This window comes from Lysinibacillus sp. CNPSo 3705, from assembly GCF_028674935.1.
Classification (GTDB): domain Bacteria; phylum Bacillota; class Bacilli; order Bacillales_A; family Planococcaceae; genus Lysinibacillus.
The window spans coordinates 1-57,671 of sequence record NZ_JAQZSD010000001.1; the positions used below are offsets into that span (position 1 = coordinate 1).

General features: G+C 38.7%; 52 protein-coding genes and 1 pseudogene (1 of these 53 running past the window's edge). 46 read left to right on the forward strand and 7 right to left on the reverse strand.

Annotated features, from left to right (window positions below):
* Positions 1 to 1,013: 1,013 nt before the first annotated feature.
* The 5 genes from PVA17_RS00005 (at position 1,014) to opp4C (ending at position 6,752) form a co-directional block, all read left to right on the forward strand.
* Positions 1,014 to 2,033: an ABC transporter ATP-binding protein gene (locus PVA17_RS00005; protein WP_132357496.1), complete on the forward strand. Its 1,020-nt coding sequence runs from the start codon at positions 1,014 to 1,016 to the stop codon at positions 2,031 to 2,033.
* Positions 2,014 to 2,997 carry an ABC transporter ATP-binding protein gene (locus PVA17_RS00010; RefSeq protein WP_132357495.1) on the forward strand — a complete coding sequence of 328 codons (984 nt, stop codon included), beginning with the start codon at positions 2,014 to 2,016 and terminating at the stop codon, positions 2,995 to 2,997. Before PVA17_RS00005 ends, PVA17_RS00010 begins: the two co-directional genes overlap by 20 nt.
* Positions 2,998 to 3,058: 61 nt before the next feature.
* Positions 3,059 to 4,783: an oligopeptide ABC transporter substrate-binding protein gene (opp4A, locus tag PVA17_RS00015; protein ID WP_274066576.1), complete on the forward strand. Its 1,725-nt coding sequence runs from the start codon at positions 3,059 to 3,061 to the stop codon at positions 4,781 to 4,783.
* A gap of 82 nt (positions 4,784 to 4,865) precedes the next feature.
* The gene (opp4B, locus tag PVA17_RS00020) at positions 4,866 to 5,831 is read left to right on the forward strand and encodes an oligopeptide ABC transporter permease (protein ID WP_274066577.1); all 966 of its coding nucleotides are present in this window, start codon (positions 4,866 to 4,868) and stop codon (positions 5,829 to 5,831) included.
* 12 nt (positions 5,832 to 5,843) lie between these two features.
* Complete coding sequence (opp4C, locus tag PVA17_RS00025; RefSeq protein ID WP_132357492.1) at positions 5,844 to 6,752, forward strand: oligopeptide ABC transporter permease; 909 nt, start codon at positions 5,844 to 5,846, stop codon at positions 6,750 to 6,752.
* Between the two features lie 147 nt (positions 6,753 to 6,899).
* On the opposite strand, the gene PVA17_RS00030 is transcribed toward opp4C, so the two are convergent.
* From PVA17_RS00030 to PVA17_RS00055, 6 genes are all read right to left on the reverse strand, one after another.
* A complete protein-coding gene (locus tag PVA17_RS00030; protein ID WP_274066578.1) occupies positions 6,900 to 7,826 on the reverse strand; it encodes an ABC transporter ATP-binding protein in 927 nt (308 codons plus the stop codon).
* A complete protein-coding gene (locus tag PVA17_RS00035; RefSeq protein ID WP_248718130.1) occupies positions 7,819 to 8,874 on the reverse strand; it encodes an ABC transporter ATP-binding protein in 1,056 nt (351 codons plus the stop codon). Before PVA17_RS00035 ends, PVA17_RS00030 begins: the two co-directional genes overlap by 8 nt.
* Positions 8,875 to 8,888: 14 nt before the next feature.
* Positions 8,889 to 9,809 carry an ABC transporter permease gene (locus PVA17_RS00040; RefSeq protein WP_132357489.1) on the reverse strand — a complete coding sequence of 307 codons (921 nt, stop codon included), beginning with the start codon at positions 9,807 to 9,809 and terminating at the stop codon, positions 8,889 to 8,891.
* Positions 9,809 to 10,738 carry an ABC transporter permease gene (locus tag PVA17_RS00045; protein ID WP_132357488.1) on the reverse strand — a complete coding sequence of 310 codons (930 nt, stop codon included), beginning with the start codon at positions 10,736 to 10,738 and terminating at the stop codon, positions 9,809 to 9,811. Before PVA17_RS00045 ends, PVA17_RS00040 begins: the two co-directional genes overlap by 1 nt.
* 122 nt (positions 10,739 to 10,860) lie before the next feature.
* Positions 10,861 to 12,510, reverse strand: coding sequence for a peptide ABC transporter substrate-binding protein (locus tag PVA17_RS00050; RefSeq protein ID WP_132357487.1), 1,650 nt, complete (start codon positions 12,508 to 12,510; stop codon positions 10,861 to 10,863).
* Positions 12,511 to 13,733: 1,223 nt separating this feature from the next.
* Entirely contained in the window at positions 13,734 to 15,431 is a 1,698-nt protein-coding gene (locus PVA17_RS00055) for an Rqc2 family fibronectin-binding protein (RefSeq protein ID WP_274066579.1), read from the reverse strand.
* Between the two features lie 975 nt (positions 15,432 to 16,406).
* Between PVA17_RS00055 and PVA17_RS00060 the strand changes: the two genes are divergently transcribed.
* The 17 genes from PVA17_RS00060 (at position 16,407) to PVA17_RS00140 (ending at position 31,884) form a co-directional block, all read left to right on the forward strand.
* A complete protein-coding gene (locus PVA17_RS00060) occupies positions 16,407 to 17,282 on the forward strand; it encodes a YicC/YloC family endoribonuclease (protein WP_274066580.1) in 876 nt (291 codons plus the stop codon).
* A gap of 43 nt (positions 17,283 to 17,325) precedes the next feature.
* Positions 17,326 to 17,943, forward strand: coding sequence for a guanylate kinase (gene gmk, locus PVA17_RS00065; protein ID WP_132357484.1), 618 nt, complete (start codon positions 17,326 to 17,328; stop codon positions 17,941 to 17,943).
* Between the two features lie 4 nt (positions 17,944 to 17,947).
* Positions 17,948 to 18,175 (forward strand): DNA-directed RNA polymerase subunit omega, encoded by a 228-nt coding sequence (gene rpoZ, locus PVA17_RS00070; RefSeq protein ID WP_053483349.1) that lies wholly within the window; start codon positions 17,948 to 17,950, stop codon positions 18,173 to 18,175.
* 466 nt (positions 18,176 to 18,641) lie between these two features.
* On the forward strand, positions 18,642 to 19,652 hold the full coding sequence (gene coaBC, locus PVA17_RS00075; RefSeq protein WP_274066581.1) for a bifunctional phosphopantothenoylcysteine decarboxylase/phosphopantothenate--cysteine ligase CoaBC: 1,011 nt from the start codon (positions 18,642 to 18,644) through the stop codon (positions 19,650 to 19,652).
* Positions 19,649 to 22,063, forward strand: coding sequence for a primosomal protein N' (gene priA, locus PVA17_RS00080; RefSeq protein ID WP_274066582.1), 2,415 nt, complete (start codon positions 19,649 to 19,651; stop codon positions 22,061 to 22,063). Before coaBC ends, priA begins: the two co-directional genes overlap by 4 nt.
* An 87-nt stretch (positions 22,064 to 22,150) precedes the next feature.
* Positions 22,151 to 22,417, forward strand: coding sequence for a hypothetical protein (locus PVA17_RS00085; protein WP_274066583.1), 267 nt, complete (start codon positions 22,151 to 22,153; stop codon positions 22,415 to 22,417).
* A gap of 83 nt (positions 22,418 to 22,500) precedes the next feature.
* A complete protein-coding gene (def, locus tag PVA17_RS00090) occupies positions 22,501 to 22,995 on the forward strand; it encodes a peptide deformylase (RefSeq protein ID WP_049668389.1) in 495 nt (164 codons plus the stop codon).
* A gap of 1 nt (position 22,996) precedes the next feature.
* Positions 22,997 to 23,938 carry a methionyl-tRNA formyltransferase gene (gene fmt / locus PVA17_RS00095; protein WP_274066584.1) on the forward strand — a complete coding sequence of 314 codons (942 nt, stop codon included), beginning with the start codon at positions 22,997 to 22,999 and terminating at the stop codon, positions 23,936 to 23,938.
* Positions 23,935 to 25,296 carry a 16S rRNA (cytosine(967)-C(5))-methyltransferase RsmB gene (gene rsmB / locus PVA17_RS00100; RefSeq protein ID WP_132357480.1) on the forward strand — a complete coding sequence of 454 codons (1,362 nt, stop codon included), beginning with the start codon at positions 23,935 to 23,937 and terminating at the stop codon, positions 25,294 to 25,296. The genes fmt and rsmB overlap by 4 nt, the downstream gene beginning before the upstream one ends.
* Positions 25,296 to 26,438: a dual-specificity RNA methyltransferase RlmN gene (rlmN, locus tag PVA17_RS00105; protein ID WP_274066585.1), complete on the forward strand. Its 1,143-nt coding sequence runs from the start codon at positions 25,296 to 25,298 to the stop codon at positions 26,436 to 26,438. The genes rsmB and rlmN overlap by 1 nt, the downstream gene beginning before the upstream one ends.
* A 6-nt stretch (positions 26,439 to 26,444) precedes the next feature.
* Complete coding sequence (locus PVA17_RS00110) at positions 26,445 to 27,194, forward strand: Stp1/IreP family PP2C-type Ser/Thr phosphatase (protein ID WP_132357888.1); 750 nt, start codon at positions 26,445 to 26,447, stop codon at positions 27,192 to 27,194.
* 2 nt (positions 27,195 to 27,196) lie between these two features.
* Positions 27,197 to 29,185, forward strand: coding sequence for a Stk1 family PASTA domain-containing Ser/Thr kinase (gene pknB, locus PVA17_RS00115; RefSeq protein WP_132357478.1), 1,989 nt, complete (start codon positions 27,197 to 27,199; stop codon positions 29,183 to 29,185).
* An 11-nt stretch (positions 29,186 to 29,196) separates the two neighbouring features.
* Positions 29,197 to 30,081, forward strand: coding sequence for a ribosome small subunit-dependent GTPase A (gene rsgA / locus PVA17_RS00120; protein WP_132357477.1), 885 nt, complete (start codon positions 29,197 to 29,199; stop codon positions 30,079 to 30,081).
* 2 nt (positions 30,082 to 30,083) lie between these two features.
* The gene (rpe, locus tag PVA17_RS00125) at positions 30,084 to 30,752 is read left to right on the forward strand and encodes a ribulose-phosphate 3-epimerase (protein ID WP_142507629.1); all 669 of its coding nucleotides are present in this window, start codon (positions 30,084 to 30,086) and stop codon (positions 30,750 to 30,752) included.
* Positions 30,749 to 31,402, forward strand: coding sequence for a thiamine diphosphokinase (locus PVA17_RS00130; RefSeq protein ID WP_132357476.1), 654 nt, complete (start codon positions 30,749 to 30,751; stop codon positions 31,400 to 31,402). Before rpe ends, PVA17_RS00130 begins: the two co-directional genes overlap by 4 nt.
* An 18-nt stretch (positions 31,403 to 31,420) precedes the next feature.
* Positions 31,421 to 31,522 (forward strand): stage V sporulation protein SpoVM, encoded by a 102-nt coding sequence (gene spoVM, locus PVA17_RS00135; RefSeq protein ID WP_100544041.1) that lies wholly within the window; start codon positions 31,421 to 31,423, stop codon positions 31,520 to 31,522.
* Positions 31,523 to 31,683: 161 nt separating this feature from the next.
* Positions 31,684 to 31,884, forward strand: a complete 201-nt coding sequence (locus PVA17_RS00140; RefSeq protein WP_274066586.1) for a hypothetical protein — start codon at positions 31,684 to 31,686, stop codon at positions 31,882 to 31,884.
* A 224-nt stretch (positions 31,885 to 32,108) separates the two neighbouring features.
* Here PVA17_RS00140 and rpmB read toward each other — a convergent pair whose 3' ends face one another.
* Positions 32,109 to 32,297, reverse strand: a complete 189-nt coding sequence (gene rpmB, locus PVA17_RS00145; RefSeq protein WP_004227417.1) for a 50S ribosomal protein L28 — start codon at positions 32,295 to 32,297, stop codon at positions 32,109 to 32,111.
* 1,323 nt (positions 32,298 to 33,620) lie between these two features.
* Between rpmB and PVA17_RS00150 the strand changes: the two are divergent.
* From PVA17_RS00150 to ylqF, 24 genes and pseudogenes are all read left to right on the forward strand, one after another.
* Positions 33,621 to 34,182, forward strand: a pseudogene (locus PVA17_RS00150) (GGDEF domain-containing protein).
* A gap of 111 nt (positions 34,183 to 34,293) precedes the next feature.
* Complete coding sequence (locus PVA17_RS00155; protein WP_132357473.1) at positions 34,294 to 34,656, forward strand: Asp23/Gls24 family envelope stress response protein; 363 nt, start codon at positions 34,294 to 34,296, stop codon at positions 34,654 to 34,656.
* Positions 34,657 to 34,674: 18 nt separating this feature from the next.
* A complete protein-coding gene (locus tag PVA17_RS00160; RefSeq protein ID WP_132357472.1) occupies positions 34,675 to 36,324 on the forward strand; it encodes a DAK2 domain-containing protein in 1,650 nt (549 codons plus the stop codon).
* Between the two features lie 351 nt (positions 36,325 to 36,675).
* Positions 36,676 to 37,338 (forward strand): L-serine ammonia-lyase, iron-sulfur-dependent subunit beta, encoded by a 663-nt coding sequence (gene sdaAB / locus PVA17_RS00165; RefSeq protein WP_049668406.1) that lies wholly within the window; start codon positions 36,676 to 36,678, stop codon positions 37,336 to 37,338.
* A 14-nt stretch (positions 37,339 to 37,352) separates the two neighbouring features.
* Positions 37,353 to 38,264 (forward strand): L-serine ammonia-lyase, iron-sulfur-dependent, subunit alpha, encoded by a 912-nt coding sequence (sdaAA, locus tag PVA17_RS00170; protein ID WP_132357471.1) that lies wholly within the window; start codon positions 37,353 to 37,355, stop codon positions 38,262 to 38,264.
* Positions 38,265 to 38,689: 425 nt separating this feature from the next.
* Positions 38,690 to 40,735 carry an ATP-dependent DNA helicase RecG gene (gene recG, locus PVA17_RS00175; RefSeq protein WP_274066587.1) on the forward strand — a complete coding sequence of 682 codons (2,046 nt, stop codon included), beginning with the start codon at positions 38,690 to 38,692 and terminating at the stop codon, positions 40,733 to 40,735.
* A 130-nt stretch (positions 40,736 to 40,865) separates the two neighbouring features.
* Positions 40,866 to 41,444 (forward strand): transcription factor FapR, encoded by a 579-nt coding sequence (gene fapR / locus PVA17_RS00180; protein ID WP_132357884.1) that lies wholly within the window; start codon positions 40,866 to 40,868, stop codon positions 41,442 to 41,444.
* Entirely contained in the window at positions 41,441 to 42,433 is a 993-nt protein-coding gene (gene plsX / locus PVA17_RS00185; RefSeq protein WP_142507495.1) for a phosphate acyltransferase PlsX, read from the forward strand. Before fapR ends, plsX begins: the two co-directional genes overlap by 4 nt.
* Positions 42,426 to 42,656: a hypothetical protein gene (locus PVA17_RS00190; protein ID WP_274066588.1), complete on the forward strand. Its 231-nt coding sequence runs from the start codon at positions 42,426 to 42,428 to the stop codon at positions 42,654 to 42,656. The genes plsX and PVA17_RS00190 overlap by 8 nt, the downstream gene beginning before the upstream one ends.
* Positions 42,657 to 42,829: 173 nt before the next feature.
* Positions 42,830 to 43,783 carry an ACP S-malonyltransferase gene (fabD, locus tag PVA17_RS00195; protein WP_274066589.1) on the forward strand — a complete coding sequence of 318 codons (954 nt, stop codon included), beginning with the start codon at positions 42,830 to 42,832 and terminating at the stop codon, positions 43,781 to 43,783.
* On the forward strand, positions 43,776 to 44,522 hold the full coding sequence (gene fabG, locus PVA17_RS00200; RefSeq protein ID WP_274066590.1) for a 3-oxoacyl-[acyl-carrier-protein] reductase: 747 nt from the start codon (positions 43,776 to 43,778) through the stop codon (positions 44,520 to 44,522). Before fabD ends, fabG begins: the two co-directional genes overlap by 8 nt.
* A gap of 57 nt (positions 44,523 to 44,579) precedes the next feature.
* Positions 44,580 to 44,816, forward strand: a complete 237-nt coding sequence (gene acpP / locus PVA17_RS00205; RefSeq protein ID WP_036124798.1) for an acyl carrier protein — start codon at positions 44,580 to 44,582, stop codon at positions 44,814 to 44,816.
* 475 nt (positions 44,817 to 45,291) lie between these two features.
* Complete coding sequence (gene rnc / locus PVA17_RS00210) at positions 45,292 to 46,056, forward strand: ribonuclease III (protein WP_132357466.1); 765 nt, start codon at positions 45,292 to 45,294, stop codon at positions 46,054 to 46,056.
* Positions 46,057 to 46,059: 3 nt separating this feature from the next.
* Positions 46,060 to 49,641 (forward strand): chromosome segregation protein SMC, encoded by a 3,582-nt coding sequence (gene smc, locus PVA17_RS00215; RefSeq protein ID WP_274066591.1) that lies wholly within the window; start codon positions 46,060 to 46,062, stop codon positions 49,639 to 49,641.
* Entirely contained in the window at positions 49,638 to 50,924 is a 1,287-nt protein-coding gene (gene ftsY / locus PVA17_RS00220; RefSeq protein ID WP_274066592.1) for a signal recognition particle-docking protein FtsY, read from the forward strand. Before smc ends, ftsY begins: the two co-directional genes overlap by 4 nt.
* A 438-nt stretch (positions 50,925 to 51,362) precedes the next feature.
* Positions 51,363 to 51,698: a putative DNA-binding protein gene (locus PVA17_RS00225; protein WP_132357463.1), complete on the forward strand. Its 336-nt coding sequence runs from the start codon at positions 51,363 to 51,365 to the stop codon at positions 51,696 to 51,698.
* Positions 51,699 to 51,710: 12 nt separating this feature from the next.
* Positions 51,711 to 53,069: a signal recognition particle protein gene (ffh, locus tag PVA17_RS00230; RefSeq protein ID WP_132357462.1), complete on the forward strand. Its 1,359-nt coding sequence runs from the start codon at positions 51,711 to 51,713 to the stop codon at positions 53,067 to 53,069.
* A gap of 94 nt (positions 53,070 to 53,163) precedes the next feature.
* Positions 53,164 to 53,436, forward strand: a complete 273-nt coding sequence (gene rpsP, locus PVA17_RS00235) for a 30S ribosomal protein S16 (RefSeq protein ID WP_132357461.1) — start codon at positions 53,164 to 53,166, stop codon at positions 53,434 to 53,436.
* Between the two features lie 15 nt (positions 53,437 to 53,451).
* Positions 53,452 to 53,685 carry a KH domain-containing protein gene (locus PVA17_RS00240; protein WP_004269410.1) on the forward strand — a complete coding sequence of 78 codons (234 nt, stop codon included), beginning with the start codon at positions 53,452 to 53,454 and terminating at the stop codon, positions 53,683 to 53,685.
* A gap of 568 nt (positions 53,686 to 54,253) precedes the next feature.
* Complete coding sequence (rimM, locus tag PVA17_RS00245; RefSeq protein WP_132357460.1) at positions 54,254 to 54,769, forward strand: ribosome maturation factor RimM; 516 nt, start codon at positions 54,254 to 54,256, stop codon at positions 54,767 to 54,769.
* Complete coding sequence (gene trmD / locus PVA17_RS00250; protein WP_274066630.1) at positions 54,769 to 55,506, forward strand: tRNA (guanosine(37)-N1)-methyltransferase TrmD; 738 nt, start codon at positions 54,769 to 54,771, stop codon at positions 55,504 to 55,506. Before rimM ends, trmD begins: the two co-directional genes overlap by 1 nt.
* A 116-nt stretch (positions 55,507 to 55,622) precedes the next feature.
* Positions 55,623 to 55,967: a 50S ribosomal protein L19 gene (rplS, locus tag PVA17_RS00255; RefSeq protein ID WP_049668419.1), complete on the forward strand. Its 345-nt coding sequence runs from the start codon at positions 55,623 to 55,625 to the stop codon at positions 55,965 to 55,967.
* Between the two features lie 106 nt (positions 55,968 to 56,073).
* Positions 56,074 to 56,643, forward strand: coding sequence for a signal peptidase I (gene lepB / locus PVA17_RS00260; protein WP_132357459.1), 570 nt, complete (start codon positions 56,074 to 56,076; stop codon positions 56,641 to 56,643).
* A 251-nt stretch (positions 56,644 to 56,894) separates the two neighbouring features.
* Positions 56,895 to 57,671, forward strand: partial view of a ribosome biogenesis GTPase YlqF gene (gene ylqF / locus PVA17_RS00265; protein WP_132357458.1) — the 5' portion only. Its footprint extends 96 nt past the window's final position; the window shows 777 of its 873 coding nt (coding positions 1-777); the start codon lies at positions 56,895 to 56,897; its stop codon lies off the right edge, out of view.

The following is a 57,671-nucleotide window of genomic DNA, read 5'->3' on the forward strand; positions in this document are numbered from 1 at the left end:
AAAGCGTAGTGTTAACGTAGCGGCAGCAAATGTTTTGACTGTGCGAAAGCGTAGCGACAGCAACAACAAAAGCGGCTCATCGGACGCCCCCAGGAAGCTCTGCTCTGCGCGAAAGCGAAGCGTCAGCGGCAAATGTTTTCTGTAGCGAAAGCGAAGCGGCAGCTACAATGTTTTTTCTGTGCGAAAGCGAAGCGACAGCAACAAAGCGCCCAGTCGGAACGGAAATCAACCACACGTTTTGGTGATAATCCGAAAAGATATAAAAATGGTAAAACATAGGAAGAGTTCTGCGTCGAAGTGGAGACTCTGTAGCGCAATCGGACATCCTCAAAGAAAGTGCCCACTCAGAATGGAAATCAACCTCACGTTATGGTGACAGCTAAAATTCATCTAAAAAAAAACGAATCCGAATAAATGTAGAATTTATGAGGGAAAGTATAGGAGATAAATGATATTTTCTATATTGTAATAATAAAAAAGTAATGCTTTAAACCAATAAAGTGGGAAGTCAACAAAATACTTATTGAAGAAAAATACAAATTTATTGAGCAAAATTGGAATAGTTGTATGGATTAATTTGTATATAAGAATATAAGAAATGTAAAAAATTACTTGATTAACCATGTTATTTCTAGCTAAAATGATAATACACTTAATTATCAGAATATTATTTCATTTGAGACTTACCTTAAAATTCTTTATAAGGAAGAGATTAATATTCTTTTATTGTGATGATTTTTAAATTGAAATGATTTTGAAATAAGTTTATCTAATTTTTTCGGGCTATTAATTCAACTTCTTTTAGCAAACGTTTTCTGTAGCGTCAGCTTTAGAATTCGCTGTGGTATTACCGAAAGGATCTGCATCGTGTCGCACTCATACAGGTCTAAGTACAAAGTCGAAGAATTTTTAAAAGGAATTTATGTAAAAAAGATAGTGCTTAACACGCGGTATCTAACTTACTACATTGCAACAGTAGTTAAGTAAAAACTCTTAAAAGGTGTGATGTAAAAATGAGCTTAATGTTAGAAGTAAAAAACCTTAAAGCTGGTTTTGATATAGACGGAGAGCTATATCATGCTGTTGATGATGTTTCATTTTCAGTTAAATCTGGTCAGATCGTTGGAGTAGTTGGTGAATCAGGCTGTGGAAAAAGTGTAATGTCTCTTTCTATTATGCAATTACTTCCAAAAGGAGTTGGTAAAATCACTGGAGGTGAAATAAGATTCCATGGGAAAAACATAGAGAATTATTCGAACGACGAGATGAATAAAATTAGAGGAAATGATATTAGTATGATTTTCCAGGAGCCTATGACATCTTTAAATCCTGTTTTTACGATAGGCTCACAAATTGAAGAGATTATGCTTAATCATAGTAAAATGTCTAAGGCTGAGGCTAGAAGTAAGGCGATTGATTTATTAAAACAGGTTGGCATTCCAAGAGCTGAAAAAATTGTGAATGAATACCCTCATCAATTGTCAGGGGGTATGAGGCAAAGAGTAATGATTGCTATCGCTATTGCTTGTCAGCCTAGGCTTTTAATAGCGGATGAACCAACTACTGCACTGGATGTAACAGTGCAGGCCCAAATACTAGATTTATTGAAAAGTATTCAGGGTAAAAATAACATGTCTATCGTACTGATCACTCACGATTTAGGTGTAGTTGCGGAAATATGTGATGAAGTAATTATTATGTATGCTGGAAAGATCGTAGAACGAACAACTGTTGATAACTTGTTTTACAAACCCAAACACCCATATACGAAACTCTTAATGGCATCGATCCCGAGAATAGATACAGAAGTAAATGAGTTAGCTACTATTAAAGGTATTGTACCGTCTTTAAAAAACATGCCTCAAGTAGGTTGTCGTTTTGTTGATAGATGTCCATCGGCGATGCCTGAATGTAGTAATGTTACGCCACAACTTACTTTCGTAGATGATAATCATGAAGTCTCTTGTTTACTTTTTGAAGGCTGTAATTCTAGAAAGGGTGTGAGCACACAATATGAATCAAGCTACAAATAATAAAGAAAATTTATTGGAACTAATTAATTTAAAAACCTATTACCCGATTAAAGGTGGATTATTCAAGCATACGATTGGACATGTTAAAGCGGTAGATAATATTTCTTTTTCCATAAAAAATGGTGAAACATTAGGGTTAGTAGGCGAATCTGGCTGTGGAAAGTCAACAACAGGTCGTACTATTTTAAGATTGTTAGACGCAACCGAAGGAAAAGTTATTTTTAATGGTCATGATATTACAAAATTGCAAGGGAAATCATTAAGAGAAATAAGGAAAGATATCCAAATGGTGTTTCAAGATCCTTATGCATCATTAAATCCTATGCAAATGGTAGGTAGTATCATAGCTGAACCAATTATGAATTATCATAAAAAACCACTTAAATCATTAAAAAATGAAGTGATGGAGCTTTTACAAAAAGTTGGCTTACCCGAAGATGCATATTACAAATATGCACATGAATTTTCGGGAGGACAGCGTCAACGGATTGGTATTGCTAGAGCACTTGCACTTAAACCAAAACTAATTATAGCGGATGAACCAGTTTCAGCATTAGATGTCTCTGTACAATCTCAGGTGCTTAATTTGCTAAAAGAGTTACAGGATGAGTTTGACTTAACATTTTTATTTATTGCCCATGATTTAAGTGTTGTAAAACATATGAGTGATCGAATCGGTGTTATGTATTTAGGAAATATTGTGGAAATTGCAGATAAAGAACATATTTATGATGAACCACTGCATCCGTATACACAAGCGTTAATATCTGCCATCCCGGTACCTGATCCAAGGAAAAAGAGTAGCCGTATCGTATTAGAGGGGGATATCCCTAGTCCGGCTAATCCTCCTAAGGGGTGCCCTTTCCATCCACGTTGTCCAAAAGCAATGGCAGAGTGTTCATTATCTAAACCAACCTTAAAGGAGGTGAAGCGGGGGCATAGAGTTGCATGCCATTTATATTAAAAAATTATAAGAAAATCGTGTGTTAATTATTTTCAAAATAAAATTCACGGGGGGATAAACAATGAAAAAATCAGCATTATGGGCTTTCATGCTAATGCTAGTAACAGCTTTGTTTTTAGCAGCGTGTAACAACGACAACTCGACAACTGGCAAAGATAAGGAAAAAGATAAAGGTGATTCCACAAAGACTAGTGAAACAGCAAAAAATAATGTAGTAACTTTCGGTACTGACCAAGCGCCTGAAGGTGTATTTGATCCAGCATTTAATGGAAGTATTGTAGATAGTTATATTCAAAATTTCACAATGGATGGTATTTATGATGTAAATGATGACTTAGAATATGTTCCTAATTTAGCAACTTGGGAAATTAGTGAGGATAAATTAACCTATACGTTTTCCTTTAAGAAAGGTGTAAAATGGCACAATGGTGAAGAGTTAACAGGTGATGACTGGGTATTTGCATTAGAGACAATAGCTAATAAGGATTACGATGGCCCACGATTCAATTATGTTGAAAATATTAAAGGGGCAAAAGCAAAAAAAGCAGGGAAAGCTGACAAAATCGAAGGGATCGAAGTCGTTGATCCATATACTGTGAAAATTACTTTTGACAAAGTGAAAGTAAATAATTTAGAAAATCTTTGGTCTTATCCAATGCCAAAGAAACATTATGAAGGTATTGCTGTTAAAGATTTAAGCGAGTCGAAACAAGTTCGTGAAAATCCTGTTGGCGTAGGACCGTTTAAAGTGAAAAAGGTTGTAGACGGTGAATATTCTGAATTAGAGCGTTTTGATGATTACTGGAAGGGCAAGCCGCAGCTTGATGGGGTGATTGTAAAAGTAATTGACCCATCATTGGCAGCTGGTGCGTTCCAAAACGGAGAAATTGACATTATGGATATTAGACCACAAGCTGTGAAAGAATTGTCAGCATTGAAAAATGTGCGTATTGAAGAAACGAATGGTGTAACTTACTCGTATATCGGTCTTCGTTTTGGTCATCGTGATAAAGCTACTCTTAAAAATGTAGCAGATTTTGATAAGTTTAAATCAAAAGAATTGCGCCAAGCACTATTATACGCAATTAACCGTCCAGCAATGATCGATGCTTTCTTAGAAGGAAAAGCTAAAGTTGCGAATACTGTGGTTCCACGTGCCTTCTGGACTGCTGCAGAGGAATCTGACTTAAATCAATATGCACACAATCCAGAAAAGGCTAAAGAGCTTCTTAAGTCTGCGGGTTATGTAGATATTAATGGAGATGGCTTTGTAGAAGATCCTAAAGGGAAGCCATTTAAAATTTTATTTGGTCACTATGCTGGTCCTGCTGCCTTTGAAGGTCGCTCTCAAGCGATTATTCAAGCTTGGAATGATATCGGAGTGAAAACTGAGCAAGCAACTGGTACTTTAATCGAGTTTAACTTATATAATGAAATGAAAAAAAATGATGATGCTGCATTAGAAGCATTCTTCGGTACTTGGAGTACAGGTGCAGATCCTGACCCATCTGGGTTATGGGGGAACGATGCAGAATGGAACTTCGGTCGCTATGTAGATGCTAAAAACCAAAAATTATTAGATCAAGGCTTAGGTGAAGAAGCATTTGACAAAGATAAGCGTAAGCAAATTTATGTGGAATGGCAAAAATACTTCAATGAAGAATTACCAGCCCTACCATTATGGGAAGGCTTAGATTTATATGGCATTAATAATCGACTACAAGGTGTTCATATTAATGCTGTTGGTTTCCAAACAGATGTCTACAAATGGTATGTTGAGGAATAAATTGTAAAATATTAAGCCTACTAACTAGGCCTACTTCATAGATTGGGCCTAGTTAGTAAATTTCTAGATAAGGAGACGTCACATGCTTCAATACACACTTCGAAGATTTCTTGGCATGATTCCATTGTTACTCCTTATTTCTGTGGTGGTGTTCTTTTTAGCGAAAATGATGCCAGGAGATCCATTTGCTGGTGAAATCAATCCTTCTAATACGAATCCACAATACATTGAAGAAATGAGAGAAAAATTAGGCTATAATGACCCGATTATCGTGCAATATGGTAGATGGGTCGGTAAATTTATACAAGGGGATTTCGGGAAATCTACAGTTTATAAAAAACCGGCTGCAGAGATTATTGCTCAGCGAATACCAAATACAATATTTTTAGCGTTAACATCATTAGTTTTTACGTACTTTTTTGCATTTCTTATGGGAATGTATGCAGGAAGAAAACCTTATACACTCGGTGATAATTTAATTGCAACTTATAATTATTTAGCTTTAGCCATTCCATCGTTTGTTGCAGGGATTGTTGCTATTTATTTCTTTTCCTTTAAGCTAGGATGGTTTCCTTTCAATGGTTCCGTAGGTGTAGGCATAGGGGAAGGAACTTGGGCGTACTACATGAGTAGGATGCACCATGTTTTGTTACCTGCACTTATTTTAGGATTAATGGGAACGGCGTCCTATACACAATTTTTACGAAATGACATTATTGAAAATAGTAGGAAAGATTTTGTAAGAACAGCGAGAGCAAAGGGAACAAAAGAGTCGAAAATATATAACAAACATATTTTACGGAATTCTATTATTCCAATAATTACGTATCTAGGTTTTGATATTGCCACATTAATTAGTGGTGCGGTAATAACAGAAACCATCTTTACTTATCCGGGGATAGGCGCACTCTTCTTAGAATCTGTTGGACGTAGAGATTATGCGGTCATGATGTCGATAACAATGTTACTTTCGTTTTTAACACTTTTTGGAAATTTGGTAGCGGATATATTATATGGTGTTGTAGATCCGCGTATTAGACTAGATTAAGGAGGGGAAAATATGACATTGGTAACTGATCAAGAAGTTTTATCGCCAAAGACACCGAAAAAAAGCCCCTCGCCATGGGTAATAGCGAGACGAAAGTTTGTTAAAAATAAATTAGCGATGATTAGTCTAATTTTTTTACTAATCGTTATCGTTGTATCGTTTTTAGCTCCTTATATTACAACAAAAGATATTGTACGTGTCGACTTTATGAAAATTAGTCTACCTCCATCAAGCGAGCATTGGTTAGGAACAGATACGAATGGACGAGATGTTTTTACTAGAATGCTCTACGCCGGTAGATCATCTTTAACCGTTGGATTAGGCTGTATGATTTTTATTGTATTGATTGGAACAGCTGTTGGCGCTATTTCAGGGTATTTTGGAGGGAAAATAGATCAAATGTTAATGCGATTTACTGATTTCGTATTAATGTTTCCATTTTTAGTTTTCTGTATTGTTTTAAATACTATACTTTCAGGAAAAATATCCGGTCTATGGACATTAATAATTGTTATATCACTTTTAATGTGGGGAAGCGTTGCAAGGATAGTACGAAGTAGGGTTTTAACTGAAAAGGAAAATGAGTATATATTAGCTGCTCAGTCAATTGGTTGTAAACCATCAAAAATAATCATTAAGCACTTATTGCCTAACGTTGCATCGACGATTATTGTACAGGCAACATTATTGATGGCGGTAACAATTGTTGCAGAATCTAGTTTAAGTTTTTTAGGCCTTGGGGTTCCGGCTGATACACCTAGCTGGGGCAATATGCTATTTGAGGCTAGAAACTCAGATGTACTAAAGGATAAGCTTTGGATGTGGGTACCACCTGCAACGGCTATCACGCTAGTTATTTTGTCTATCAACTTTATTGGAGAAGGATTAAAAGACGCTTTGAATCCAAAATCAAGAAGGTAATAGACAAGCTTGATTTAGAAAATAAAAGCACCTTTAAAAGTAATAAATTCTCACTTTTAAAGGTGTTAAATTTTTATTTACATGAATGGCGAATAAAAAAAGATGAAAATCCATCCAGTAATAAATAATGGATGGATTTATAAGTTTTTATCGATCAGCAATCCAAGTTTTCACAAGGTCTGCAGTACCATAAACGTAATGCTGATCGCCAACTTCGTGATATGTTGCGCTATCGTCAACCTCTGTATGCTTGTACGCTATACGTTGACGGCGTTTTTCTGACATTGGGTCAGGAAGTGGGATCGCAGATAATAATGATTTTGTGTACGGATGAACAGGGTGATTGTATATATCATCTGCTTTACCGATTTCCATGATTTTACCGCGGTACATAACAGCGATACGGTCACTGATATACTTAACCATTGATAAGTCATGGGCAATGAAAAGATATGTTAATCCACGTTCTTTTTGCAGTTGTTTTAATAAGTTTACAACTTGTGCTTGAATTGACACGTCAAGTGCAGAAATCGGTTCATCGGCGATAATAAACTTAGGATCTAAGCTTAGCGCACGAGCAATTCCAATACGTTGACGCTGACCGCCAGAGAATTCGTGAGCATAACGGTTTGCGTGCTCTTTGTTTAAGCCAACAGCCTCTAGCAGTTGATTTACTTTTTCACGACGCTCTTTTTTATCCTTGTATAGACCGTGAATTGTAAAGCCTTCACTAATGATTTCTCCGGCTGTCATACGAGGATTTAATGAAGCGTATGGATCCTGGAAAATCATTTGCATTTGACGATTAAATTTCTTTAAGTCATTTTTAGATTTTGTCCCATGGACGTTCTCGCCATCGAAAATAATTTCCCCATCTGTAATGTCGTACAGGCGAATAATGGAACGACCAGTTGTTGATTTACCACAGCCTGATTCTCCTACAAGACCGAGTGTTTCACCTTCGTAGACATCGAAGCTAATACCGTCAACTGCTTTAATAGGGTTACTTGCTGAACCGAAATGCTGCTTTAAATTTTTAATTTCAAGAACTTTTTTTGCGCCCGATTTAGTCATTTGATTGTGCCTCCTTTGCTAAATATCCTTCAATACGTTTAGCAACCTCATCTGGAAGCGGAATTTTTGGTGCATCAGGATGCATCAACCAAGTTTTTGCAAAGTGCGTTTCACTTACTTGGAACATCGGAGGCTCTTGCTCGTAGTCAATAGCCATTGCAAACTCGTTACGAGCGGCAAACGCATCGCCCTTTGGAGGGTTCGTAAGATCTGGTGGTGAACCAGGAATCGTGCGTAATAGCTCATCCGTATCGTTATCTAAGTCTGGCATTGAACCAAGCAGACCCCATGTATATGGATGCTTAGGATTATAGAAAATATCATTAACAGTACCATATTCAACGATTTGACCTGCATACATAACTGCAACTCGGTCGGCAATGTTCGCCACGACCCCTAAATCGTGGGTAATGAAAATGATCGATGTTTTCGAATTTTTTTGGATTTCTTTCATTAGCTCTAAAATTTGCGCTTGAATGGTAACGTCTAAAGCTGTTGTTGGTTCATCGGCAATTAGAAGCTTAGGATCAGCTGCGAGTGCGATGGCAATAACAACACGTTGACGCATACCGCCTGAAAATTCATGCGGGTATTGGTTATAACGTTTTTCAGGGAAGGGGATACCTACCTGCGTTAAAAGTTCGATTGCACGTTTTTTAGCATCAGCTTTTGATACTTTTTTATGTTGTAAAATAACTTCAGTTATTTGACGTCCGACCTTCATCGTCGGGTTTAAGCTTGTCATTGGATCTTGGAAAATCATTGCAATTTCATTTCCGCGTATTTTTGACATTTCCTTATCACTTAAAGGCACTAAATCACGACCGTTAAATAAAATTTGTCCTGACTCATAAATACCAGGTGGCTGTGGAATTAGTTTCATTAATGCGTTACTCGTAACACTCTTACCAGAACCGGATTCACCAACGATTGCTAGTGTTTCACCTTCTTTTAAGTCAAAGTTTACACCACGAACAGCGTGAACTAGTCCTGCATACGTTTTAAAGTTTATTTTTAAATCTTTTACTTCTAAAATTGTTTTACTCATATTCGGCCACCTCCTTATTTACGTAGTTTTGGATCTAATGCATCACGTAAGCCGTCACCAACTGCGTTAAACGCAAAGATTGTTAGTGAAATGAACAGTGCAGGGAATATTAAACGCCAAGGAGCATTGGCAATCGCGCCATTTCCATCAGATGCCATTGTTCCCCAAGAGGCTTGTGGGGCAGGAACCCCAAGTCCTAAATAACTAAGGAAAGACTCAGTAAAAATAGCAGTTGGCACTGTTAATGTCATGGATACTAAAATTGCACCAAGTGCATTTGGCACTAAATGTTTGATAATTAAATGTCCTGTTCTTGCGCCCAATGTACGAGCCGCTAAAACATACTCTTGATTTTTAATAGATAATACTTCACCACGTACAATACGGGCCATATTGATCCAACCTGTAATGGATAATGCAATAATCATTGGAAAAATACCTTGTTCTAATACTACTAAAAGTACGATTACTACTAAAAGGTAAGGTACTGCTGTTAAAACATCGGCAATACGCATCATAATATTGTCAACACGACCGCCTGCTAAACCAGAAATACTTCCCCATAATACACCAATGATCAAGTCTATGATTGCCGCAGCAAACCCGATGAATAAAGAAATACGAGCGCCAGCCCATATGCGAACGAAAATATCTCGACCCAAATCATCTGTACCAAACCAAAATTCTGATGATGGTGGGGCATTAAAAGAACCTAATTGATCGCTATAGTGGTATTGTGAAAACATTGGTACAAAGGTAGCCATTAAAACAATAATTATTAAAGCAATTAAGCCAAAAATGGCCATTTTATTATGGGAAAAACGGATAAATACTTCCTTCCAAAAAGAGACAGATTTATCAGTTAATTTTTCAGTTGCTTCATGATTTCCGCCAACAATTTTAAACTTATCTTTTTCGATTTGTTGCTGTGTCATTACTTTTTCGCTCCTTTCAGTCTAATTCGCGGATCGATCACGCTATATAAAATATCTACGATGAATACCGCAAATAAAAGAATGATTGCGTAGAACACGGTTGTCCCCATAATAACAGTATAATCACGGTTCGTAATACTTTGCACAAAGTGCTTACCTAATCCAGGAACCGCAAAAATTGACTCTACAATGAAGCTACCTGTAACAACAGCAGCTGTTAATGGACCTAAATAAGTAACGACTGGTAAGAGGGCGTTTCGTAAAGTATGGCGGAAGACGATTGTCCATTTACCTATACCTTTTGCACGAGCCATTTTTACGTAATCACTATTATTTTGATCGAGCATACTTGAACGTACTAGTTTAGCAATAAAGCCCATATGCGATAATGCAATAGCTAAGGCTGGCAATATACTATAAGCAAAGCCTTTCCACCCACTTATTGGGAATAATTGGAGCTTGTATGCAAGGAAATACTGCATAAGTCCAGCTAATATAAAAGATGGAACGGAAATTCCGAGCACCGCAAAGGTCGTTGCCAAATAATCTGGCCACCTATTATGATAAAGCGCAGCAATTACACCGATTAATACACCAAATCCAATTGCTAGCAGCATCGCTTCAATTCCTAAAGTTAATGATACAGGGAAGCCTTCTGCAATCATATCATTTGTAGAACGCGCTTTATATTTCATAGATTCACCGAAATTAAAAGTGGCCGCATCGATTAAATAATCTTTGTACTGAATATACCAAGGGTTATTTAATCCATACGTTTCGTTTAACTTTGCCTCTATTTGAGGAGGTAAATTACGTTCAGATGCAAATGGGTTACCAGGAGCAAGACGCAATAGGAAAAACGTAGCCGTTACGATGACGAAAAGCGCGAGAAGTATATACATCAGCCTTTTCAAAATATATTTAATCACATAAAACTCCTCCTTCTATTTGTCAATTTTCTGACAAATAAGTGCCTTCGTATTTTAAAAAGAGCTGACTCGCGCCGCAGTGGCTACGAGGCAGCTCTCCGCTTAGAGCTTAAAAGAAATTATTATTTAATCTTTACGTATTTAAGGTGAATATCACCAGTTGGATTTGGATCTAAGTTTTCAATACCTTTTTTAACTACTGACAAGTTAGTGTAGTAGTAAATAGGTGCAACTGGGAATTCTGTCATAATAATTGCTTCGGCTTGTTTTAAATAATCAAGACGTTTAGCTTCGTCAACCTCAGCAACTGCTTTGTCCAATAATTTTTTGTACTCAGCATTTTCCCAGCCTGTTTGGTTGTTACCATTTTTAGCTGTATCGAACTGTTCAAGGAATGTATATGGATCAAGATAATCAGCTACCCAGCCCATACGACCAATTTGATAGTCACCAGTTTTTAATTTGTCAATATAAACTTGCCATTCTGAGTTATCTAACTGAGATGAAATACCAAGTTTTTTGCTCCATTCTTCTTGAATATATTGAGCGATTGCTGCATGCGCTTCAGAAGTGTTGAATGAAATATTCACTTTAATATCTTTAGCGTCTTTAATACCAAGTTCTTTCATCCCTGCTTCAAGAGCAGCTTTTGCTGCAGCAACATCATTATCTTTGAAGTAACCACGGTCTTTTGTAAAGTTAGGAACTGCTACCGGAATCATACCTGTAGCCGGTTTTTGTTCACCTTTAGTTACGTTGTCAATTAATTTTTGACGATCGATTGCTAGAGCAAGAGCTTTACGGATATTTGCATTGTTCATAATTTTGTCTTTTGTATTGAATTTATACCAATAAATACTTGCTTGGTCCTTGATTCTTAAAGAACCATCTTTTTTGAAGCCATCAATTGCATTAAGATCTACTGTTTGGAATGGTGCACCAATATAGTCAAGTGAGCCAGATTTAAAGTTAGTAGCAACAGTTGGTTCTTTTTCAATCATAGCAATATTTACAGTATCAACATCAACATTTGAAGCATCCCAATAATCTTCAAATTTTGTAAGAGTGATAGAAGCGTCATGTTGCCAATCGCTTAATTTATAAGGACCATTTGTTACGTAATTTTCACCTGCGTCTGCGTACCATTGTTTATTAGCTTCAGTCACTTTTTTGTTAACTGGTAAATAAGTTTTGAATCCTGTTAATTCTAGGAAATACGGAGTTGGGTTTTCTAAAGTTACGACTAAAGTTTTGTCATCTTCAGCTTTGATACCAACGTCATCAGCAGAACCGCCATTTTGGTGGTAAGCTTGAGCCCCTTTAATTGGGTAGAAAATAGAAGAATACGCAGAAAGGTTATCTGGATTTAATGCCCATTTCCAAGCATATTCAAAGTCGCCAGCTACAACTGTATCGCCATTTGACCATTTTGCATCACGTAAATGGAAAGTGTAAGTCTTTTTATCAGGACTGATTTCCCACTTTTCAGCCATACCTGGAGTAGGCTTACCTTCAGCGTCTGACACAGTTAGACCCTCAAAAACATTAATTAAGATTGCACTAGATGTAGTATCTTCTGCAAGTCCTGGGTTTAAAGATGGTGGTTCTGAAGCGATTGCTAAGTTAATCTCTTTAGCTTTTGAACCAGAATCTTTACTGCCGTCTGAAGATGAAGAATTATCAGACTTTTCACCACCGAAGCCACATGCAGCCAGTACTAATGAGAATACTGCAAGGACAGTTAATAATAAAAACTTTTTGTTTTTATTCATGTAAATCCCCCTTATACAATTTTAAGCCTTCTATGAAGCTCTTATTTAATATACCAAAAAAATCATTGTGTACAAAATAAAAAATATTCGAATTTATATAGTATTATCTGACATTTTTGAAGATAATAACTTTTTCTGATTCATCACTTTAAATCAGGAAAGCGCTTACATGATAAAAATATGATATTTATTTGGTTAATACATCAAAAATAGAATAAAAATAAAAAAGTGACATACTATATCGAAAATTCTTATTGTTCAGATAACACTATTGTTATTTAAAAAATGAGTCTAAAGTCATGCGTGTGATATTTAAGATATTTGTGTAGATTTGTAGAAAATCATTGTAAAAAAGAGTGATTTAGATTCCTAAAAACGTATTTTTTGTAATTTATTTTCTCGAAGAATGAATATTTTTATCTATTAATGATATATAAGAAACTTGTTTTGTATTTATCTAAGATTAACCAGTATAAAAGAGAAGAAAGAAAAATTAGAGTAAAATGTGCCTCTCTTAAAGAATAAATATCGGGTATTTAGTAAAATATGTTTTTTTGAAATAATTTACACATTACTTGAATATACAATGCTGTATAAAAACAATGCATAGAATTAATTATATAAATGTAGGATTTTGCATGCAATAAATGGAAAAACACGTTTATTTTTGATGTTGTTTTATGGAGAAATTCAATTGTCTTGCTTAGGAGGAAAGCTCCTACATAAAGTTACTATCCGTTATGTAGCTAGAACTTAAAGAGCAGAAATATACTGCGCATCTTTGCATGGTCTATTTTACCATATATCAATAACTAAATGGTAGTCTTCCTGAAAATAAACAGTTAAGTTGCGATTAACGGTCGTTAAAGGCTAACGTTTTCTTAGGCGTGTGAAGGATTATTAGCCCGTATATGAGGGTAGTCTCCTAACTATGGTAGCGTTGCACGTACGCTTTCGATGAAAGAAATGCTCTGCTTAAATGAATCAATTATGCCGAGGCAGCTTTTCATCTCTATGATAAGCTCACCATAGAGATAACGAGACGTATCTCCACAACATACTGAATTACGAATAAATCTAATAATTCAAGAGTTTGTCTACAGTTTGAGAGGCTAGGAAGGTACAATGAAAAATAACATTAGTAAAGCGCGAGAAATCAACATTTCTAAAATGGATTTCTCGCGCTTTTTAGGTTTTAAGCAGTTATGTCCCAGCTTCAATCTTTAGGACCGTTTTTTTAGTTGTAAAATGACAGCTTCATCTGGATCGATGTATACAGTCTTTTGTTCAAAGTAAATAACAAACCCAGGTTTAGCGCCATTTGGCTTTTTTACCTGACGTATTTCTGTGTAATCTACTGGAACAGAGGAAGAGTTTCTTGCTTTTGAAAAATAGGCAGCAAGTGTTGCAGCTTCTCGTAATGTCGTTTCGTCAGGTTCACTTGTATGGATGACAACATGTGAGCCTGGAATATCCTTCGTATGCAACCAAATATCCGTGCGTTTAGCAATTTTAAATGTAAGCATATCATTTTGTTTGTTATTTTTACCAACCGAAATCGCTACACCTGTTGACGAGACGTAACGTTCAGGTTCAGGCTTCGCTTGTTTTTTCTTTTTTCGTGCATGACGTAATTTCAAATAACCTTGTTCTGCTAATTCTTCACGAATTTCTTCAATATCTCCGGGAGCAGCTTGTTGTACTTGCTGAGCAAGCATTTCGAAATAGGCAATTTCCTCTTTCGTTTTTTCTAATTGTTCTTGAACCATAATAAGGGCATTTTTTGCTTTTGTGTATTTTGTGTAATAGCTTTGAGCATTTTCAACAGGTGTTTTACGTTCACTCACTGGAATGGTGATTTTTTCATCTCCGTTGTCACTATAATAGTTAGTGACAGTTACTTCCTTTTCACCTTTTTCAAACAAATAAATATTTGCCATCAGTAATTCTCCATATAATTGGAACTGATCTAGCTTAGATGCGCGTTCGTAGTCTTTATTCAACTTTTTAGTTTTTAACATAAGTTTGTCAATTTCATTTTGTAGCCATCGCTCTAAATCACCAGCCTGCTGTTTGACACGATCACGCTCAGCTCGAGCAAAGAATACACGGTCAAGTAGCTCATGGACATTTGGATAAATCGTTACATCTCCTTGCAAATGTGTTAGCGCGATTGGTGAGAAGTACGTTTTATTATTTGCGTTTACATACATCGGCTTTGTTCCGCCATTATTAAAGGAAGCTATAAAATGTTTAAAGCAATTTACACGATCATCTGTGTCTATTAATCGGAATAATAATTCCTCAGCATGTATAGGCGAGAAACCAATAAATTGCGAAACTACTTCCTTAGCTGTTTTTGGTTCAGAGAAAAACAGTGTAAGCTGTTCGTCCGTTACTGCTAGAGGGTGCCATTTATTCTGCGCGGGCGGTGCGATATAAGGCTGACCAGGTAAAATTGTACGGAAACTATTCACGGAAGGTGGCAAATGCTTTAAGCTATCGACTATTTTTCCCTGTTCTTTATCTATTAATAACAGATTACTATGACGGCCCATAATTTCAGCATGTAACTCCCTTACAATAGGGTCGCCTATTTCATTTTTACTTTCAATTTCTACTATTATAATTCGATCAAAATCGTGCTGTTTAATAGAAGAAATAAAACCACCCTCTAAATGCTTTCTCAACAGCATGCAAAACATAGGGGGCTCTGCTGGATTTTCTATAGATTGCTCAGTAAGGTGAACACGTGCGTAAGAAGGATGAATCGAATAAAGTAATTTATGATTACTTCCGTTCGCACGGATATGTAGCACAACTTCCTGAGCGTTTGGTTGATGTATTTTAGTGATCCGACCTGTTACTAATTGTTGGAGGTCGGCTGTCATTGAATAAGTAAATAAGCCATCAAATGCCATATGAATTCCTCTTTCCAAAGATATAAGCATCTTGGTACTTTCGTATTTATTTTTTAATGGTGCATTCTCATCACTCTGCTGAAGCATAAATGCACTTTATTTATGACTCATAGGCATAACGTATGGTTGATTTCTGCGCTTTCCTGGGGGAGTCCGATGAGTCGCCAAGCCTCCACTCCAATCAACTTATATGCATGACATACGTATTAGCAAAAGGTCATCCTTAAATTCCGCTGAAAAGTCATAATAGACATCATTTGTGAAACATCCGCTGAAAGAAGTTAAAGCCTCTGGCAGATGTCACGAAATCGGAAAAGACGCAATCATGTCGAAGCATAATTGATCAGGGTGTATTGTTTACCTCTTTTATCTGCTCAAATTATTTAGATTGCAACTGAATTAATTTGTGAAGAAATATTGATTGATTAGAAAATATTGTTTTGAGCAATTTAAGGGTTTTTGTTGATATTTTGCTTATAAGTGACAATTTTTAGCAGATTGTAGTGAAGGGCTACTTAACTTCCGCAGGAAAGCGAGACAGACGAGACCCTACACGGAGCGAAGGAAGCGGCTCGACGCTCGCCCGCAGGAAAGCAAGTAGCCCGTAACGGAAATCGGCTTCCCCCCGATGAGTCGCCTGTTCTTGACTTTAATCATCTTCTAGACATGGCATACATTTTCACAAATGTCATCTCTATGCTTTGCTAATGAGTTTTTCCTTATGTTTATCATAGCATTTTTTAGGTGAATATTAAAATATAGCTTCGAATGTGGTAGAATTAGCTTTTGTTCTATTTTCATTTATTGGTTGTCTAACAACCTAGCGACAGCAACAAATGTTTTCTGTAGCGAAGGCAAAGCGACAGCTACAATTTTGCTAAGGCGAAATTGAGCTAATTTTTTGCGGAGAGACATCATAAATGACAGAGCTTATGTTATAATAATGCCAGTATGCAAAGAAAGGTGTGACGAACCTTGGTGCGTAGTATGACTGGTTTTGGCAGAGGTGTCACAATAACAACAGACTTTCAATTAACCGTAGAAATGCGCTCGGTCAACCATCGATTTTTAGAAATTAATGCAAAATTCCCGAAAGAATGGCTTGAAGCAGAAATTTTTGCAAAGAAATTAATTTCGCAAGCTTTGTCACGTGGCAAGATTGATGTGATGGTTTATGTTAAGGATTTAGAGAACGTCGAGCAATCTATTGAAATTAATTGGTCATTAATTGAAGCGTATCGTAAGGCAAAAGAGCAATTAGCAAGTAAAGTACCACTAGAAGAAAAATGGACAATGCAAGAGCTATTATCGCTTGAACAAGCACTTGTACAAGAAAAGCCACAGCTTACACCTGAGGATTTACTCTTTGCTGTTGAAAAGGCTATTTCACAAGCACTTGAACAGCTCATTCAAATGCGTGAGCGTGAAGGGCAAGAATTACATGATGTTGTTGTACAATATAAAGAACAGTTAAAGGAACAAGTGAACCAGATTCGTTCATGTGCATCTCTTGCTGTAGAAAAATATCGTACACGATTATCGGAACGAATTTCTGAAGTGGCGGATGGAGCGTTGTTAGAAGATCGCCTACTTGCCGAAGTAGCGATATTCGCAGAACGTGTGGACATCACTGAAGAATTGGATCGATTAGATAGTCACTTTAATCAACTGGAAGAAACATTACAAGAAATGATTTCAGTTGGTCGTAAATTAGACTTTTTAATGCAGGAAATACACCGCGAGATCAATACGATTGGTTCCAAAAATCAGTCAACAGAGGCGGCCGTTGCAGTAGTTCAGGCGAAAACAATTTTAGAAAAGATGCGTGAGCAAGTTCAAAATATCGAATAGCTTGCCTGTATCTGTTATAAATTAAGGGAGATATAGAGAATAAATGATAAAAGAACGTGGATTATTAATTGTTCTGTCTGGCCCATCTGGTGTAGGTAAAGGGACAGTGCGCAAAGAATTATTTTCTCAGCCGAATACGAATTATGAGTATTCCATCTCGATGACAACACGAAATCCTCGCGAAGGTGAAGTAGATGGTGTAGACTATTTTTTCAAGACACGTGAAGAATTTGAAGCTTTGATTGAACAGGGTGGCTTATTGGAGCATGCTGAATTTGTAGGGAATTATTACGGAACACCGTTAGCCTACGTAAATGAAACACTTGATGCAGGACGCGATGTGTTTTTAGAAATCGAAGTGCAAGGTGCTGCACAAATCCGCAAAAAGGCACCAGATGCATTATTTATTTTCTTAGCCCCACCAAGCTTAACGGAATTAAAAGACCGTTTAGTTGGTCGAGGGACAGAAACAGCAGACGTTATTGCGAAGCGTATTGCAACTGCAAGTGAAGAGCTCGAAATGATGAGCCTTTATGATTATGTAGTTGAAAATGATGAAGTGACAAATGCTTGTGATCGTATAAATGCGATTATTAAAGCAGAGCATTGTCGTAGAGAACGTGTTGAAAAAAGATATTTGTCAATGTTGAGAGGAGAATAAACCTATGTTATACCCATCAGTAGATACATTAAAAAAAGAAATCGATTCAAAATACTCTTTAGTAAGTCTAGCATCTAAACGTGCTCGTCAAATGCAAGAGGAACAAGACACTGAACGTTTACACAAATACGTTTCCCATAAATATGTAGGGAAAGCACTTGAAGAAGTAGCAGCAGGTGTACTTACGAAAGTATCACAGGATGAGTCAACTGTGTACGAAGACGAAATCTAACTTTGGTAAGAAAGTTTTTGCTACATCGCTAAATTAATGTTAACTTCTTTCAGCATTTATATCCTGTAACGAAAGCGAAGCGTCAGCTACAGAAGTCTCCCGCCTTTATAGGTGAGATGAATGCCGATTTAAGCTACTTTTCAGCGGATGTCCAAACGACCGCTGAAATAGAGGAACTCAGTCAAGAACGCCACGTCCTGTGGCAACGACTGAGTGACCAACAATGTGTCCGGCCTAAAGCCTCCGGCGGATGTCCCGGAATCGGAAATGAGTTCATAAATCGTCGCATCCGTGCGATAACGGCTAACTGACCCGCATATGCAGGCCAAAGCACAAAGCCGATTTTCGGACGCAATTATGCCGAGGCATAATTGATCGTCTGCAGTGGATTTTTGATTATACAGAATGTCGAGAGCTCCCGGGGAATGTTCCTTTGGGAGCTTATCATTTGAAAGGACGATTGTGCATGAATAAAAATATTTTACTTTGTGTTTCAGGGGGTATAGCAGTTTATAAGGCTGTCGCTTTAGTTAGTAAGCTATCTCAGGCAGGAGCAACTGTAAAGGTTATCATGACAGCATCAGCAAGACAATTTGTGAATCCGCTGAGTTTTCAAGTTATGTCTAAAAATGATGTTTTTTTCGATACTTTTGATGAAAAGGATTCGAGTGTGATTGCCCATATTGATTTGGCGGATTGGGCAGATTTAATTTTAGTTGCACCAGCTACTGCAAATATCATAGGGAAACTGGCGAATGGAATTGCAGATGATATGGTAACGACGACCTTGCTTGCAACAACTGCCCCTGTATGGCTTGCACCAGCGATGAATGTACATATGTATGACCATCCAGCGGTAAAACGAAATTTGGCGCAGTTACAATCTGATGGCTATCAATTTATTGAGCCTTCGGAAGGATTTTTAGCGTGCGGCTATGTTGGCAAAGGGCGTTTAGAGGAGCCAGAAAAAATAACGGCGCTTGTACAAGCGTTTTTTTCAGAGAAGCATAAGCCGTTAGCTAGTAAAACGGTTGTAGTTACAGCTGGAGCGTATTATGTTCCGATGGACGAGCACCATATAATTAGTACACAGTCGAATAGTCGAATTGGTCAGGCAATAGCAAAAGAGGCAAAAACACTTGGGGCAAAAGTAATTCTTATAGATGAGAACGACAGAAGTGTGCATAAGCTTTTTGAGCAGCTTGAGGATTATAAAAAGCACTATCCATCTGCATTTTTTATCCATGCAGCAAATACGCCTACAATTGAAGGGGCGCCGATGTTATCCGTAGAAGGCATGACCGCCATAACTTTTGGGCAAAAGGTTATTGGAGAGCCAATGTTAACATTTATGTCTGACACGTGGATCGATTTTAGTGACACGGCAGCAGTAAATGGTCAACTGTGGGATACGACAAATGCCACGCAGTTTGCGCAAGCATTTTGGACATATATACTACAGGGTGAGAAGCGATGAGTTTGTTGATTGCAGAGGTTATAGTGGATGTTTCGACATATCATGTAGATCGTCCATTTGACTATGAAGTACCTACAGAATGGGCACATATTATCGAGATGGGCTGTCGTGTAAAAGTACCGTTTGGGCCAAGAAATGTTCTAGGCTTTGTAGTCGGATTAAAAAATGACACAGATGTACCATCTAATAAATTAAAGTCTATTGCGCAAATTTTAGATATAGAGCCGGTATTGACCGAAGAAATGTTGTTAATGGCGAAATGGTTAAAAAACGAAACAATTTGTTATGAAATTGATGCCTTACAGGTCATGCTCCCTTCAGCGCTTCGTGCAAAGTATGAAAAAATCATAACGCTATTAGCGGAGAAAGATGCTTTGCCAGATGAGGCTCAAGCTATTTTTGGTAAGCGACAACAGGCTAATTTCAAAGAATTCGAGCGTGCACAATTACTTCCTTTATTAAAACAGCTTATGACTAATAAAACTGTAAAAATTGAAAATGTTGTAAAGCAGCAAGGTAATGTGAAAGAAATACGGATGGTCAAAATATCCGATTATCAGCAAGATATAGATAAAGCAATGGAAAGTGCAGCGAGAGCAGCTAAGCAACGTCAACTGATTGAATGGATGGGCAGACATCTTGGAGAGGTCCATTTGCCACAGAAAATCTATGAGGAAACAGGTGCATCTTCCGCGGTCTTACAGTCAGTTATTGACAAAGGGGCCGCCCATTTTATACAAGAAGAAGTATATCGTGATCCCTTTACGAAGGAAGTTTCCCGTACTCAATCTTTACAGTTGACGAATGAGCAGCACATTGCACTAAAGGCTATTACTAAATCGATGGAAGAACAGACGGCGCAAACCTTTTTACTACACGGCGTCACGGGAAGCGGTAAAACTGAAATATATTTGCAAGCGATACAAAAGGTGTTAGATGAAGGTAAGGAAGCCATTATGTTAGTACCTGAAATATCATTAACACCACAAATGACAGAGCGTTTTCGTAGTCGTTTTGGTGAGATGGTGGCTGTGATGCATAGTGGATTATCTGTCGGCGAAAAGTATGATGAATGGCGAAAAATTCAGCAAGGAAAAGTAAGTGTTGTTGTTGGAGCTCGTTCAGCCATTTTCGCACCTTTTACAAATTTAGGCCTCATTATTTTAGATGAAGAGCATGAATCAACCTACAAGCAAGAAGATTCACCTCGTTATCATGCTAGAGATGTAGCGATTTGGCGAAGTGAATTTTACAAATGTCCTGTTATATTAGGTAGTGCAACGCCTGCGCTTGAATCATTTGCGAGAGCAAAGAAAGGTGTATATAGTTTGCTATCCTTAAAGCAACGTGCTTTACATCAAGCGTTACCAACTGTTTATATTGCTGATATGCGTGAAGAACTTCGAAAAGGAAATCGTTCTATGTTTTCGGAGCAGCTTGTTGATGCAATACGTGTACGGCTTGAGAAAAAAGAACAGATGGTGCTATTTTTAAATCGTCGTGGCTATTCTTCTTTTGTGCTTTGCCGTGATTGTGGAACGGTTGTACAATGTCCGAACTGTGACATCTCGTTAACGTATCATCGAACAACTGAAAAATTAAAATGTCATTATTGCGGTTATGAGGAGCGTGTTCCTCAAATATGTCCTCAATGCCAGAGTGAGCATATTCGTTATTTTGGTACGGGAACACAAAAAGTCGAGGAAGAAATTTATAAGCTATTTCCGGAGGCAAGGGTTCTCCGGATGGATGTGGATACAACGAAACAAAAAGGTGCACATGAAGAAATTTTGCAGTCATTTGGGGAAGGGCAGGCAGATATTTTGCTCGGGACGCAAATGATTGCTAAAGGTCTTGATTTCCCTAATATTACGCTTGTTGGTGTACTTAGTGCTGATACATCTCTGCATTTACCCGACTATCGTGCAGCGGAGCGTACATTCCAATTATTAACGCAGGTTAGTGGTAGAGCGGGACGTCATGAAAAGCATGGTGAGGTTATTGTTCAATCGTATACACCAGAGCATTATGCAATTGAATTGGCCAAAATACAAGATTATGAGCCATTTTACGAACGTGAAATGTTTTTACGTCGCCGCTCTAGCTATCCGCCGTATTATTATGTAGCACTTGTTCAACTATCTCATGAGGATGTCATGATGGCAGCAGAGTATGCTGGACGTGCAGCAGATTGGCTAAGGGAAAACTTATCAAACAAGGTAGCCATTATTGGACCGACAACGGCAAGCATTAGTCGTTTGCAAAATAGATATCGTTATCAATGTTTGATAAAATATAAAATTGAACCAAATCTCATTCCCGTATTACAGCGCCTTTTAGCGATGTATCGAGCGGAATGGATTAAACAGGGTATATTAATGACGGTAGATTTAGATCCATCGACTATATAAAATGATTCATCACCAGATTAGACATGACATTTTGTTAAAATATATGCCATGCGAATAAGTTGATTGAAGTAGAGGTTGGGCGACTCCTTGGGGATCAGCGTCACAGATGTGACCATGGAGCGAGCAACTCGAGTGAAGCGGCTCATCGGACGCCCCCAGGAAGCTCTGTGCGAAAGCGAAGCGGCAGCGGCAAATGTTTTATCTGTGCGAAAGTGGAGCGGCAGCAACAAATGTTTTATCTGTGCGAAAGCGGAGCAGCAGCAACAAATATTTTATCTGCGCGAAAGCGGAGCGGCAGCAGCAAAGCGCCCAATCGGAACGGAAATCAACCTCACGTTATGGTCTAAGGCATAATTGATATGAATTAGCTAGATTATGATGTAACGTTACAATTAGACAAGGCAATACGCCTTAAATATAGAAATGAGGAACATAACATGGCAATTAAAAAAGTTGTTGAACATCCAGCAAAGGTGTTATCAACGCCGTGCGCGGAAGTAAAAGAAATTAATGAAGAAATTATTACATTACTAGATGATTTATATGACACAATGGTTGAATACGATGGTGTTGGTATTGCTGCACCGCAAATAAATGTAGGATTACGTGTTGCTATTGTCGAGCTTGGCGAGGAACGAGATATTTTAGAAATGATTAATCCGACTGTCATTGAAACAGATGGCGCTGAAGTTGATATTGAAGGATGCTTAAGCTTCCCTGGATTGTACGGTGAGGTTGAACGACCTGATTACGTGAAAATTGAAGCATGTGACCGTGAAGGACGTGTGTATGAGTTGGAAGCAGGAGGCTTTGATGCACGAGCAATTTTACATGAAATCGATCATTTAGACGGCGTGCTATTTGATTCGAAAATTAAACGCATTTTAACTGAAGAAGAGCTTGAAGCGATGTACGCTGAAGAGGAGGAATAATATGACTTCAATAATTTTTATGGGAACACCTGATTTCTCCGCGCCAATTTTGCGTATGCTACATCATGAAGGTTATGATATTAAAGCTGTAGTTACACAACCAGACCGTCCAGTTGGGCGTAAGCGTGTGTTAACACCACCACCTGTTAAAGCAGCAGCTATGGAATTAGGTTTACCTGTTATTCAGCCTGAAAAATTACGTGGTTCTGAGGAATTACAGCAAATTATTGATTTACAGCCTGACCTAGTCGTAACAGCCGCTTTTGGACAAATTTTGCCGAAAGAATTACTTGATACACCACCGCTTGGTTGTATTAACGTCCATGCGTCACTTTTACCAAAGTATCGTGGAGGAGCACCTATTCACCAAGCAATTATTGATGGCGAAAAAGAGACGGGTGTAACGATTATGTATATGGCACAAAAGCTTGATGCTGGTGACATCATATCTCAAAAGGCTATCCCAATTGAAGAGGATGATCATACAGGTGGACTATTCGATAAGCTAAGCGTTGTAGGCTGTGAATTATTAAAAGATACACTTCCTTCAATTATTAATGGAACAAATAATCGTACCGTGCAGGATGAAGCACAAGTAACCTTTGCAAGCAATATTTCACGTGAACAGGAACGTATCGATTGGACAAAGGATGCGACAACTTTATACAATCAAGTGCGTGGTCTTCATCCGTGGCCTGTTGCCTACACAACATTTGAAAATGGAAACTTTAAAATTTGGTGGGCGCAGCTTGGTAACACAAAGCATGATACTTTACCAGGTGAGGTTGTTGCGATTTCAAAGGACCATTTTGAAGTTGCAGCAGGAAATGGTACAACACTAGCCCTGTATGATGTACAACCAGCTGGTAAAAAACGCATGACAGCAGAGGAATATTTGCGTGGTACAGGTTCTAAATTACAGATCGGGGACCAATTTAAATGAGTAAAAAAAGCGTAGTTATTTGGGATGGAAATGTGCGTGATGCTGCACTTTCTATTCTGTTAGCAGTAGATAAAAATCAAGCCTATAGTAATTTGCTTTTAAATGAAACGATCAAGCGACATAAAATTGAAGCGAAGGATCGTGCGCTTTTAACAGAAATTACGTATGGTACTTTACAATATAAAATGACACTTGATTATTATTTAGAGCCATTTATTCGTGGCTCAGTGGATCATTGGGTACGCTGGCTTTTACGTTTATCTTTATATCAAATGCATTATTTAACACGTATCCCACCACATGCAGCGGTAAATGAGGCTGTTGAAATTGCTAAGCGTCGAGGGCACAAAGGGATAGCCTCAATGGTCAATGGTATTTTACGATCTATTTTACGTCAAGGTGTAGCTTCTACTGCTGACATTAAAGATCCAATTGAGCGCCTTGCTATTGAAACGAGTCATCCTGAATGGTTAGTGCAGCGCTTTGTCGATAACTACGGGATTGAAGTAGCGGCTGAAATGCTACATGAAAATAATGTGCCACCGGTGCAGACTGTACGTGTAAATATGACGAAAGCAAGCGTTGAGCAAGCAATTGCCAGCATAGAAGCGGAAGGTTTATCAGCACAAAGAAGCGAGCTAATGCCTGAATGTTTATATGTAACAAATGGTCAGCCAGCTCGAACGAAGGCATTCCAAGAAGGGCTTATTACTATTCAGGATGAAAGCTCTATGATTCCTGCAAATGTTTTACATCCATCACCTGGCATGCGCGTCTTAGATATGTGTGCAGCTCCGGGAGGAAAGACAACACATATAGCTGAGATTATGAAAAATGAAGGTTCGATTTTAGCGACTGACCTTCACCCTCATAAATTAGATTTAATCGACCATAATACGGATCGTCTAGGGATTGATATCGTAGAGACTGCTCCGATTGACGGACGGAAGGCACCGGATTTTCTACAACTAGAATCATTCGACGCTATTTTAGTCGATGCACCTTGTAGTGGTTTAGGTGTTATGCGCCGTAAGCCAGATATTAAATATACAAAGCGAGAAGAAGATTTAGCAAGCCTACAAAAAATACAGTTGGCACTATTAGATGCTGCAACAAAAGTATTAAAAATAGATGGCAAGCTTGTGTACAGTACATGTACAGTAGATAAAAGGGAAAACGAAGGTACTGTAGAAGCCTTTTTAACAACGCATCCAGAAATGGAAGCTATACAACTAGAATCTTTACCAACAAAATTAGCGGAAAAGCAAGCAAATGGCATGCTTCAAGTCTTTCCACAAGACTTTGGCAGTGACGGTTTCTTCGTTGCCGCCTTTCGTAAAAAAGGAGGATCCAACTAATGGTGGATCAAGAGAAATTTAATGAGCGCATTAACGACTTAGTTGAAGAAGCAGAAGACAAGCCTGTTCGACGCGCAAAAAAAGAAAAACCAAATTTAAAGGAATCGGTATACTCATTAAAGCCGGAACAATTAGAAGAATGGTTAAAGGAAAATGGTGAAAAACCATTCCGTGCAGCGCAAATTTTTGATTGGCTTTATAATAAACGTGTCAAAACATTTGAAGAAATGTCTAACCTTTCGAAGGGATTACGTGAAAAGCTTGAAGCAAGTTTTGCATTGACGACATTATCAACAATTATTCAACAGGAATCCAAAGATGGTACGATCAAGTTTTTATTCCAGTTACAAGATGGCTATTCTATTGAAACTGTATTAATGCGTCATGAATATGGGAACTCTGTTTGTGTGACGACACAAGTAGGCTGCCGAATTGGCTGTACGTTTTGTGCGTCAACTTTAGGTGGATTAAAACGTCACTTATTAGCAGGGGAAATCGTGGAGCAAGTTGTCAAAGTGCAACAAACTTTAGATGAATTGGGCGAACGTGTGTCACATATCGTCATTATGGGTATTGGAGAACCTTTCGATAATTATGATGCGATGATGAACTTCTTAAAAGTCATCAACCATGAAAAAGGGTTAAACATTGGTGCTCGTCACATCACTGTATCAACATCAGGAATTGTCCCTAAAATTTACGAATTTGCTGATGAACAGCTACAAATCAACTTTGCAGTATCCTTACACGCACCAAACCAAGAGGCTCGTCAAAAGCTGATGCCAATTGCACGTGCTTACAAATTGGATGAATTAATGGAAGCCGTTCGTTACTATACGAAAAAAACTGGCCGACGTGTTACTTTTGAGTATGGTTTAATGTCTGGGGAAAATGATTCTGTTGAAATTGCAGAAGAATTATCTGCATTAATAAAAGGACTTAAATGTCACGTGAACTTAATTCCTGTTAACTACGTACCAGAACGTGATTATGTTCGCACATCCCGTAGTCAAATTTTTGCCTTTGAAAAAACATTAAAGAAGAATGGTATTAACGTAACGATCCGCCGAGAGCAAGGTTCTGATATTGCTGCTGCGTGTGGTCAATTACGTGCGCAAGAGAGATCTGAAGAGACGAGGTGACCAGTGTTGGAATACACAGTCGAAAGTGATATTGGGTTAAAACGAGCAATTAATGAAGACCGTGCGGCATTTTTCAAACGTCCAAACGGTCTTGCGCTAGCACTTGTAGCAGACGGCATGGGTGGTCATAATGCTGGCGATGTAGCGAGTGATATGGCGATGAAACAGATGGAATCCGTTTTTTTACAGGCAGAGGCACATCATTTTGCATCAACAACATCAAAAAAAGAGTGGTTACTACAAGCAGTCAAGCAATTGAATAAAAGTATATATGACTATTCTTTATCACATGAAGACTGTAAAGGAATGGGCACGACGTTTATTGCAGTGTTAATTGAAGAACATCATTGCTTTATCGCACATGTTGGCGATAGTCGTGTGTATTATTTCTTTGATGATGGTGCACAACAAATAACAAGAGATCATTCCTATGTAAATGTTCTGGTTGAAAATGGTGAAATTAGTGAAGAGGAAGCATTGACACATCCGAAGAAAAATTTCATCTTAAAAGCTGTTGGTACAGAAGAAACGATTGAACCAGACTTTTATGAAGTTGATTTAGCATCAAAATCGTATTTACTCATTTGCTCTGACGGTTTAAGCAATAAACTTACAGTGTATGAAATGGCATCAATTATTACGTATCCGGATTCAATAGCAGAAAAAGGACGAAAGCTTGTGGAATTAGCAAATGCAAGCGGGGGAGAAGACAATATCTCCCTCGTGCTACTCACAAGGCAAGATGAGGAGGTGTAAGTATGCTTGTAGGTAAACGAATTAGTGATCGCTATAAAATTATAGGGCTAATTGGTGGCGGTGGTATGTCCAATGTTTATTTAGCACATGACATGATTTTAAACCGTGATGTAGCGATCAAAATATTACGCTATGATTTTACCAATGAGGATGAATTGCATCGCCGTTTTCAACGTGAAGCACTTTCTGCTACAAGCCTTACACATCCAAATATCGTTAGTGTTTATGATGTAGGTGATGATGGTGATTTACATTATATTGTGATGGAATATGTCCAAGGAAAAACATTAAAGCAGTACATACAGGAATTTGCACCAATTTCTCCTGCTAGAAGTGTGCATATTATGAAGCAATTAACATCAGCAATTGCCAATGCTCATGAAAATCATATTATCCATCGTGACATTAAACCTCAAAATATTTTAATGGACGCTGAAGGCAATGTGAAAATAACTGATTTTGGCATCGCGATGACACTTAGTGCAACGTCATTTACACAAACGAACTCCGTACTTGGAACGGTGCATTATTTATCACCAGAGCAGGCTCGTGGTGGTACGGCAACAAATAAATCTGATATTTATGCACTTGGCATTGTTTTATATGAATTATTAACAGGGGAGTTGCCCTTCTCAGGCGAGTCAGCTGTTTCTATCGCGCTTAAACATTTACAATCTGAGACGCCGTCCGTTCGTGCATTCGATGCCACGATTCCACAAAGCTTAGAAAATGTTGTGCTAAAAGCTACGGCAAAAGATGCTTCTCATCGTTATTCGACAGTAGAAGAAATGCAAGTAGATTTAGAAACTGTTTTATCGCCAAATCGGATGAATGAACCGAAGTTTGTCATACCGGAAGATAATGATGTGACAAAGGCTATTCCAATTATAAAAGAGCCGGTTATACGTAAAGACGAAGATTTAACGAAGACAAGAGCAATCGAACCAATTGCGCAACCAAAGCCGCCGAAACCTGAGGTTAAAAAGCCTGTTGAAAAGACAGCACCTGTGAAGAAAAAGAAAAAATGGCCAATAGTTGTTACTGGGCTAGTAATAGTCGCTATCGCTATCTTCCTATTCTTTTTCTTTGCCACAGATTTATTTAGCCCGAAAAAGATACCTGTACCTAGTGTGGCTAATAGGACCGTTGAGGAAGCTACAAAGAAATTAGTGGCTGAAGGTTTTACTGTTGGTGAAGAACATCAGGAGCGTTATGATGAGAACGTGGAAAAGGGTAAGGTTATTGAAACGGATCCTTCGGAGGGTACAGAGCGTGTAAAAGGTACGGAAATAGATTTAATCGTTAGTCTTGGAGTAGAAATGACAAAAGTGGAAGATTATAGAGGACGGCAAATCAGCCAAGTTGAATCTATGTTAAAGGATAAATTTTTAGAGCCAGATATTAGCTATGTGCATTCAACAGAGCCAGAAGGGCAAATTATTGATCAAGAGCCGAAACCTCAAGAAGAAGTAATTGCTAAGGATACAACGATGAAATTTACGGTAAGCGCAGGAGTGCAAATGGTTACCGTAGGTAATGTTGTGAATTACACGAAGGCTCAAATGGATGAGTATGTAAGAAGAAATGGCTTGAAATGGAGTATTGCTCGTGAAGACTTTAATGATACAGTGGCTGCTGGAAGTGTTATTTCACAATTGACAAAAGTAGGGACTTCAGTTGAAGTAGGATCTACAATAGCGGTTGTTTTAAGTAAAGGGCCAGCTGAAAAACCTAAAAAAACTATCGTTAAAACTGTGGCTGTGAAAATACCTTATGAACCAGCTGAGGAAGGTATGGAGCAAACTATTCGTATTGAAATTCAAGATAAAAACCATACAATGTCATCAGTAGCCGAAACATTTACTATTACAGCTGATAAAGACTATAAAATACAGCTTGTCATTGAAGAGGGTGAAGTAGGCGCATATAGAATTATTCGTGATTCTGAAATTATTGATGAGAACAGATTCAACTTCAGCGATATTAAATAAGGGGGAATTGGATGGCGCAAGGCCAAATACGTAAAGCATTAAGCGGTTACTACTATGTATATGATGGAGAACAACTAATACAATGTCGAGGACGTGGGGTTTTTCGCAATCGCGGGGAATCTCCACTCGTTGGCGACAATGTAGAATACACTCTGGAAACAGAGGGGTCAGATGGTACGATCCAAAAAATTATGGAACGCCAAAATGAATTAGTACGTCCGCCAATAGCTAATATTGATCAAGGGATTTTGGTATTTTCTGTAAAAGAGCCTAATTTTAATACCATTTTACTGGATCGTTTCTTAGTTGTTTTAGAATCATTTCATGTTCATCCGATTATTTGTTTAACAAAGATGGATTTACTAGAAGATCATGAACGCGAGGAATTGCAAAGCTATATAGAAGATTATGAAAGCATGGGGTATACAGTGCTACAAACCTATAAAGGTGAAGAAGAATTAGTTGATCGTCTACAGCCTATTTTAAAGGGAAAAACTTCTGTATTAGCAGGGCAATCTGGAGTTGGGAAATCCACATTACTAAACACTTTAATTCCAGATTTAAATTTAAAGACCGGCATTATTTCGCAAAGTTTAGGGCGTGGAAAACATACGACTCGCCATGTCGAATTAATCGAAGTATGTGACGGCTTATTAGCAGATACTCCAGGATTTAGTTCATTTGATTTTGATGAAATAGAAAAAGAAGAATTAGGCGCATGCTTCCCTGAGATGGCCCGTATGGCAGATGATTGTAAATTTAGAGGCTGTTTACACTTAAAGGAGCCAAAATGTGCAGTAAAGGTAGCTGTTGAGGCGGGAGAAATTCGTGACTACCGTTATAAACACTACGAGCAATTTATGCAAGAAATTATGGATCGAAAGCCGAGGTATTAATGATGATACAAATAGCACCATCAATTTTAGCAGCGAACTTTGCTAAATTAGGAGAAGAAGTAAAAGAAGTAGAAAAGGCAGGGGCACAGCTTATTCATATCGATGTTATGGATGGTCATTTTGTGCCAAATATTTCTTTCGGCTCTATTGTTTTAGACGCCATTCGCCCTTTAACTGATTTGCCATTAGACGTTCATTTAATGATCGAAAATCCTGATCAATATATTGAGCAATTCGCCAAAGCAGGAGCGGACTATATTACGGTGCATGTTGAAGCTTGCCGCCATTTACACCGCACGATTCAATTAATTCGCTCATATGGAGTTAAACCTGGTGTTGTATTAAACCCACATACACCAATTGAATCTATTCAACACATTTTAGAAGATATTGATATGGTGCTGTTCATGACAGTAAATCCAGGGTTTGGTGGGCAAAAATTCATTCATTCTGTTGTGCCAAAAATTGAAGCACTAGCAGCTATCATTAAAGAACGTAATCTCGATATTGCTATAGAGATTGACGGTGGTATTAATGCAGAAACTATTATTCCTTGTGCCAAAGCAGGAGCAACAATTTTTGTAGCTGGTTCCGCTATTTATAGTAAAGAAGATCGTTCTGCGGCCCTACAGGAAATTTTAGCTGCTGGTGAGGCAGCGATTCAAGGATGACAGTAGTCGTTGTTTGTGCAGGTGGGCCAAGAGCAGAACTGTGTTCATTTAGTCCGTATAAAGAACAAAGTGATGTGTTATTTATCGGAGCAGACCGAGGAGCGCTATATTTAATTGAGCAAGGAATCACACCGCATGCCATAGTAGGAGATTTTGACTCACTATCGCAAGAGGAATACAAGCTGGTGATGGCACATACAAATGATAGACAACGATTCCAGGAAGAAAAAGATGAAACAGATACGGACTTAGCATTATTAAAAGCTTTGACCTATGAACCACAAGAAATTGTACTTACAGGTGTTACAGGTGGTCGTTTAGATCATTATGAGGCAGCAGTTCGTTCGATTTATCGATTACAAAAAGAGTATTCACAGGTAGTGTTGAAGATTATTAATCATGCAAATATGTTGCAATTTTTAATGCCGGGCAAGCACTTCATTGAAGCAGACGAGCAATACCGTTATTTGTCTTTCTTTGCACATGAAGAGCCGATTAAAGATGTGACATTAAGGCATGTGAAGTATGAAACAACAAATGAAGAAATCTCTCTTGGTACATCTCGCTTTACAAGTAATGAAATAATAGGGAATTCAGGGTCTATATCTTTCTCGCAAGGCATATGTTTAATGATAAGAAGCATAGATTAGCGTAAGGGGGAGAGAGTCCTGAAAGTATATACGTTCCAGCTGCCGAAATTTGTAAGTAGTATTACGCGTACATGTATCAACATTTTTAAAAAAGAAAAGAAAGTAAAAAAATCCGACTAACACTAGTCGGATTTTTTTTAGTATTGAAAAACAAAACGGTCAAGGAATTCTTTGTTGAATATTATGGTGGATGATTTCCGTTCTAGGCTACTCGCTTTCCTGTGGGCGAGCGTCGGGCCGCTTCCTCGTGTTGGCCCGAGACCCTGGAGCAATCAACGCGAGTGAAGCGGCTCATCGGACGCCCCCAGGAAGCTTTGCTCTGTGCGAAAGCGAAGCGTCAGCAACAAATGTTTTCTGTAGCGAAAGCGAAGCGTCAGCAACAAATGTTTTCTGTAGCGAAAGTGAAGCGACAGCAACAAATGTTTTCGGTGCGAAAGCGAAGCGTCAGCACAAAGCGCCCAATCAACCCCTCGCTTTGTTGAAGAACTATACTTTATTATATCGTAACAGCCATTCTGCATAGGTGTTTTGTTGTGCTGCTATATGTAATGAAAGCCGCTAGGAATTACTATGAGAAGTAATTTCTAGCGGCTTAGTCATTTTATTATATAAATATTCACAAAGGCGGTTGGTAGTTTGCCCAGTTAATAAGACAGAAAAAAATCGATTTGCGCCAAATGCGAAATCGATTTTTTGGAAGCAACGATTAAACGCGCTCGATTTTACCTGATTTTAATGCACGTGCAGAAACCCATACACGTTTTGGTTTACCGTCTACTAAGATACGAACTTTTTGAAGGTTAGCACCCCAAGTACGTTTGTTAGCGTTCATAGCGTGGGAACGGTTGTTACCAGTACGAGCTTTACGTCCAGTGATTACACATTGTTTTGGCATGTAGTATTCCCTCCTTACTGTTGATGCTGAAAGATTATTATTTCAGTTCGGTATTTCACATACCATAATAATTTAACATACCATGACGTTCAGTGCAATAGTTTTCACATAACCTTTCAAGAAAAAAACCTTTACAGACAAAAAGATACTTGTTAAATAATGGTCGTTAATTCCTAGGTGTTACAATTGTTGGTATATATTAGCTCGATTTTAACTTGCATGCCTGATTGAAAGGGATTGACAAACAAGATTACCCTTGATCGGTGGCCAAGCTTTATTGAAACACATTTACCAGTTTGTAAGGGGTATTAATATGTTCTGCTGAAACAGTAAAGCAAGCAAAACCTATACTTACTGAACCGAACTTTTAATATTCTATGTAATGTGCTAAGTGGTAAATTGCATTTTGCCGAAAGCGCTGAAATGGGCAAGCTGTTTTCATTTTCCTTCAGAAGCACAAATTTTAGCGATTGTCATAGCTCATACTAATAATGGCATGGATGTCCCACCTGCCGTCTCTACGTCTAGCTACGTAGTTCCCGCACAGCCTACCCGCTGCGCTTAATGGTCTCATCTGTGAAGCTAATCCACAAGGAATCGCATAGTCTTCACTCCAATCATTTTTCAACAATTTTGCAAAGACTACTTGTATTTTTCATTATTTAGACGATAAATAAAGGACAAATTAGTGCAAGATTGTTTATTAGGAGCGGACGTCATGGAAAATCAAGAAAATCTAGCTCTCACTATACAAAAAGAAATGATTCAATTTAATTTAAAACGTATGCGCACAGTAGCGTGGACAATGATGTATATATCATTACAATTATTCATTACGGTGAGGTCTTTTTTTCAAAAACAGAACGAGCGATGGTGCCAGCTTATATTGCCATCCACACGATATTGTTTTATCTAGATTTAACGGTGTTATTATTTGTCAAAGAAAAGAAAATGAAGGTAACATCTCTTAATTTACGAAAATACAAAACGATCTTACTTGCTTATATTTATACTATATTAATATTAATTACTGTCATAACGTTAATGGACGTCTATTTTTTTAAACATGCGGTTCTTTATGAGGTGCTGTTTTTATTGATTTGTACTGTTTTTTCTATCTCTTTCCTGGAAACTTTTCTGATTATGTTAGTAACGGTACTACCTATTTTAATAAGTGCTTATTTGAGTGTTGGGATATCAGGTGAAAGTATTAGAATATTATTACCGATGTCCCTCATTATTCCTATAGGGCTAATTATTCAGAGTCATACTTATAAAATACAAAAACAAATTACGAAGCAACAAATTTTATTACAAGTAGAAATGACAAAAACTAAAAATTTATCAAAATTATTAACTGAGAAAAATAATGAACTATCAGAGCAAGCATTCAGGGACACATTGACAAATTTGCCTAATCGTCGAGCTTTTAATCATAAATTGACACAAATAGGGCAACAACTAAGTAAATCAAAATCTTTATCTGTCATGATGATTGATCTTGATTTCTTTACAAGGTGATGAAGCTTTAATAAAAGTGGCAGCTCTATTAGATGAAATTGCAGAAAAGTATAATGCATTTGTAGCACGTTGGGGAGGCGAAGAGTTCGTAATCGTTAGCCATCATGCGGCTAAATTTTCAGAGCATGTATGTGAGGAAATTTTAGAGGAAGTACGCCATTTAAATATACGTCATGAGCATTCAGAAGTTGCTAATATTGTAACAGTCAGCATCGGGATGTGTTATGCAAAAATCTCCAATAGCGAGCAATTGAAAATATGCTGTGAATTAGCTGATCAAGCACTATACACAGCAAAACAAAACGGTCGTAACAACTTTTACAGCAAAAGTGGAAATTTCGATGAGATGTATGTTTCCCTTTAAAATGTCAGTAAAACGTTGATACAATGCGCTTTCATGCCTTCTAAGGTTGCTTAATGCATAACGAAAGTGTTACAATATCATTTAGTCAAAAAGAGCCAAGGGGGCATTTCTATGTCGATTGAATTAAACAATGAATTCGGCCAAATTGATATTTCAACAGATGTACTTGCACAAATAGCTGGTGGCGCTGCTGTAGAATGCTACGGTATTGTTGGCATGGCATCTAAACATCAAATTCGTGATGGTCTAACTGATATTTTACGTAAAGAAAATTTTGCAAAAGGTGTTGTTATTCGAAAACAGAACGACGATTTACATATTGATATGTACATTATTGTTAGTTACGGGACAAAAATTTCGGAAGTTGCTTATCAAGTACAGTCGAAAGTGAAATATACAGTGGATAAAACATTAGGTATGAGCGTAAAATCTGTCAATATCTTTGTGCAGGGCGTTCGTGTAGCGAATGATTAAGAGGAGGAACTAATTCTAATGCAGTCTTTAGACGGAATAAAGTTTGCAGAAATGGTGCAAATGGGTGCCCATCACCTATTCCAAAATGCAAATTATGTTGATTCATTAAATGTATTTCCAGTACCAGATGGTGATACAGGAACGAATATGAACTTATCGATGACATCTGGGGCAAAGGAAACGGAGCAGTATGCGTCAGAACATATCGGCAAAACAGCTCAAGCTTTATCAAAAGGTTTACTTATGGGAGCACGCGGAAATTCAGGCGTTATTTTATCGCAGTTATTCCGTGGCTTTGGTAAATCTATCGAAAAAGAAGCGACGATTGATGCTAAGGGCTTTGCTGGTGCCTTCCAAGCAGGCGTAGAAACTGCGTATAAAGCAGTAATGAAGCCAGTTGAGGGAACGATTTTAACGGTTGCACGTGAAGCGGCGAAAAAAGGTGTAGAAGTGGCAGAAACTGAAACCGATATCATTGCAGTGATGGAAGCATTTACTGCTGAAGCACAGGCTTCGTTACAACGTACGCCTGAACTTCTACCTGTTCTAAAAGAAGTCGGGGTTGTAGATAGTGGCGGTCAGGGTCTTCTATTTGTGTATGAAGGATTTTTAGCATCCTTAAAGGGCGAGCCATTACCAGTGAAAAATGAAGCAACTTTAGATGATTTAATTAATGCAGAACATCACAGAGCACAAGATTTCATGAATACTATGGATATTGAATTTGGGTATTGTACTGAAATCATGGTACGTTTTGAAGAAGGAAAAGAGCCATTTAGTGAAGAACAATTCCGCAATGAATTAAATCCTCTAGGTGATTCTTTACTCGTTATTTCAGATGAAGAAATTGCAAAAGTGCATATACATTCTGAACAACCAGGCGCTGTATTAGCAATGGGTCAAAAATATGGTAGTCTTATTAAAATTAAAGTCGACAATATGCGTGAACAGCATTCTGCCATTGTTGGTGAGGATCATAAAGCACCTTCTTCAGCTAAGAAAGCAGAAAAGCACCCATATGCAATTGTAACGATTGCAATGGGTGAGGGAGTTGCTGAATTACTTCGTTCAATTGGTGCCTCTTATGTTATTGAAGGTGGTCAAACAATGAACCCTTCAACTGAAGATATTGTGAAGGCAGTACAAGAAATTGGTGCTGAAAAAGTATTGATTTTACCAAATAACAAAAATATCGTGATGGCAGCAGAACAAGCGGTAGAGCTATTAGATATAGAAGCGGCTGTAGTTCCAACGAAAACGATCCCTCAAGGTATGGCAGCGATTTTATCGTTTAATCCAGAGGCGGCAGTTGAAATGAACCAAGCAACAATGACAGAAGCCTTCGCAAATGTTAAAACAGGCCAAGTAACTTATGCGGTTCGAGATACATCTATTGATGGTGTGGAAATTCATAAGGATGATTTCATGGCTCTTGCAGAAGGAAAAATTGTATTATCGACTCCAGCATTAAAAGATGCTGCTGAGAAGGTAATAACTGATTTAGTGGATGAAGATGCAGAAATTGTAACAGTCATCTATGGTGAGGATACAACCGAAGAAAATGCTTCAGAATTAGTGAAATTCATTGAAGAGAATTATCCAGAGGTTGAAGTAGAGTTATTTAATGGTAAACAAGGATTATATCCATATATTATTTCAGTAGAATAATTCACTCTACTTTGCGCATAAGTAGACAAAGCAGTGCACAAGCCGTGTACTGCTTTTGTTTATGGTACAGAGAGAATAGAGGATCTGACACGAGCTGAATTAGCTAAAAATAAATGATTCGATGTATACGTCCAGTGGACAATAAACTTGGAAATATTGGAATACCAGCATTTTGAAATTATTGTCTATACGGAGTAGACAAAGGTTAATCAATATTGCCATTGTGTAAAATATAGTCGTGTAAATTTTCAGAAATTTGATAAAGAAGTGCTTTACTTTTATAGTAACTATCAAGCATGATATAAATAAAAAATCGATATTATTATATGGATAGAATAGAGGGGTGTTATTATGAAGTTTACTTCAGTATTTGATATTATTGGACCAGTAATGATTGGGCCTTCTTCTTCACATACGGCAGGAGCCGCACGAATTGGACGCGTTGCTAGAGATTTATTTGGAAGACAACCAAAATGGGCGAAAATTCACTTATATGGTTCGTTTGCTGAAACATATAAAGGACATGGAACAGATGTAGCTTTGGTAGGGGGCCTATTAAATTACGATACATTCGATGAGCGGATCAAAACAGCTTTTGCCGATGCAGAAAAGGCAGGATTAGATTATGAGTTTATCCCAGAAACAGCGAATATGGAGCATCCGAATACGGCTCGCCTTGTAATTGGCGATGATGAAGGAGAGATGTCTGTCGTTGGTATTTCTATCGGCGGCGGAAAAATTGAAGTGAGTGAGGTTAATGGCTTTAAGCTACGTTTAACAGGTGGTATGCCAGCAATCCTTGTTGTTCATGATGATCGTGCTGGCTGTATTGCCAATGTGGCAAATTGCTTAGCGATGCATGCGGTCAACATTGGACATATGGAGGTTTCGCGTATAGAACGTGGTTTAACGGCCCTTATGGTGATAGAAGTCGATCAAAACATTGAGGATAAAATATTACAACAAATTTCTTTAATACCACATATTTCGAAGGTTTCTAAAATTAATAACTAAGGAGGTGCACGAATATGGACGTATTGTTTCATAATGTTCGTGAACTAGTTGAACGAGCGGAACAAGAAGGAAAGCTAATTTCTGAAATTATGATTGAGCAAGAAATGTTAATAACTGGACGCTCAAGAGATGAAATTATACAGCAAATGGACAATAATTTAACGGTGATGGAAGAAGCTGTTGAAAGAGGTTTGAAGGGTGTAAAATCTGTAACAGGCTTAACGGGCGGTGACGCAGTATTGCTTCAAAATTATATTGCGCAAGGCAATTCACTGTCGGGGGATTTATTACTAGACGCGGTGAGTAAGGCTGTTGCAACAAACGAAGTGAATGCAGCTATGGGTACAATTTGTGCTACTCCAACTGCGGGTTCTGCTGGGGTTGTACCAGGGACGCTGTTCGCGGTAAAGAACAAGCTAAATCCGACACGTGAGCAAATGATTCGTTATTTATTTACATCGGGTGCTTTTGGTTTCGTTGTTGCTAATAATGCTTCGATTTCAGGTGCTGCTGGTGGCTGTCAAGCAGAGGTTGGCTCAGCTGCTGGTATGGCGGCGGCAGCGATTGTAGAGATGGCTGGTGGTACGCCACAGCAATGTTCAGAAGCATTCGCCATTACGCTGAAAAATATGCTAGGGCTTGTTTGCGACCCGGTAGCGGGATTAGTAGAGGTTCCTTGTGTTAAGCGAAATGCAATGGGAGCGGCAAATTCCCTTGTGGCAGCGGATATGGCACTTGCGGGGGTTACAAGTCGTATCCCGTGTGACGAAGTGATTGGTGCGATGTATCGAATTGGACAATCTATGAGTCCGAATTTAAAAGAAACTGCACGTGGAGGACTTGCTGCAACACCAACAGGTAAAGCTATTAGCAGAGCCATTTTTGATAATGGCGATTTAGAAAGTATCAAATCACTTCAAAAATAAAAATCATTAACACGCTTTTCCTAAGTGGAAGGCGTGTTTTTTGATGATCCTTTTCATACTTTTTTAGCAAGGGTTTTGGTAGCGAAAGCAACCGCTCATTATGGTGATGGGCCTAAAATAGGGGTATTACCAAGAAGATTTGTTGGGATGAAACGTTCGACTATAACTGGCTATTAATCAATTATTAATGAAATGTATTGAATTGCTATCTTAGTGAAATTGAAAAGTTATATAATGAAATTGACTATATAAAATTGCCGTGGCATGAATTGTCCGAAAGTGTTATACACAAGCAACAAGATGATGGAAGCTAAGAGTAAATGTAAGAAAGGGGAAAACTCATATGCTGAAAAATAGGATGGTTAAACGAATGACTGCAGGTAAAGTACTTGTGGTGAAAAACTTTGGAGGAGCTGTCGTGCAAGGTGACTGATTTAACGAATCCCGTTTCTGACTTAAAGGGAATCGGGAAAGAAACAGCAGGACATTTAGAGGCATTGGGCATCGAGACGATTGCGGATTTGCTATGGACGTTTCCGCATCGGCATGAGGATTTTCGTTTAAAGGATTTAGCACAAACACCACATAATGAACGTGTCACAGTGGAGTGTAAAGTTGAACGGGAACCGACAGTACTGTTTTTAGGGCGCAATAAATCACGATTACAAGTTACGGTGCTAGCAGGGCGACATTTAGTTAAGGTTGTTTTTTTTAATCAAGGCTATTTAAAACAAAAGCTTGTACCGGGAGCTATAATAACCGTTACGGGAAAATGGGATCGCGGCAGACAAGTAATCAATGGGACGTCTGTCACGTTTGGTCCTAAGACAGATCAAGTCGATTTTGAACCTGTTTATAGTCTGAAAGGTTTGATTCCCCAAAAACGTTTTCGTAAATATATGCGACAAGCATTAGATGAGTTTGGTGCAGAAATACCAGATGCTGTTCCACGGCATTTACAAGCCAATTATAAACTTACGACAATGCGTGAAGGGCTTGAGGGCATTCATTTTCCTGTCGATGCGGGGCATGCGAAACAGGCTAGAAGACGCTTTGCCTATGAAGAGTTACTAAACTTTCAAGTACGTATTCAAGCGTTACGTAAAATTAGAAAAGATAGTGAGCACGGTACAGTTATCCAGTTTGATTTACAAAAGTTACGTGCTTTTATTGCCTCATTACCTTATGAATTAACAGGTGCGCAAAAACGCGTTGTCAATGAAATTTGTAAAGATTTGAAAGAGCCACATCGTATGAATCGTTTACTTCAAGGTGACGTAGGGTCGGGGAAAACAGTTGTTGCGGCAATATGTTTATATGCAGCAGTAACTGCTGGTTTTCAAGGGGCATTAATGGCGCCGACGGAAATTTTAGCAGAGCAGCATGCTGAAAATTTGCAGGAATGGTTTGAGCCGTTTGGCGTACGTGTAGCTTTACTATCAGGATCGACGAAAGCAAAGGAGCGTCGATTACTTTTGGAAGAACTAGCAAACGGAGACATAGATATTTTAATTGGTACACATGCGCTAATTCAGCCTGATGTCGTTTTTTACAAACTTGGTTTTGTTATAACGGACGAACAGCATCGTTTTGGTGTAGAGCAGCGTAGAATATTACGTGATAAAGGAGAAAATCCAGATGTGCTCTTTATGACCGCGACACCAATTCCGCGTACACTCGCGATTACAGCATTTGGAGAAATGGATGTTTCGATGATAGATGAAATGCCAGCGGGGCGTAAGCAAATAGAAACGCATTGGATGAAAAAAGAGCAATTTGGCTCTGTTATGTCAAAGCTAGAATTAGAGCTTGCTGCTGGTAGACAGGCTTATGCTATTTGTCCACTAATCGAGGAATCAGACAAGCTGGATGTACAAAATGCGGTAGAAATTTATGAGCAACTTGCTACGTATTTTAATGGGCGTTACAACGTCGGGCTAATGCATGGTCGCCTATCAGCGGATGAAAAAGACGCTGTTATGCGAGCCTTTAGTGAGGGAACTATTCACGTGCTCGTGTCGACAACTGTTGTTGAGGTTGGGGTGAACGTACCGAATGCAACTTTTATGATTATTTATGACGCTGAACGCTTCGGCTTAGCTCAGTTGCATCAGCTACGTGGGCGTGTTGGACGAGGCGAACATCAGTCATATTGTGTGTTGTTAGCCGATCCGAAATCCGATGAAGGCAAAGAGCGCATGCAGTCGATGACGGAAACGAATGATGGCTTCCGTCTAGCTGAAAAGGATTTGGAACTACGTGGCCCAGGTGACTTTTTTGGGCGTAAACAAAGTGGTTTGCCTGATTTTAAAGTAGCGGATTTAGTGCACGATTATCGAATACTTGAAACGGCGAGAAAAGATGCAACGGATATGCTGGAGAGTGATGCTTTTTGGCATGATGATGAGTACAAATATTTACGTGAAATGCTTGAAAATTCAGGTGTTTTACAAGGGGAACGCTTCGATTAACTGATTCTTTGATGCTCAATTAGGAATGTGAGCACTTGTTTTGAAAACAAGTCTTGCATTCTTTTTTTATACTCTATATACTGATATTAGTACCAAGTGCTAATAACAACTAAAAAGGTGGCGAATGATGTTGAGACGAACGAAAAAAGAGCGACAGCGACAATTATCCGAAACGATAGCTGATAATCCATTCGTCACAGATGAACAGCTAGCAACACAGTTTCAGGTTAGTGTCCAAACAATTCGTTTAGATCGTATGGAATTATCTATTCCGGAATTACGAGAACGAATTAAAGATGTTGCTTCGAAAACCTATGAAAATGAAGTGAAATCACTACCGATTGATGAAGTTATCGGAGAAATAATTGATATTGAATTGGATAATCGTGCATTATCTATTTTTGACGTAAAAGAAGAACATGTTTTTCAGCGCAATGGCATCGCACGTGGACATCATTTGTTTGCACAGGCAAACTCATTAGCGGTAGCAGTAATTGATGACGAACTAGCATTAACAGTACATTCTAATATTACCTTTGTGAAACCTGTTAGAGCTGGAGATCGTGTTATTACAAAAGCAATCGTTATCGGACGTGATGAAAAAAATCATCGTACAAAAGTAGAGTTAACGTCCACTGTTAACGGTGAAACAGTTTTTGTTGGTGAATTTGATATGTACCGCACGAAAGGTAAAGGTGAACAACAATGAAATTAGCGCTTGATGGAATGGGTGGAGACAACGCACCAAAATCAGTTGTTGAAGGTGCTTTATTAGCATTAGAGCAAATTCCAAATTTAGAAATTCAATTATATGGTCAGCAGCAAAAGCTTGAACCATTTTTAAAAATACATGATCGATTAACGGTAATTCAGTGTGATGAAGTTGTCGAAGGAACAGACGATCCAGCACGCGCTGTTCGTCGTAAAAAGGATTCATCCATGGCACGTATGATGGATGCAGTTGAAGAAGGAAAGGCGGATGCATGTCTTTCAGCGGGTAATACAGGTGCTTTAATGGCAGGAGGATTATTTAAAGTAGGACGTATTGAAGGGATTGCTAGACCTGCTCTAGCCACTACACTTCCTACTTTAGACGGTAAGGGCTTTTTAATGCTCGATTTAGGGGCAAATGCGGACGCACGACCTGAGCATTTATTGCAATATGCCATTATGGGCGATATTTATGCGAAAAAGGTAGGTGGCTTACAAAAGCCACGTATCGGCTTATTAAATATCGGGACTGAGGATAAAAAAGGGAATGAATTAACGAAGGCAGCTTTTGGCTTATTAAAAGAAGCTGATTTAAATTTTATCGGTAATGTTGAAGCACGAGATTTACTTGAAGGGGTAGCGGATGTTGTTGTTACAGATGGCTTTACAGGTAATATGGTGCTGAAATCGATTGAAGGTACTGCTGGTGCGTTATTTTCAATGCTAAAAGAAGCATTTATGTCTTCAACAAAAACAAAAATTTCGGCAGCACTTATGAAAAATAATTTACGTGACCTAAAAAATAAAATGGACTACACAGAGTACGGTGGCGCAGGTTTGTTTGGTTTGCAGGCACCTGTCATTAAGGCGCATGGCTCATCAAATGCGAAAGCGATATACAGTGCAATTCGCCAAGCAAATACGATGGTTGAGCATACAGTCATCTCGACGATTACAGATACAGTACGTCACTTAGAAATTGATTAACTTATTTAAGCAGGTGTTTTTTGTACCGAAAGCGAAACGACAGCAACACGGTTTTATCTGTGCGAAAGCGAAGCGACAGCAACAAGGTTTTATCTGTGCGAAAGCGAAGCGACAGCAACAACAACACAACAACGCACGACTGAGTGACCAACATCACGTTGGCCAAAAGCCACCGACGGATTCGCGAAATCGGAAAGAGGTTCAATGTAGGATGTTAGCTTAAAATCCTCGCATCCATGCGATAACGGCTAACTGACCTGCATCGGTAAAAACGCCACGTCCTGTGGTATTACCGAAATGACCGACATCGTGTCGGCCCTCGTGTAGGCAAAAGTACAAAGTCAATTCCGGACTTTATGCCGAGGCATAATTGATTAAAAAGGGGATTAATAAAAAATGACGAAAATAGCATTTATTTTTCCAGGACAAGGTTCCCAAGTAGTGGGGATGGGGCAAGAGTTTATTGAGAATGCGGCAGAAAGTAAAGCATTTTATGACCGTGCAAATCAATCGCTTGGCTTTGAGTTATCTAAACTTATGTTAGAGGGACCAGCTGAGGAACTAACATTGACTTACCATGCACAACCGGCACTGTTAACGACTGGTGTAATGGTTGCGGAAAAATTACGTACAGCAGGTATAACGCCAAATTTTGCAGCTGGACATTCACTTGGAGAATATAGTGCATTAGTAATCGCTGGTGTGCTCTCATTTGAGGATGCAGTTTCAGTTGTGCATAAGCGTGGGCTTTATATGAATGAAGCTGTACCTGCAGGACAAGGTGCTATGGCAGCTATTTTAGGGATGGAGCTTGAGGCACTGCATGACGTAACTGAAAAAGTATCTGCAACAGGTGATCCAGTTCAGGTAGCGAATGTTAACTGTCCAGGACAAATCGTTATTTCTGGTACGAAGGAAGGCGTTGAAAAGGCTTCTTTAGCGGCAAAGGAAGCTGGTGCAAAACGAGCAATTCCTTTAGTAGTTAGTGGTCCATTCCACTCAGAGCTAATGCGACCATCATCTGAAAAATTAAGAGCAGCGTTGGCTAATATCTCATTATCAGCTCCACAAATTCCTGTAATCGGCAATGTAATGGCGAAAGTATTAGAGGATGTTCCAGCTATTCAGCAGGAGTTAGTAGAACAAGTATATAGCGCTGTACAATGGGAAGCATCTGTGCGTGAAATGATTGCACAAGGTGTGGATGTCTTTATTGAGTGTGGACCAGGCAAAGTATTAAGTGGATTAGTGAAGAAAATCGATCGATCTGTTGCGACATACTGTGTTTATGATGAAGCATCATTAGAGGCTGTACTAGAAGCGGCGAAGGAGTGGACAATTAATGCGTAAACTAGAGGGTAAAGTAGCTGTTGTAACTGGTGCTTCACGTGGAATAGGAAGAGCTATTGCATTAAAGCTTGCTGACGAGGGTGCTAAAGTTGTCGTTAACTACAGCGGTTCACAGGCAAAGGCAGAGGAAGTTGTAGCTACGATTCAAGAAAATGGCGGCGAGGCTGTAGCCGTACAAGCGAGTGTTTCAAAAACTGATGAAGTTTCTGCGTTAATGGATGCAGCGGTGAAAACATTTGGCTCGCTTGATATTTTAGTCAATAATGCGGGTATTACGCGTGATAACTTGTTAATGCGTATGAAAGAAGATGAATGGGACGATGTGCTAGATACGAACCTAAAAGGTGTTTTCCTTTGTACGAAAGCAGTAACACGTCAAATGATGAAGCAACGTGCGGGCCGTATCATCAATATTTCATCAATTGTTGGTGTAGCTGGTAATGCAGGGCAAGCTAATTACGTAGCCGCAAAAGCAGGTGTTATTGGATTAACGAAAACAACTGCAAAGGAATTAGCATCTCGTAATATTTTAGTGAATGCAATTGCACCAGGATTTATAGAAACTGAAATGACTGAGCAACTACCAGAAGATATAAAGCAAGGTATGCTTACGCAAATTCCTCTAGCAAAACTTGGGCAGCCTGAGGATATTGCAAAGGCAGTAGCTTTTCTAGCTTCAGATGATGCAAACTATATGACGGGTCAAACATTACATATAGATGGCGGTATGGTAATGTAATTTCAATTAGTCATAAATAATGATTTTTTGTATAATCATTGAGGGGAGGTGAATGTTTTGTCTACAGTATTAGAACGCGTAACAAAAGTAATCGTGGACCGTTTAGGTGTTGAAGAAAGTGAAGTTACACTAGAAGCTTCTTTCCGTGATGATTTAGGTGCTGACTCATTAGACGTAGTTGAGCTTGTAATGGAGCTTGAAGACGAATTCGATATGGAAATTTCTGATGAAGATGCTGAAAAAATCTCAACAGTTGGTTCTGCAATTTCATACATCGAAAGTAAATTAAACTAATTCGTTTAACTTTATATTGCTGAGATTAATCACCTCTACTGGTGCTGACATGGATGCAGTCATTATACAATAAATGTTTATGATTAAATAAAGTTAAAGCCTTTGGCAGAAATTACGTATGCTTTTCTTCTTGTGAAGCAAATACTACGCTAAGGGTATGTTTAAAAAGGGGCGAAATGGTTCGTTTAGCGAACTGTGATCGTCCCTTTTTTATCTTTTGGAGGTAGTAAGAAGAATGCAAAAGTTATCCCTTTTTAGCCTACTGATATAGAGGAACTCAGTCTAAGAATGCCACGTCCTGTGGTGACGACTGAGTGACCAACATCAAGCATCTGGACGCAATTACGCCAAGGCGAAATTGACCTTAAAAAAAATAATTTCCAAAAGATTGTATTTAAGCCGAAATACTTTTGCATAAATGCCTTGAAAAAGGTACACTTAAACGGTAGAAACTATTAGGAAGGCAGATTGTTCAATGGCTATGAAAAGAAAAGGAAATATGCAGAAATCTGGCGTGCTTCCTGAAAAAGTACGCAATCAATTCGAGCTGTTACAGCATGAATTAAATATCACATTTATTAATAAAAATTTATTGTATCAAGCTTTCACACATTCATCTTATGTGAATGAGCATCGCCGTAAATTGTTTACGGATAATGAGCGTCTAGAATTTTTAGGAGACGCAGTACTTGAACTGTCTGTTTCTAAATACCTTTTTGAGAAATACCCACATATGAGTGAGGGTGAGCTGACAAAGCTACGAGCATCCATAGTATGTGAGCCGTCACTTGTTATTTTTGCAAATGAATTAGGCTTTGGTCGCTTTGTATTACTTGGAAAAGGTGAGGAATTAACAGGTGGACGGGAACGCCCAGCGTTACTTGCAGATGTATTTGAGTCATTTGTAGGTGCCCTTTATTTAGATCAAGGCTTACAGACGGTTGTGTGCTTTTTAGAACGAATCGTATTCCCGAAAGTAGAACTCGGTGCTTTTTCGCATGTGATGGATTTCAAAAGCCAATTGCAAGAAATGGTGCAACAAACAAATAATGGCCTTCTTCATTATGAAATTATTGATGAAAAGGGTCCTGCGCATAACCGTACCTTTGTATCGAGCGTGCTATTAAATGGACAAGAACTTGGTATAGGTCGTGGGAAATCAAAAAAAGAAGCCGAGCAGCAAGCTGCGCAATGTGCGATGCGTTCAATGCGTGAGCAAACTGCAAAAGAGGAGGCTTAATAGATGTTCCTAAAACGACTCGAAGTGATTGGCTTTAAATCTTTTGCGGAACGCATTGGAGTTGATTTTGTACCCGGTGTTACAGCGGTGGTTGGACCAAATGGTAGTGGTAAAAGTAATGTCACTGATGCTATTCGTTGGGTACTTGGGGAGCAATCGGCAAAGTCGTTACGTGGGGCAAAGATGGAGGATGTTATTTTTGCTGGAAGTGACTCACGTAAGCCACTAAACTTTGCAGAGGTAACATTAATTTTAGATAACACAGATGAACAGTTAGCTTTTTCATATACAGAAGTTAGCGTAACAAGACGCGTATACCGTTCAGGTGATAGTGAATATTTACTAAATAACCAGCAGTGTCGCCTGAAGGATATTACGGACTTGTTTATGGACTCAGGACTTGGGAAAGAGGCCTTCTCCATTATTTCGCAAGGCCGTGTCGATGAAATTTTAAATAGCCGACCTGATGACCGTCGTTCAATTTTTGAAGAGGCAGCTGGCGTATTAAAGTATAAACTAAGAAAGAAAAAGGCAGAGCATAAGCTTGTTGAAACAGATGAAAACTTGTATCGTGTTTTAGATATTTTACATGAGCTAGACAGTCGTCTGGAGCCCTTAGAAATTCAGGCATCAAGTGCAAGAGATTATGTGCAAATGTCAACTGAGTTAAAGGATTTTGATATTGCTATCCTTGTGCACGATTTAAATAATTGTGCACAATCTTTGCATGCTCTGAAAGCTGAGTATACGGAGCTATATGAAACGGAGCAAAAACAAGCTCAGCATATTTCTTTGATAGAAAAGCAAACTGCAAGTATTCGTAAGCTTTTAAAAGAGTTAGATGATTATCTAGATACGACTCAGGCAGAGTTTGTTAATGCAACAATGGAGGTAGAGCGTTGGGATGGTCGTAAAGCGTTAATGGCTGAAAAACGACAAAATGCTTCTAATCAACTACTTCAATTGAATACGGCATTACAGGAAGCAAAAGCTGAGGTTGAGTCTCTTATAGCCCAAGAGCAAGAGAAAAAAGAATTGTTCATTGAAAAACAGCAAGAGGTTGCAGCGCTAAAACACAGCATTAAGCAATTAGAGCAATCTTTAAATCGCTCAGTTTCTGAAATTGAAGAAGAAATTGAAGAACAAAAAAACCGCTATATCGACTCTTTAAACGAAGAAGCAACAGTTAAAAATGAATTAAAAAATATCGAGCAACAGTTAGCGCAGCAAAAAGCGATGGCGACACGAATGTTAGACCAAACGGATGAAATCGGGCAAGAGCTTGCGCAAATTCTAGCTGAAAAAGAGAAGCTAGTTGTTGCTCATACTACAACAACTAACGACTTGCAGGAAAAACTTGAGCAATATGAAGCATTACAAATACAGCTTAAAAACGTCAATGCATCATTTAATGAAAAGCAGGATATGCTTTATAAAGCTTATCAGCATCAGCAGCAACTGAAAGCTAGAAAAGATACGCTTGCGGAGCTTGAAGCAGATTTCTCTGGGTTTTTCCATGGCGTAAAAGAAATATTACTAGCACGTGATAAAGGTGAATTAGCTGGGATTGAAGGAGCCGTTGCCGAGTTAATTCAAGTTGACGGGAAGTATTCCCAGGCTATTGAAACAGCATTAGGGGCAGCCTCTCAGCATATTGTGACAACCAATGAACAATTTGCTCAACAAGCAATTCATTGGTTAAAACAAAAGAGAGCTGGACGCGCAACATTTTTACCTAAAACCGTTATCAAGTCACGAAAGATCAATCTATCTATGATTCAGCTAGCAACTGAGCACCCAGCATTTGTCCAAATGGCTGATACACTTGTAACGTTCGATGAAAACAACCGCACAATTGTTGAGAACCTCCTTGGTAATGTGATCGTTGCATCAAGTTTAGAAGGTGCAAGCCAAATTGCTCGTTTATGTGGGTTTAGGTATCGTGTTGTAACACTTGAAGGTGATATCGTTAATGCAGGCGGTTCATTAACAGGTGGTGCAATGAAACAACAATCGTCACTCTTTACAAGAAAAGCGGAATTAGATGGTTTAATAGTAAAGCTAGAATCGTTGGAGGCGTCTATTTATAGTGCTGAACAGGCTGTCTCAGTTGAGAAAGAGAAGCTTGCAACATTGCGAGACACAGTAGAACAATTGAAGCTTGACGGTGAACAACTACGAAAAGATGAAATGCAACAGGCAAGTCGTATTCGCGAGCTAGAGGTTGTCGAAAAAAGCTTATCCGCAAGAGTATCTTTTGCTTCAAATGAAACACAAGATGTAAAAACACGCGAAGAAGCATTGCTAGCTCAAAAGGAAGCTTCTACGGAGCGTTTAGCGGCACTAGCGACAGAACTGCTAGAGATAAACGAAACAGTGGAGCAATTAAGCAAGGTGAAGCTACAAAGTGAATCGGAGAAAGATTTACTGCGTGAGCAGTCAGCTGAAAAACGCTCGCAGTTAGCGGTAATGCAGGAGCAAATGTCACAAGTACAAATTGCTACAGCAGAGTTAGCCCTACAATTAAACAAAGCTCGTCAAAAAGCCGAAAATATTTCTCAGGAAATAATCTGGCTTCAATCTGATGAATCGACAAAACTTTTAAGCGATGAAGAAGTGGATGAGCAAGTTGCTACGTGGAAAACGACGAGAGATTCGTTGCAAAACACTATTTCACAGAAAAAAGATGAAAAAGTAGCACAACAACAAGAGCTTACTACTTTAGAAGAACAGCTGAAGGAATTGCAACGTACGCATAAAGGCTACCTCGAAGCAATACGTGCAAATGAATTGAAGCGTAGTCGTGTAGAGTTTGAAATTAATAATTTCAATGAGCAGCTAGAAGAAAACTATCAGCTAACATATGAGGAAGCTGAGGAGTTAGCCCTGGCAATTGAAGATGAAGAGCATATGCGACGTCGAGTGAAATTACTGAAGAAATCGATAGAAGAGCTAGGTCCTGTTAATTTGAGCGCCATCGAGGAATACGATCGCGTACTTGAACGCCATTCATTTTTAACAGAGCAGCGTGAGGATTTACTTGCTGCACAGGAAACATTACATGAAGCTATTAAAGAAATGGATGAAGAAATGACGCTACGATTTAGCGAAACCTTCTATGCCATTCGAGAGCAATTTAAACGTGTATTCCGTGAATTGTTTGGCGGAGGACAGGCGGATTTAGTGTTATTGGACCCTCAGAATCTGCTAGAAACAGGTATAGAAATTGTAGCACAACCTCCAGGTAAAAAATTACAAAATCTAAGTTTGCTTTCAGGTGGTGAGCGTGCACTAACTGCAATCGCGTTATTATTCTCCATCCTCAATATTCGACCTGTACCATTTTGTATTCTCGATGAGGTAGAGGCGGCTTTAGATGAGGCAAATGTCGTTCGCTATAGCCAATATTTGAAGAAATTTAGCCGTAATACGCAATTTATTGTGATCACCCATCGTAAAGGGACGATGGAAGGAGCGGATGTGTTGTATGGTATTACAATGCAGGAATCTGGTGTATCTAAACTTGTATCAGTAAAATTAGAAGATGAACCCGTACTTGCGGAGCAAAGGAGCGAACAAGCATGAGTTTTTTTAAACGTTTAAAAGAGAAATTGACAGGCAATCCTACCGAGGAAGAAAAAGTAGTAGCAGCAATCAATGAAGAAGAAGCTGCTGAACAGAAGCAAGACGAAGTAACAGAGCCTGCTCAAATTGAAGCAACTGTAGATGAAATGGAAAAAGTTGAAGAAGTTTCTGAAACAGAAATCTCAATTGAACCAGAAACTCCTGTAGCAATTGAAGATCAAGAGCAACAAGAGCAACAAGAGCAACAAGAGCAACAAGAGCAACAAGAAGTGCAAGAAGTCGCAATAGTGGAAGAACCTGTAAAGGAGAAAAAACCTTCTGCATGGTCTATTACACAAAAATTCAAGGCTGGTCTTGAAAAAACGCGTAATTCATTTACTTCTAAAGTAAACGATCTAGTTGCTCGTTATCGAAAAGTGGATGAAGATTTCTTTGAAGAATTAGAAGACTTATTATTACAGGCAGACGTTGGCTTTGAAACAGTAATGGAGCTAATGGACAAATTACGCTTTGAGGTTCAGCGTAAAAATATAAAAGATACGAACGGTATTCAAACGATTATTTCTGAAAAACTTGTGGAAATTTATGAGCAAGGAGAAGAGGATTTAATCGAGCTTAATATGCAACCTAAAGGTGAGCTTACGGTAATTTTATTCGTAGGGGTAAACGGTGTTGGGAAAACGACGACAATCGGTAAACTTGCCCATCGCCTAAAATCGCAAGGTAAAACAGTTGTTTTAGCAGCAGGTGATACTTTCCGTGCTGGTGCCATCGATCAATTACAAGTTTGGGGAGACCGTGTAGGCTGTGAAGTGATTAAGCAATCGGAAGGTTCAGATCCAGCGGCGGTTATGTATGATGCCATTCGTGCAGCGAAAAACCGTAATGCAGATGTGTTAATTTGTGATACAGCAGGGCGCTTACAAAATAAAGTAAACTTAATGAATGAGCTTGAAAAAGTTCATCGAGTAATCTCTCGTGAGGTACCGAATGCTCCGCATGAAGTACTATTAGCATTAGATGCAACAACAGGCCAAAATGCACTTGTTCAAGCCCAAACATTTAAGGAAGCTACAAATGTAACGGGGATCGTTTTAACGAAGCTTGACGGCACTGCAAAAGGCGGTATTGTTCTTGCTATTCGTAATAAATTACACATTCCTGTGAAGTTTGTTGGTCTTGGTGAAAAAATGGATGATTTACAACCATTTGATGCAGAGCGTTATGTGTATGGCTTATTTGCCGATGGTTTAGATAAAGAATTACAAAATAAAGAGGATTAGGTTTATAACAAATGTTTACTGTAGCGAAAGCGAAGCGACAGCAACAAATGTTTTCTGTGCGAAAGCGAAGCGACAGCAACAAATGTTTTCTGTGCGAAAGCGAAGCGACAGCAACAAATCTTTTCTGTGCGAAAGCGAAGCGACAGCAACAAATCTTTTCTGTGCGAAAGCGAAGCGACAGCAACAAAGCGCCCAGTCGGAACGGAAATCAACTACACGTTCTGATGGTGGTAAGGATTGACATTTGAGTAAGTAAATTTGTAATTGCGCTCGTCTGTAAACAGGGGAATCGCATTGTTTAAAAGGGAAATACTGGCTATAGGTGAAAAACACCTTAAAAGCAGTTAATTAAAGCTTTTAGACAAGGAGATTACCTTGACACAGACGGGCGCTTTTCGTTATGATACAAATGACTAATAACGGGAGGAGAAACATTCGATGCTACTTGAAAAAACAACACGCATGAACTTTCTCTTCGACTTTTATCAAGCATTATTAACAGATAAGCAACGAAGTTATATGGAGCTCTATTATTTAGATGATCACTCACTTGGAGAAATCGCTGAATCGTATGGAGTTTCACGCCAAGCTGTTTATGATAATATTCGTCGAACAGAAGCGATGCTTGAAGAATATGAAGAAAAACTATGTTTACTTGAAAAATTTCAACAACGTACACAAATGCTAGCGCAGCTAACAACAGGGATTACAGAACAAAGTATGACAATTGAAGAGCAGCTAACGCTTATAGAACAGTTGAAAGAATGGGATTAGGAGGCGAAAGCAATGGCTTTTGAAGGATTAGCGGAACGACTCCAAGGAACGATCCAAAAGATTAAAGGTAAAGGTAAAGTATCGGAACAAGACGTTAAAGAAATGATGCGCGAAGTCCGATTTGCTTTAATCGAGGCGGATGTTAACTTAAAAGTAGTCAAAGAATTCGTTAAAAAGGTCAGTGAACGTGCTGTCGGTGTAGATGTTATGCAAAGCTTAACACCAGGTCAGCAAGTTATTAAAATCGTACAAGAAGAATTAACAGAATTAATGGGTGGCGAGCAAAGCCCAATTAAATTTAATACAAAGCCACCAACTGTCATTATGATGGTCGGCTTACAAGGTGCCGGTAAAACAACGACTACAGGTAAATTGGCAAATGTGTTACGTAAAAAATATAATCGTAAGCCATTACTAGTTGCTGCAGACGTTTATCGTCCAGCGGCTGTTCAGCAGTTACAAACATTAGGAAAGCAGCTATCCCTACCTGTTTTTGCATTAGGAACCGATGTATCTCCAGTAGAAATTGCTCGTCAGGCAATTGAATTGGCAAAAGAAGAACATCATGATGTCGTTATTATCGATACAGCTGGTCGCTTGCATATCGATGAAGATTTAATGCAAGAATTAAAAGATATTCGTGCGTTAAAAGAGCCGGATGAAGTATTCCTAGTTGTAGATGCTATGACAGGTCAGGATGCTGTAAACGTGGCAGAAAGCTTTAATGAAGCAGTCGGTATTACAGGCGTTGTTTTAACAAAACTTGATGGTGATACACGTGGTGGTGCGGCGTTATCAATTCGTTCCGTTACACAGAAGCCTATTAAGTTTGTTGGTATGGGTGAGAAGATGGATGCGCTGGAACCTTTCCATCCAGAGCGTATGGCGTCCCGTATATTAGGAATGGGTGACGTTCTATCACTTATAGAAAAGGCTCAGGCAAATGTGGACGAAGCAAAGGCTAAAGAGCTAGAGGAAAAATTTAAATCCCAGACCTTTACGTTCGATGATTTCGTTGAACAATTGCAACAAGTAAAGAAAATGGGTCCACTTGACGAAATTTTGAAAATGTTGCCAGGTGCCGGCAAAATCAAAGGCTTAGACAATGTTAAAGTCGATGATAAGCAAATGGGTCGCGTAGAAGCGATTATTTATTCGATGACACCTGCTGAAAAGACGAATCCAGAAATTATTAACGGTAGCCGTAAAAAGCGTATAGCGAGGGGTTCTGGGACATCAATTCAAGAGGTAAATCGTCTATTGAAGCAATTTGAAGAAATGAAAAAAATGATGAAGCAAATGACAGGCATGGCGAGTGGAAAAGGAAAGAAAAAGATGAAACTACCAGGCTTCGATTCATTGTTTAAATAATATTTTATAGGTGTTAAGAAAAAACACTTTACAAACAACCTAAACATTGATAATATACTATCTTGTGTGAAACTTATTCGGAGGTGCTATTAAAATGGCAGTTAAAATTCGCTTAAAACGTATGGGAGCTAAAAAATCTCCTTTCTATCGTATCGTAGTTGCAGACGCTCGTTCACCACGTGACGGTCGTTCAATCGAAACAGTTGGTACTTACAACCCACTAACTAAACCAGCTACTGTAAACATTGATGAAGAGAAAGCTCTTAAATGGTTATCTGACGGTGCAAAACCATCAGATACAGTGCGTAACTTGTTCTCAGAACAAGGTATCATGGAAAAATTCCATAACCAAAAATTCAGTAAATAATCGGGGGCGAGGTCTTTGAAGCAGCTGATTGAAGCAATCGTTTTACCGTTAGTCGATTATCCAGAAGAAGTTCGTATAGAGACGGATGAAAATGCAAATCGAATTGTTTATAAACTTTTTGTTCATCCAGAGGATCGAGGGAAAGTCATAGGCAAACAAGGGCGAGTAGCGAAAGCGATTCGTACAATTGTTTATTCAGCGGCGGGTAGTCACCATCAAAAAAAGACCTACGTCGATATATTGGATTGAAAGAAAAGATTTTCACGCTCTTTTATATGCAACAAGCACTGGAGAGTCCTGACAGCTATGTTTACATGCGCTTAGGAATTCGAAGTGGACTTGAGGTAAAGCGTAAAATCTGGACTTAAAAGGAAGGAGCTTGCCGGTTCCTTCCTTTTTTCATTATCTTAGTTACATTGAGAGATAATTGAACATAATGACATTGAGGAAGACTGGTCAACGTCTTAGCTAGAACACCGTCCACCAAAAGTTAAACTGCTTTTGTAGATGAAAGGTGAGAGAAATGTTACTTTTTGATCTGGCTAGCAAGTAGCTTGACGGGGACGAGCATGTTTTAGCATTTTTTATCTTCATTCAGCTTAAGACTCATGCCTCTTAAGGTTGTGGGATGAATGAGGATGTAATTCCTTTTCAGCGGATTTCAAACTCCCGCTGAATGAAGATACAGCCTCCGGCGGATGTTACGGATTTTGAAAAGAATGAAATGAAGGATGTTAGCCTAAAACCTTCGCATTTAACTGACTCGAAATCCGGACGCAATTACGCCGAGGCGAAATTGATATGAGGTGAGATTTGAATGGAATGGTTTAATGTAGGTCGTATTGTCAATACGCACGGTATTCGCGGTGAGGTACGTGTGTTATCAACAACTGATTTTGAGGAAGAGCGCTTTGCAGTGGGAGTAAAGCTTGCGGCGTTTAAAAAAGACGATAAAAAGCCAACGTGGGTAACAATTGAATCAGTGCGTCGTCATAAAAACTTTATTTTGTTAACCTTTGAAGGAATGAATAACATCAACTTGGTTGAGCCTTTCAAAGAAGGAATGCTCAAAATTACGAAAGATCAAATGACAGATGATTTATTAGAGGAACATGAATATTTCTTCCACGAAATAATTGGCTGTACAATTGTATCTGAAGAAGGCGAAACAATTGGAGCAGTGACCGACATTCTTCAAACAGGTGCAAACGATGTATGGGTAGTTAAAGGCACTAAAAAAGAGCATTACATCCCGTATATCGAGGATATCGTCAAAGAAATTAATATTGATGAGAAGAAAATAGTGATCCATGTAATGGAAGGTCTACTATGATGAATATTCATGTGTTAAGTTTATTTCCGGATATGTTTACAGGCGTTTTTGGAGCGTCCATATTAAAGAAAGCGCAGGAAAAAGGTGCTGTAAATCTGGAAGTCACTGATCTACGTGGATTTTCGGGTAATAAGCATAATCAAGTAGACGATTATCCGTATGGTGGCGGTGCGGGAATGGTGTTAAAACCAGAGCCGATGTTTAGCGCTGTCGAGGCCATTACAGAAGGGAAAAATCCTCGTATCATTTTGATGTGCCCGCAAGGTGAGCGCTTTACTCAAAAAAAGGCAGAAGAGCTGGCGCAAGAAAAAGAGCTAGTATTTTTATGTGGTCATTACGAAGGTTATGATGAACGCATTCGTCAGCATCTTGTCACAGATGAGATTTCAATTGGAGATTTCGTATTAACTGGTGGCGAGTTAGGGGCTATGACAGTTATAGATAGCGTTGTACGACTTCTGCCGGGGGTTTTAGGGCAAGAGGATTCCCACATACAAGATTCGTTCTCAACAGGTCTTCTAGAGCATCCACATTATACACGCCCTGCTGAATTTCGTGGGATGAAAGTACCTGATGTCTTACTATCGGGTAATCACGCAAAGATTAAGCAATGGCGTATGGAAGAATCTCTGAAAAGAACATTCGAGCGTCGTCCTGATTTGCTCGAGAATTATCCATTAACAGACAAGCAAAAATTGTATCTAGAAAAACTTAAAAACAACGATAAAGATGCTTGATTGCTATCTATATTTATGATAACATCTATTCTGTACTTCTATGTGAAGTACTGAATTACGGTGTTCCGCTGTGGCATAGATTGCGTGCAAGAGCATCTGTCTAAGGAGAGAAAACAATGTCAAACATTATTACAGAGATTACAAAAGCTCAGCTTCGCACTGATCTACCAACTTTCCGTCCTGGTGATACTGTTAAGGTACACGTGAAAGTAGTAGAGGGTACTCGTGAACGTGTACAAGTATACGAAGGTGTAGTAATTAAACGTCGTGGTGGCGGTATTAGCGAAACTTTCACAGTTCGTAAAATTTCTTACGGTGTAGGTGTTGAACGTACATTCCCTGTACACACACCAAAAATCGCTAACTTAGAAGTTGTACGTCGCGGTAAAGTACGTCGTGCTAAACTTTACTACCTACGTAACCTACGTGGTAAAGCTGCTCGTATTAAAGAAATTCGATAATTATGACTTAAAAGTGAGGGGCTTGTGTAACAAGCCCCTTTTCTTTTTGCTTGTCATCTTAAATAGCTATAAACTAAAATGAGGATAGACAAGGGGGCAAATCTCGATGGAAAAACAAATAAAGGAAAAGAATGAACTATGGGAATGGACAAAGGCACTTCTAATTGCATTTGCGATTGCAGCGATTATTCGTTATTTTTTATTTACACCCATTGCAGTAGATGGCCAATCCATGATGCCAACCCTTGAAGATGGCGACCGTATGATTGTAAATAAAATTGGTTATAAAATAGGTGAACCAAAACGCTTTGATATTGTGGTATTCCATGCTCCTGAAAAGAAAAACTATATTAAACGTGTAATTGGGCTTCCAGGAGAGACATTGGAGTATAAAAATGATCAATTATACATTAATGGTGAACCGATCGATGAACCTTATTTAGATGCTTACAAATCAAAAATTACAGAAGGTACTTTAACCGAGGATTTTACATTAAAAGACATTGATGTAAACCTAAAAGATAATGTAATTCCAGAAGGCTATGTTTTCGTTATGGGAGATAATCGTCGATACAGTAAGGACAGTCGTATTATTGGAGTCGTCGATCAGAAAGAGATTATCGGGAGTACAAGTCTGATTTTCTGGCCGTTTAGTGATATTAAAATTGTAAAGTAATTCTTGAAAGGGAGAGATTAATTATGCCTTGGCATAATTGCGTCTGGAATCGGCTTTGTGCTTAGGCCTGCAGGATGCAGGTCAGTTAGCCGTTATCGCATGGATGCGATGATTTTAGGCTAACCTCCCCTAAGATCTCCTTTCCGATTCCTTGACATCCGCCGGAGGCTTTAACTTCTTTCAGCAGGCGTTTGGACACCTGCTGAAAGAAGTTAAAACTCCCTTTTTCTTTTAGTTTAGGAGGTATAGATATGACTATACAATGGTTTCCTGGGCATATGGCAAAAGCCCGCAGAGAAGTTACAGAAAAATTAAAGCTAGTTGATATTATATTTGAATTAATAGATGCACGTTTACCGCTATCTTCCCGAAATCCGATGATCGACGAAGTAATTAATCAAAAACCGCGTCTCCTTATTTTAAATAAGTCAGATATGGCAGATGAGCACGAAACACGTAAATGGGTTGAATACTTCGCACAACGAGGTCATAAGGCGGTTGCAATCAATTCTCTTGAAGGCAAAGGATTACAGCAGGTAACAAAGGCTGCTCAAGAAATTTTGAAAGAAAAATTTGATCGCATGAAATCACGTGGGATGAAGCCAAGAGCCATTCGTGCAATGATTGTTGGCATTCCGAACGTAGGAAAATCGACGCTTATTAACCGCTTAGCGAAGAAAAATATCGCAAAAACAGGGAATACGCCAGGGGTCACTAAGGCTCAGCAATGGATAAAGGTTGGTAAGGAGCTAGAATTACTCGATACGCCAGGTATTTTATGGCCGAAATTCGAAGACCAAGAAGTAGGCTTTAAATTAGCGTTAACAGGTGCTATAAAGGATACTATAACGAATATGGAGGATTTAGCTGTATATGGTCTACGCTTTTTATCCGTTCATTATCCGGCACGAATGGAAGAACGCTATGGCTTCCAATTTATCCATGAAGATTTAGTGGAGACCTTCGATCATATCGGTAAACTTCGCCGTGTTTTCGGTCCTGGAGGAGAAATCGATTATGATCAAGTA

What these genes read in the sequence shown, in the direction of transcription:
- rsmB (WP_132357480.1), top strand. Translation starts at nt 23,935, where the DNA reads ATGAGTAAAAAAAGCGTAGTTATTTGGGATGGAAATGTGCGTGATGCT.
- fmt (WP_274066584.1), top strand. Translation starts at nt 22,997, where the DNA reads ATGACTTCAATAATTTTTATGGGAACACCTGATTTCTCCGCGCCAATT.
- rpoZ (WP_053483349.1), top strand. Translation starts at nt 17,948, where the DNA reads ATGTTATACCCATCAGTAGATACATTAAAAAAAGAAATCGATTCAAAA.
- coaBC (WP_274066581.1), top strand. Translation starts at nt 18,642, where the DNA reads ATGAATAAAAATATTTTACTTTGTGTTTCAGGGGGTATAGCAGTTTAT.
- gmk (WP_132357484.1), top strand. Translation starts at nt 17,326, where the DNA reads ATGATAAAAGAACGTGGATTATTAATTGTTCTGTCTGGCCCATCTGGT.
- rimM (WP_132357460.1), top strand. Translation starts at nt 54,254, where the DNA reads ATGGAATGGTTTAATGTAGGTCGTATTGTCAATACGCACGGTATTCGC.
- rpsP (WP_132357461.1), top strand. Translation starts at nt 53,164, where the DNA reads ATGGCAGTTAAAATTCGCTTAAAACGTATGGGAGCTAAAAAATCTCCT.
- ffh (WP_132357462.1), top strand. Translation starts at nt 51,711, where the DNA reads ATGGCTTTTGAAGGATTAGCGGAACGACTCCAAGGAACGATCCAAAAG.
- sdaAA (WP_132357471.1), top strand. Translation starts at nt 37,353, where the DNA reads ATGGACGTATTGTTTCATAATGTTCGTGAACTAGTTGAACGAGCGGAA.
- rplS (WP_049668419.1), top strand. Translation starts at nt 55,623, where the DNA reads ATGTCAAACATTATTACAGAGATTACAAAAGCTCAGCTTCGCACTGAT.
- rpe (WP_142507629.1), top strand. Translation starts at nt 30,084, where the DNA reads ATGATACAAATAGCACCATCAATTTTAGCAGCGAACTTTGCTAAATTA.
- fabG (WP_274066590.1), top strand. Translation starts at nt 43,776, where the DNA reads ATGCGTAAACTAGAGGGTAAAGTAGCTGTTGTAACTGGTGCTTCACGT.
- smc (WP_274066591.1), top strand. Translation starts at nt 46,060, where the DNA reads ATGTTCCTAAAACGACTCGAAGTGATTGGCTTTAAATCTTTTGCGGAA.
- PVA17_RS00030 (WP_274066578.1), bottom strand. Translation starts at nt 7,826, where the DNA reads ATGACTAAATCGGGCGCAAAAAAAGTTCTTGAAATTAAAAATTTAAAG.
- PVA17_RS00035 (WP_248718130.1), bottom strand. Translation starts at nt 8,874, where the DNA reads ATGAGTAAAACAATTTTAGAAGTAAAAGATTTAAAAATAAACTTTAAA.
- lepB (WP_132357459.1), top strand. Translation starts at nt 56,074, where the DNA reads ATGGAAAAACAAATAAAGGAAAAGAATGAACTATGGGAATGGACAAAG.
- priA (WP_274066582.1), top strand. Translation starts at nt 19,649, where the DNA reads ATGAGTTTGTTGATTGCAGAGGTTATAGTGGATGTTTCGACATATCAT.
- PVA17_RS00040 (WP_132357489.1), bottom strand. Translation starts at nt 9,809, where the DNA reads ATGACACAGCAACAAATCGAAAAAGATAAGTTTAAAATTGTTGGCGGA.
- rpmB (WP_004227417.1), bottom strand. Translation starts at nt 32,297, where the DNA reads ATGCCAAAACAATGTGTAATCACTGGACGTAAAGCTCGTACTGGTAAC.
- PVA17_RS00005 (WP_132357496.1), top strand. Translation starts at nt 1,014, where the DNA reads ATGAGCTTAATGTTAGAAGTAAAAAACCTTAAAGCTGGTTTTGATATA.
- PVA17_RS00225 (WP_132357463.1), top strand. Translation starts at nt 51,363, where the DNA reads ATGCTACTTGAAAAAACAACACGCATGAACTTTCTCTTCGACTTTTAT.
- PVA17_RS00130 (WP_132357476.1), top strand. Translation starts at nt 30,749, where the DNA reads ATGACAGTAGTCGTTGTTTGTGCAGGTGGGCCAAGAGCAGAACTGTGT.
- opp4C (WP_132357492.1), top strand. Translation starts at nt 5,844, where the DNA reads ATGACATTGGTAACTGATCAAGAAGTTTTATCGCCAAAGACACCGAAA.
- PVA17_RS00050 (WP_132357487.1), bottom strand. Translation starts at nt 12,510, where the DNA reads ATGAATAAAAACAAAAAGTTTTTATTATTAACTGTCCTTGCAGTATTC.
- sdaAB (WP_049668406.1), top strand. Translation starts at nt 36,676, where the DNA reads ATGAAGTTTACTTCAGTATTTGATATTATTGGACCAGTAATGATTGGG.
- PVA17_RS00010 (WP_132357495.1), top strand. Translation starts at nt 2,014, where the DNA reads ATGAATCAAGCTACAAATAATAAAGAAAATTTATTGGAACTAATTAAT.
- opp4B (WP_274066577.1), top strand. Translation starts at nt 4,866, where the DNA reads ATGCTTCAATACACACTTCGAAGATTTCTTGGCATGATTCCATTGTTA.
- PVA17_RS00055 (WP_274066579.1), bottom strand. Translation starts at nt 15,431, where the DNA reads ATGGCATTTGATGGCTTATTTACTTATTCAATGACAGCCGACCTCCAA.
- plsX (WP_142507495.1), top strand. Translation starts at nt 41,441, where the DNA reads ATGAAATTAGCGCTTGATGGAATGGGTGGAGACAACGCACCAAAATCA.
- fabD (WP_274066589.1), top strand. Translation starts at nt 42,830, where the DNA reads ATGACGAAAATAGCATTTATTTTTCCAGGACAAGGTTCCCAAGTAGTG.
- rnc (WP_132357466.1), top strand. Translation starts at nt 45,292, where the DNA reads ATGGCTATGAAAAGAAAAGGAAATATGCAGAAATCTGGCGTGCTTCCT.
- PVA17_RS00155 (WP_132357473.1), top strand. Translation starts at nt 34,294, where the DNA reads ATGTCGATTGAATTAAACAATGAATTCGGCCAAATTGATATTTCAACA.
- ftsY (WP_274066592.1), top strand. Translation starts at nt 49,638, where the DNA reads ATGAGTTTTTTTAAACGTTTAAAAGAGAAATTGACAGGCAATCCTACC.
- pknB (WP_132357478.1), top strand. Translation starts at nt 27,197, where the DNA reads ATGCTTGTAGGTAAACGAATTAGTGATCGCTATAAAATTATAGGGCTA.
- opp4A (WP_274066576.1), top strand. Translation starts at nt 3,059, where the DNA reads ATGAAAAAATCAGCATTATGGGCTTTCATGCTAATGCTAGTAACAGCT.
- rsgA (WP_132357477.1), top strand. Translation starts at nt 29,197, where the DNA reads ATGGCGCAAGGCCAAATACGTAAAGCATTAAGCGGTTACTACTATGTA.
- PVA17_RS00160 (WP_132357472.1), top strand. Translation starts at nt 34,675, where the DNA reads ATGCAGTCTTTAGACGGAATAAAGTTTGCAGAAATGGTGCAAATGGGT.
- def (WP_049668389.1), top strand. Translation starts at nt 22,501, where the DNA reads ATGGCAATTAAAAAAGTTGTTGAACATCCAGCAAAGGTGTTATCAACG.
- rlmN (WP_274066585.1), top strand. Translation starts at nt 25,296, where the DNA reads ATGGTGGATCAAGAGAAATTTAATGAGCGCATTAACGACTTAGTTGAA.
- trmD (WP_274066630.1), top strand. Translation starts at nt 54,769, where the DNA reads ATGAATATTCATGTGTTAAGTTTATTTCCGGATATGTTTACAGGCGTT.